At 41.3% G+C, this 57,671-nt stretch carries 52 protein-coding genes, 2 rRNA genes and 1 other RNA gene (2 of these 55 running past the window's edge); 30 read left to right on the forward strand and 25 right to left on the reverse strand.

Annotation, left to right across the window (positions count from 1 at the left end; genetic code table 11):
* Positions 1–1,519: ribosomal RNA gene (locus tag ACO6S2_RS08155) — 23S ribosomal RNA — on the forward strand; it begins 1,365 nt to the left of the window's first position.
* A gap of 131 nt (positions 1,520–1,650) precedes the next feature.
* Positions 1,651–1,762 (forward strand): 5S ribosomal RNA (gene rrf, locus ACO6S2_RS08160).
* A 629-nt stretch (positions 1,763–2,391) separates the two neighbouring features.
* Here the strand turns inward: rrf and ACO6S2_RS08165 are convergent.
* From ACO6S2_RS08165 to ffs, 4 genes are all read right to left on the reverse strand, one after another.
* Positions 2,392–3,102 (reverse strand): cell division ATP-binding protein FtsE, encoded by a 711-nt coding sequence (locus tag ACO6S2_RS08165; RefSeq protein ID WP_422362003.1) that lies wholly within the window; start codon positions 3,100–3,102, stop codon positions 2,392–2,394.
* A 5-nt stretch (positions 3,103–3,107) separates the two neighbouring features.
* Positions 3,108–3,311: a fructose-6-phosphate aldolase gene (locus ACO6S2_RS08170; RefSeq protein WP_422362004.1), complete on the reverse strand. Its 204-nt coding sequence runs from the start codon at positions 3,309–3,311 to the stop codon at positions 3,108–3,110.
* 26 nt (positions 3,312–3,337) lie between these two features.
* Positions 3,338–3,994, reverse strand: coding sequence for a fructose-6-phosphate aldolase (gene fsa, locus ACO6S2_RS08175; protein ID WP_318172630.1), 657 nt, complete (start codon positions 3,992–3,994; stop codon positions 3,338–3,340).
* Positions 3,995–4,160: 166 nt separating this feature from the next.
* Positions 4,161–4,258: signal recognition particle sRNA small type (ffs, locus tag ACO6S2_RS08180), an RNA gene on the reverse strand.
* Between the two features lie 123 nt (positions 4,259–4,381).
* On the opposite strand from ffs, the gene ACO6S2_RS08185 reads away from it, so the two are divergent.
* Entirely contained in the window at positions 4,382–5,224 is an 843-nt protein-coding gene (locus tag ACO6S2_RS08185; protein WP_422362005.1) for a hypothetical protein, read from the forward strand.
* A 9-nt stretch (positions 5,225–5,233) separates the two neighbouring features.
* On the opposite strand, the gene ACO6S2_RS08190 is transcribed toward ACO6S2_RS08185, so the two are convergent.
* The 3 genes from ACO6S2_RS08190 to ACO6S2_RS08200 are packed head-to-tail and all read right to left on the reverse strand — an operon-like array spanning position 5,234 to position 7,773.
* Positions 5,234–5,698, reverse strand: a complete 465-nt coding sequence (locus ACO6S2_RS08190; RefSeq protein WP_422362006.1) for a peroxiredoxin — start codon at positions 5,696–5,698, stop codon at positions 5,234–5,236.
* A 48-nt stretch (positions 5,699–5,746) separates the two neighbouring features.
* On the reverse strand, positions 5,747–6,631 hold the full coding sequence (locus tag ACO6S2_RS08195) for a nucleotidyltransferase family protein (RefSeq protein WP_422362007.1): 885 nt from the start codon (positions 6,629–6,631) through the stop codon (positions 5,747–5,749).
* Positions 6,632–6,678: 47 nt separating this feature from the next.
* Complete coding sequence (locus ACO6S2_RS08200; protein ID WP_422362008.1) at positions 6,679–7,773, reverse strand: amidohydrolase family protein; 1,095 nt, start codon at positions 7,771–7,773, stop codon at positions 6,679–6,681.
* 105 nt (positions 7,774–7,878) lie between these two features.
* Between ACO6S2_RS08200 and ACO6S2_RS08205 the strand changes: the two genes are divergently transcribed.
* The 3 genes from ACO6S2_RS08205 to ACO6S2_RS08215 are packed head-to-tail and all read left to right on the forward strand — an operon-like array spanning position 7,879 to position 9,181.
* Positions 7,879–8,229, forward strand: a complete 351-nt coding sequence (locus ACO6S2_RS08205) for a hypothetical protein (protein WP_422362009.1) — start codon at positions 7,879–7,881, stop codon at positions 8,227–8,229.
* Between the two features lie 18 nt (positions 8,230–8,247).
* Positions 8,248–8,910, forward strand: a complete 663-nt coding sequence (gene deoC / locus ACO6S2_RS08210) for a deoxyribose-phosphate aldolase (RefSeq protein WP_422362010.1) — start codon at positions 8,248–8,250, stop codon at positions 8,908–8,910.
* The gene (locus ACO6S2_RS08215; protein ID WP_422362011.1) at positions 8,903–9,181 is read left to right on the forward strand and encodes an acylphosphatase; all 279 of its coding nucleotides are present in this window, start codon (positions 8,903–8,905) and stop codon (positions 9,179–9,181) included. The genes deoC and ACO6S2_RS08215 overlap by 8 nt, the downstream gene beginning before the upstream one ends.
* Position 9,182: 1 nt before the next feature.
* On the opposite strand, the gene ACO6S2_RS08220 is transcribed toward ACO6S2_RS08215, so the two are convergent.
* On the reverse strand, positions 9,183–9,734 hold the full coding sequence (locus tag ACO6S2_RS08220) for a hypothetical protein (protein ID WP_422362012.1): 552 nt from the start codon (positions 9,732–9,734) through the stop codon (positions 9,183–9,185).
* Positions 9,735–9,986: 252 nt separating this feature from the next.
* On the opposite strand from ACO6S2_RS08220, the gene ACO6S2_RS08225 reads away from it, so the two are divergent.
* Together ACO6S2_RS08225 and ACO6S2_RS08230 are read left to right on the forward strand one after the other, a co-directional pair.
* Positions 9,987–13,262, forward strand: a complete 3,276-nt coding sequence (locus ACO6S2_RS08225) for a TonB-dependent receptor (protein ID WP_422362013.1) — start codon at positions 9,987–9,989, stop codon at positions 13,260–13,262.
* A gap of 131 nt (positions 13,263–13,393) precedes the next feature.
* Complete coding sequence (locus tag ACO6S2_RS08230; protein ID WP_422362014.1) at positions 13,394–14,983, forward strand: amidase; 1,590 nt, start codon at positions 13,394–13,396, stop codon at positions 14,981–14,983.
* 2 nt (positions 14,984–14,985) lie between these two features.
* Here ACO6S2_RS08230 and ACO6S2_RS08235 read toward each other — a convergent pair whose 3' ends face one another.
* A complete protein-coding gene (locus ACO6S2_RS08235) occupies positions 14,986–15,558 on the reverse strand; it encodes a DUF1572 family protein (protein WP_422362015.1) in 573 nt (190 codons plus the stop codon).
* Between the two features lie 294 nt (positions 15,559–15,852).
* On the opposite strand from ACO6S2_RS08235, the gene ACO6S2_RS08240 reads away from it, so the two are divergent.
* The 3 genes from ACO6S2_RS08240 to ACO6S2_RS08250 all read left to right on the forward strand — a co-directional run bounded on the left by ACO6S2_RS08240 (position 15,853) and on the right by ACO6S2_RS08250 (position 17,393).
* Complete coding sequence (locus ACO6S2_RS08240) at positions 15,853–16,464, forward strand: chemotaxis protein CheC (protein ID WP_422362016.1); 612 nt, start codon at positions 15,853–15,855, stop codon at positions 16,462–16,464.
* Positions 16,465–16,483: 19 nt separating this feature from the next.
* Positions 16,484–16,846, forward strand: coding sequence for a response regulator (locus tag ACO6S2_RS08245; protein WP_422362017.1), 363 nt, complete (start codon positions 16,484–16,486; stop codon positions 16,844–16,846).
* A 253-nt stretch (positions 16,847–17,099) separates the two neighbouring features.
* On the forward strand, positions 17,100–17,393 hold the full coding sequence (locus tag ACO6S2_RS08250) for a hypothetical protein (RefSeq protein WP_422362018.1): 294 nt from the start codon (positions 17,100–17,102) through the stop codon (positions 17,391–17,393).
* A 1-nt stretch (position 17,394) separates the two neighbouring features.
* On the opposite strand, the gene ACO6S2_RS08255 is transcribed toward ACO6S2_RS08250, so the two are convergent.
* From ACO6S2_RS08255 to rpe, 3 genes are all read right to left on the reverse strand, one after another.
* A complete protein-coding gene (locus tag ACO6S2_RS08255; RefSeq protein WP_422362019.1) occupies positions 17,395–18,108 on the reverse strand; it encodes a hypothetical protein in 714 nt (237 codons plus the stop codon).
* A gap of 72 nt (positions 18,109–18,180) precedes the next feature.
* Positions 18,181–19,854 carry a glutamine--tRNA ligase/YqeY domain fusion protein gene (locus tag ACO6S2_RS08260; protein WP_422362020.1) on the reverse strand — a complete coding sequence of 558 codons (1,674 nt, stop codon included), beginning with the start codon at positions 19,852–19,854 and terminating at the stop codon, positions 18,181–18,183.
* Between the two features lie 88 nt (positions 19,855–19,942).
* On the reverse strand, positions 19,943–20,602 hold the full coding sequence (gene rpe, locus ACO6S2_RS08265) for a ribulose-phosphate 3-epimerase (RefSeq protein WP_422362021.1): 660 nt from the start codon (positions 20,600–20,602) through the stop codon (positions 19,943–19,945).
* A 192-nt stretch (positions 20,603–20,794) separates the two neighbouring features.
* Between rpe and ACO6S2_RS08270 the strand changes: the two genes are divergently transcribed.
* Positions 20,795–21,334 (forward strand): DUF2911 domain-containing protein, encoded by a 540-nt coding sequence (locus tag ACO6S2_RS08270; protein ID WP_422362022.1) that lies wholly within the window; start codon positions 20,795–20,797, stop codon positions 21,332–21,334.
* A 55-nt stretch (positions 21,335–21,389) separates the two neighbouring features.
* On the opposite strand, the gene ACO6S2_RS08275 is transcribed toward ACO6S2_RS08270, so the two are convergent.
* The 3 genes from ACO6S2_RS08275 to ACO6S2_RS08285 form a co-directional block, all read right to left on the reverse strand.
* Positions 21,390–22,628, reverse strand: coding sequence for a hypothetical protein (locus ACO6S2_RS08275; protein WP_422362023.1), 1,239 nt, complete (start codon positions 22,626–22,628; stop codon positions 21,390–21,392).
* Between the two features lie 134 nt (positions 22,629–22,762).
* Positions 22,763–25,165, reverse strand: a complete 2,403-nt coding sequence (locus tag ACO6S2_RS08280) for an ABC transporter permease (RefSeq protein WP_422362024.1) — start codon at positions 25,163–25,165, stop codon at positions 22,763–22,765.
* Between the two features lie 123 nt (positions 25,166–25,288).
* On the reverse strand, positions 25,289–26,002 hold the full coding sequence (locus tag ACO6S2_RS08285) for a DNA alkylation repair protein (protein ID WP_422362025.1): 714 nt from the start codon (positions 26,000–26,002) through the stop codon (positions 25,289–25,291).
* Positions 26,003–26,068: 66 nt separating this feature from the next.
* Between ACO6S2_RS08285 and ACO6S2_RS08290 the strand changes: the two genes are divergently transcribed.
* The 5 genes from ACO6S2_RS08290 to ACO6S2_RS08310 all read left to right on the forward strand — a co-directional run bounded on the left by ACO6S2_RS08290 (position 26,069) and on the right by ACO6S2_RS08310 (position 34,662).
* The gene (locus tag ACO6S2_RS08290; protein WP_422362026.1) at positions 26,069–26,554 is read left to right on the forward strand and encodes a YchJ family protein; all 486 of its coding nucleotides are present in this window, start codon (positions 26,069–26,071) and stop codon (positions 26,552–26,554) included.
* Between the two features lie 70 nt (positions 26,555–26,624).
* A complete protein-coding gene (locus tag ACO6S2_RS08295) occupies positions 26,625–28,949 on the forward strand; it encodes a DNA topoisomerase 3 (RefSeq protein WP_422362027.1) in 2,325 nt (774 codons plus the stop codon).
* Positions 28,950–28,982: 33 nt separating this feature from the next.
* Positions 28,983–30,851, forward strand: coding sequence for a M1 family metallopeptidase (locus tag ACO6S2_RS08300; RefSeq protein WP_422362028.1), 1,869 nt, complete (start codon positions 28,983–28,985; stop codon positions 30,849–30,851).
* A gap of 20 nt (positions 30,852–30,871) precedes the next feature.
* The gene (locus ACO6S2_RS08305; RefSeq protein WP_422362029.1) at positions 30,872–31,414 is read left to right on the forward strand and encodes a PepSY-associated TM helix domain-containing protein; all 543 of its coding nucleotides are present in this window, start codon (positions 30,872–30,874) and stop codon (positions 31,412–31,414) included.
* Positions 31,415–31,524: 110 nt separating this feature from the next.
* A complete protein-coding gene (locus ACO6S2_RS08310) occupies positions 31,525–34,662 on the forward strand; it encodes a WD40/YVTN/BNR-like repeat-containing protein (RefSeq protein ID WP_422362030.1) in 3,138 nt (1,045 codons plus the stop codon).
* A 45-nt stretch (positions 34,663–34,707) separates the two neighbouring features.
* On the opposite strand, the gene ACO6S2_RS08315 is transcribed toward ACO6S2_RS08310, so the two are convergent.
* Positions 34,708–35,268, reverse strand: a complete 561-nt coding sequence (locus ACO6S2_RS08315; protein ID WP_422362031.1) for a hypothetical protein — start codon at positions 35,266–35,268, stop codon at positions 34,708–34,710.
* A gap of 355 nt (positions 35,269–35,623) precedes the next feature.
* Between ACO6S2_RS08315 and ACO6S2_RS08320 the strand changes: the two genes are divergently transcribed.
* The gene (locus tag ACO6S2_RS08320; RefSeq protein WP_422362032.1) at positions 35,624–35,800 is read left to right on the forward strand and encodes a hypothetical protein; all 177 of its coding nucleotides are present in this window, start codon (positions 35,624–35,626) and stop codon (positions 35,798–35,800) included.
* Here the strand turns inward: ACO6S2_RS08320 and ACO6S2_RS08325 are convergent.
* Positions 35,782–37,173: an alpha/beta fold hydrolase gene (locus ACO6S2_RS08325; protein WP_422362033.1), complete on the reverse strand. Its 1,392-nt coding sequence runs from the start codon at positions 37,171–37,173 to the stop codon at positions 35,782–35,784. The two genes, ACO6S2_RS08320 and ACO6S2_RS08325, sit on opposite strands and share 19 nt — an antisense overlap.
* Before the next feature lie 68 nt (positions 37,174–37,241).
* Between ACO6S2_RS08325 and ACO6S2_RS08330 the strand changes: the two genes are divergently transcribed.
* Positions 37,242–37,910 carry an ArsR/SmtB family transcription factor gene (locus ACO6S2_RS08330; RefSeq protein ID WP_422362034.1) on the forward strand — a complete coding sequence of 223 codons (669 nt, stop codon included), beginning with the start codon at positions 37,242–37,244 and terminating at the stop codon, positions 37,908–37,910.
* Between the two features lie 94 nt (positions 37,911–38,004).
* Here ACO6S2_RS08330 and ACO6S2_RS08335 read toward each other — a convergent pair whose 3' ends face one another.
* From ACO6S2_RS08335 to ACO6S2_RS08345, 3 genes are read right to left on the reverse strand one after another with little or no spacing between them, the layout of a single operon-like run.
* The gene (locus ACO6S2_RS08335) at positions 38,005–38,532 is read right to left on the reverse strand and encodes a hypothetical protein (protein WP_422362035.1); all 528 of its coding nucleotides are present in this window, start codon (positions 38,530–38,532) and stop codon (positions 38,005–38,007) included.
* Positions 38,533–38,549: 17 nt separating this feature from the next.
* Entirely contained in the window at positions 38,550–38,837 is a 288-nt protein-coding gene (locus tag ACO6S2_RS08340; protein ID WP_422362036.1) for a winged helix-turn-helix domain-containing protein, read from the reverse strand.
* Positions 38,834–39,403 (reverse strand): hypothetical protein, encoded by a 570-nt coding sequence (locus ACO6S2_RS08345; protein WP_422362037.1) that lies wholly within the window; start codon positions 39,401–39,403, stop codon positions 38,834–38,836. The genes ACO6S2_RS08340 and ACO6S2_RS08345 overlap by 4 nt, the downstream gene beginning before the upstream one ends.
* Before the next feature lie 116 nt (positions 39,404–39,519).
* Between ACO6S2_RS08345 and ACO6S2_RS08350 the strand changes: the two genes are divergently transcribed.
* Positions 39,520–40,179, forward strand: coding sequence for a hypothetical protein (locus ACO6S2_RS08350; protein WP_422362038.1), 660 nt, complete (start codon positions 39,520–39,522; stop codon positions 40,177–40,179).
* Here ACO6S2_RS08350 and ACO6S2_RS08355 read toward each other — a convergent pair whose 3' ends face one another.
* Positions 40,180–41,964 carry an acyl-CoA dehydrogenase gene (locus ACO6S2_RS08355; RefSeq protein ID WP_422362039.1) on the reverse strand — a complete coding sequence of 595 codons (1,785 nt, stop codon included), beginning with the start codon at positions 41,962–41,964 and terminating at the stop codon, positions 40,180–40,182. It lies immediately after the preceding gene.
* Between the two features lie 298 nt (positions 41,965–42,262).
* On the opposite strand from ACO6S2_RS08355, the gene ACO6S2_RS08360 reads away from it, so the two are divergent.
* The 3 genes from ACO6S2_RS08360 (at position 42,263) to ACO6S2_RS08370 (ending at position 46,700) form a co-directional block, all read left to right on the forward strand.
* Positions 42,263–44,497: a basic secretory protein-like protein gene (locus tag ACO6S2_RS08360; RefSeq protein WP_422362040.1), complete on the forward strand. Its 2,235-nt coding sequence runs from the start codon at positions 42,263–42,265 to the stop codon at positions 44,495–44,497.
* A gap of 103 nt (positions 44,498–44,600) precedes the next feature.
* Positions 44,601–45,716, forward strand: a complete 1,116-nt coding sequence (locus ACO6S2_RS08365) for a DUF2914 domain-containing protein (protein WP_422362041.1) — start codon at positions 44,601–44,603, stop codon at positions 45,714–45,716.
* A 33-nt stretch (positions 45,717–45,749) separates the two neighbouring features.
* Positions 45,750–46,700 carry a proline iminopeptidase-family hydrolase gene (locus ACO6S2_RS08370; RefSeq protein WP_422362042.1) on the forward strand — a complete coding sequence of 317 codons (951 nt, stop codon included), beginning with the start codon at positions 45,750–45,752 and terminating at the stop codon, positions 46,698–46,700.
* Positions 46,701–46,702: 2 nt separating this feature from the next.
* Here ACO6S2_RS08370 and ACO6S2_RS08375 read toward each other — a convergent pair whose 3' ends face one another.
* The gene (locus tag ACO6S2_RS08375) at positions 46,703–47,110 is read right to left on the reverse strand and encodes a hypothetical protein (RefSeq protein WP_422362043.1); all 408 of its coding nucleotides are present in this window, start codon (positions 47,108–47,110) and stop codon (positions 46,703–46,705) included.
* Positions 47,111–47,345: 235 nt separating this feature from the next.
* Between ACO6S2_RS08375 and ACO6S2_RS08380 the strand changes: the two genes are divergently transcribed.
* From ACO6S2_RS08380 to ACO6S2_RS08400, 5 genes are all read left to right on the forward strand, one after another.
* Positions 47,346–48,701, forward strand: coding sequence for a hypothetical protein (locus tag ACO6S2_RS08380; protein ID WP_422362044.1), 1,356 nt, complete (start codon positions 47,346–47,348; stop codon positions 48,699–48,701).
* Positions 48,702–48,840: 139 nt separating this feature from the next.
* Positions 48,841–49,680, forward strand: a complete 840-nt coding sequence (locus ACO6S2_RS08385; RefSeq protein ID WP_422362045.1) for a bifunctional helix-turn-helix domain-containing protein/methylated-DNA--[protein]-cysteine S-methyltransferase — start codon at positions 48,841–48,843, stop codon at positions 49,678–49,680.
* A gap of 85 nt (positions 49,681–49,765) precedes the next feature.
* The gene (locus ACO6S2_RS08390; protein WP_422362046.1) at positions 49,766–50,467 is read left to right on the forward strand and encodes a 2OG-Fe(II) oxygenase; all 702 of its coding nucleotides are present in this window, start codon (positions 49,766–49,768) and stop codon (positions 50,465–50,467) included.
* The gene (locus ACO6S2_RS08395) at positions 50,454–50,735 is read left to right on the forward strand and encodes an Ada metal-binding domain-containing protein (RefSeq protein WP_422362439.1); all 282 of its coding nucleotides are present in this window, start codon (positions 50,454–50,456) and stop codon (positions 50,733–50,735) included. Before ACO6S2_RS08390 ends, ACO6S2_RS08395 begins: the two co-directional genes overlap by 14 nt.
* Complete coding sequence (locus ACO6S2_RS08400; RefSeq protein ID WP_422362047.1) at positions 50,713–51,330, forward strand: alpha-ketoglutarate-dependent dioxygenase AlkB family protein; 618 nt, start codon at positions 50,713–50,715, stop codon at positions 51,328–51,330. Before ACO6S2_RS08395 ends, ACO6S2_RS08400 begins: the two co-directional genes overlap by 23 nt.
* 335 nt (positions 51,331–51,665) lie before the next feature.
* Here ACO6S2_RS08400 and ACO6S2_RS08405 read toward each other — a convergent pair whose 3' ends face one another.
* The 3 genes from ACO6S2_RS08405 to ACO6S2_RS08415 all read right to left on the reverse strand — a co-directional run bounded on the left by ACO6S2_RS08405 (position 51,666) and on the right by ACO6S2_RS08415 (position 56,749).
* The gene (locus tag ACO6S2_RS08405) at positions 51,666–52,631 is read right to left on the reverse strand and encodes a mechanosensitive ion channel family protein (RefSeq protein WP_422362048.1); all 966 of its coding nucleotides are present in this window, start codon (positions 52,629–52,631) and stop codon (positions 51,666–51,668) included.
* 1 nt (position 52,632) lies between these two features.
* On the reverse strand, positions 52,633–55,530 hold the full coding sequence (locus ACO6S2_RS08410) for a hypothetical protein (protein ID WP_422362049.1): 2,898 nt from the start codon (positions 55,528–55,530) through the stop codon (positions 52,633–52,635).
* A gap of 148 nt (positions 55,531–55,678) precedes the next feature.
* Positions 55,679–56,749, reverse strand: a complete 1,071-nt coding sequence (locus tag ACO6S2_RS08415) for a BamA/TamA family outer membrane protein (protein ID WP_422362050.1) — start codon at positions 56,747–56,749, stop codon at positions 55,679–55,681.
* Positions 56,750–57,083: 334 nt separating this feature from the next.
* Here ACO6S2_RS08415 and ACO6S2_RS08420 point away from each other — a divergent pair, with 334 nt between their 5' ends.
* Together ACO6S2_RS08420 and ACO6S2_RS08425 are read left to right on the forward strand one after the other, a co-directional pair.
* Entirely contained in the window at positions 57,084–57,359 is a 276-nt protein-coding gene (locus tag ACO6S2_RS08420) for a GIY-YIG nuclease family protein (protein ID WP_422362440.1), read from the forward strand.
* Positions 57,360–57,664: 305 nt separating this feature from the next.
* On the forward strand, positions 57,665–57,671 hold the beginning of the coding sequence (locus ACO6S2_RS08425) for an ATP-binding protein (protein WP_422362051.1). It continues 1,496 nt past the right edge of the window; the window shows 7 of its 1,503 coding nt (coding positions 1–7); the start codon lies at positions 57,665–57,667; its stop codon lies beyond the right edge, outside the window.

Raw genomic sequence — 57,671 nt, forward strand, 5'->3', positions numbered from 1 at the left:
GTTAGTCAGGACCTAAGGCGAACCCGAAAGGGGTAGTCGATGGACAATGGGTTAATATTCCCATACTACCATACTCAGTGATGGGGTGACGGAGTAGTGAAAGCGCTGCGTGCTGACGGAATAGCACGTTGAAGGGTGTAGGTATTGGACCAGTAGGTAAATCCGCTGGACTAGCTGAACCTGATAGTACCTTGATCCTTCGGGAGACGGGATAATGCGCCTAATCAGACTTCCAAGAAAAACCTCTAAACTTATGTGTATGGTACCTGTACCGTAAACCGACACAGGTAGTCAAGGAGAGAATCCTGAGGTGCTCGAGTGATTCATGGCTAAGGAACTAGGCAAAATGGCCCTGTAACTTCGGGAGAAGGGGCGCCAGCTTCGGCTGGCCGCAGTGAAAAGGCCCAGGCGACTGTTTAACAAAAACACATGGCTTTGCGAAATCGAAAGATGATGTATAAGGCCTGACACCTGCCCGGTGCCGGAAGGTTAAGGGGGGGCGTTATTCCTTCGGGAAGAAGCGCTGAACTGAAGCCCCGGTAAACGGCGGCCGTAACTATAACGGTCCTAAGGTAGCGAAATTCCTTGTCGGGTAAGTTCCGACCTGCACGAATGGTGCAACGATCTGGGCACTGTCTCAGCCATGAGCTCGGTGAAATTGTAGTCGCGGTGAAGATGCCGCGTACCCGCAACGGGACGGAAAGACCCCATGAACCTTTACTATAGCTTCACATTGGTATTGGGTAAATGATGTGTAGGATAGCTGGGAGGCTTTGAAGCTGCGTCGCTAGGCGTGGTGGAGCCGTTGGTGAAATACCAGCCTTTATTTATCTGATGCCTAATCCGACTATGTCGGAGACATTGTGTGGTGGGTAGTTTGACTGGGGTGGTCGCCTCCAAAAGAGTAACGGAGGCTTTCAAAGGTACCCTCAGCACGTTTGGTAACCGTGCGTAGAGCGCAATAGCATAAGGGTGCTTGACTGTGAGGCCAACAAGCCGATCAGGTAGGAAACTAGGATATAGTGATCCGGTGGTTCCGTATGGAAGGGCCATCGCTCAAAGGATAAAAGGTACTCTGGGGATAACAGGCTGATCTCCCCCAAGAGCTCATATCGACGGGGAGGTTTGGCACCTCGATGTCGGCTCGTCACATCCTGGGGCTGGAGAAGGTCCCAAGGGTTGGGCTGTTCGCCCATTAAAGTGGCACGCGAGCTGGGTTCAGAACGTCGTGAGACAGTTCGGTCCCTATCTGTTGTGGGCGTAAGAAATTTGAGAGGCTCTGACTTTAGTACGAGAGGACCGAGTTGGACGAACCTCTGGTCTACCGGTTGTGGTGCCAACTGCACCGCCGGGTAGCTACGTTCGGTGAGGATAAGCGCTGAAAGCATCTAAGTGCGAAACCCTCCTCAAGATGAGATTTCTTTTAAAGGTCGTTAGAGACGATGACGTTGATAGGCTACAGGTGTAAAGGCAGTAATGTCAAAGCTGAGTAGTACTAATTACCTGTAAACTTTCTATAACAGTGTTCTGCACGTTCTTTCTTTCACAATATTCATGTCAAGCAAGCTTAGCTTGCCAGTATTGAGTAGTTATTACTTAGTATTGAGACTTTAAGAAATTATATGTTGGCAAAGGCCAGCATCAAGATTTTATGGTGATTATTGCGAGTGTGTCCACCTCTTCCCATTCCGAACAGAGCAGTTAAGCCACTCAGCGCCGATGGTACTACGGTAATACGCGGGAGAGTAGGTCGTCGCCAGTTTTTATCAAATAAGGGTTATTGAGAAATCAGTAACCCTTTTTTTATGCCTAAAAAATACTACGGTAATACGCGGCCGTACGCGGAGCGGAGAGTAGCCGGCGTGGAACGATCGTCGCCAGTTTTTATCAAATAAACCCTGATTATTCATTTAGTCAGGGTTTTTTTATGTATAATAAAGAAGTATGTATAGCGACGCCCTACTCACGAGTAGGACTGGGCGTCCCCGTCGTCGCCAGTTTTTATCAAAACCTTGTGAGCATAGTTTGCAAGTTTTTTTTCGTTTATAGGAGTTGGGATTATTGATAATATATAGTGTATCCAGATCATGCGTCCATCTCTTCCCATTCCGAACAGAGCTTCGTTCCACTACGGGTTAAGCCACTCAGCGCCGCGGTTCGCCGATGCGATGGTACTACGGTAATACGCGGCCGTACGCGGAGCGGAGAGTAGCCGGTGTGGAACGATCGTCGCTAGGATGTGCGACAGTATTATCGAAGCTCTTGTATCAACGATGTAGGTCTTTTTATGACTATGCAATTTGCATGAAAAACAAAAGGAAAGTGGTTTTATAAATTCGATAAGACCACAACACTAGATGCCTTGTAGTAATAGACTAAGTAATACGGGTACTAATAGTGTCCACTCAACTCAAACTCTTCTTTTTCTGAGTCCAAAAGTTTGCCTCCTTCGCATTTGAGTGTACGGTGTGGGTATTCAGTAATAAAAGTGTGATTGTGAGTAGCCATAAGCACTGCCGTACCACTTCTGTTGATTTCTAAGAATAGATTAAAAATGCCATCAGATACTTCTGGGTCGAGATTACCTGTGGGCTCGTCAGCAATAAGAATTGCAGGTTCGTTGATTAGCGCTCTAGCGATAACTACACGTTGTTGTTCGCCGCCAGACAATTGATGAGGCTGTTTGTCTGCCGCAGCTCCCAAACCAACTCGCATGAGCACTTCAGCTAATCTGGTTTTAATCTTTGATTTGTCTTTCCAGCCAGTGGCTTTCATGACGAAGACAAGGTTTTCTGTAACGGTTCGATCTGGGAATAACTGAAAATCCTGAAAGATGATGCCGATTTTTCTTCTCAGGAAGGGAACATCTTTTGATTTGATGTTTTTGATGTTGAATCCAGCAACATCGGCAGTGCCCTCTCTGAGTTCGAGATCCGCGTATAATGTTTTGAGTAAGGAAGATTTGCCACTCCCTGTACGTCCAACTAAAAAGACGAACTCCCCTTTTTCGATTTTGAAACTGATAGAATTAAGTACGGCCTGATTTTCTTGATAGATGGTTGCGTCATTGACTTCTACCACAGGGATCGAACTAAATTCCATTGTATCTATATGTTTAAAGGTTGAATTTTCCCGAAAGGAAGTTGCTCAATAATTACCTTAAGTTCTTCCTCTTTGCCCTCCAGACCATATTTGTCTAATTTTTTTAAAGGGCGATCTGCTCGAAAATAGGCAATTAAAACGAAATCATCATCCCGCAGTTGGATGTAGTCCGGTATTTTGGCCTTTCCTTTTACTTTGATGATATGCATTGATTGCGAGATGATGATTTTAAATATTAGTTACCCTTTTGGTGGTCAGCTAAAAACTGCGCTAATCCACTATCCGTCAATGGATGTTTAAGCAAACCAGTGATTACTTTCAACGGACAAGTAGCTACATCAGCCCCAATCTCTGCGCAATGTATTAAGTGCATATTGTGTCTTACAGACGCAGCCAAGACCTCAGTGTCAAGTTCAGGGTAGTTTCCATAGATATGAACGATCTGTTCGATCAATTGTAAACCATCCGTAGATACATCGTCTAACCTACCAATAAATGGAGATACATATGAAGCACCAGCTTTGGCTGCTAATAATGCCTGACCTGCATTGAAGATCAAAGTACAGTTGGTTCTGATGCCTTCACTGCTTAATGTCTTGATGGTTTTGATACCATCTTTGATCATGGGTACTTTTACCACAATTTTATCATCGATTTTGGCGAGCTCATGCGCTTCCTTCATCATGTTGTCGTAGTCGGTAGCAATTACTTCCGCACTTACATTGTTGTCTACGATGTCGCAGATTTTTTTGTAATGAGCTAAGATGTTTGCCTGACCAGTGATGCCTTCTTTGGCCATCAATGAGGGGTTGGTTGTCACGCCGTCCAATACGCCTAAGTCATAAGCTTCTTGAATTTCGTCCAAGTTGGCCGTGTCGATGAAAAATTTCATATTTTCTGTTTTTTTAGTGTGAATGAAATTGCTAGTTGGACAAAATTATAAAGAAAAGAATCAAGGAATTAAAGATTCGTTGATTTAATGAAATATGATACGCTTTGTCTGATTTAGAGACTTGGGAGTTGGTAAAAAAATATTGAAATGAAAAAGAAAGGGAATAAAAATGGCAAACCCATATCGCACCGCTACGACTACCTACCCTTGCTGCCTTCCGGCCCTGGGGGAGTTCGATAGGAGCTGGTCGTATCGATTTGCCACTGCAAAATTAGAACGATTTTTTCCTAAAGCCAGACATCCTTCAATTATTTTTTTAAAGAATTGGAAACCTATTATTTTAAAAACTGTCTTTTGCTTAAATATGTTTAGAATATTAATCAAATAATGAAAACGACTCAACTAATACTCGGACTTCTGCTGCTTTCTGTTTCGACTTTTGGTCAAACCATTATTCCTCAAAAAACTGATTCAATTAAAGAAAAACCTAAACTTCAATACTTCGGCGATGAGAAGGAGGGTGCAAGTTCCCCCATAACTTTACCCGACTCAGAAAATGAAATAGAACAGCCCGTACGAGTCGATACAGTGACCACTCAACCAGTAGTTATAAAATACTATCAGGCTACTGAACCCTATAGGCCTGAAGAAGATGAACCGCCAAAGAAAAATAAGAACCAGATTAAAACCTTAACTGGGAAAATGAATCATAGTGGTGGCTATGGTGCGGTGAGTTTCAAAACATCAAGTTTTAAAGATAAAACACTCGTGATGGCTGGTATACGAGGAGCTTGGATTGTGAACAGAACACTAGCTATTGGGATTGATGGATACGGTATTATTCCGACCACTAAGTATCAAAATATTGACCCAGATGATGTGACAAAAGAAATTCGCTTACAGGGTGGATATGGAGGCTTGATGCTGGAACCGATTTTCTTTTCCAATGAAGTGGTACATATTACCTTTCCAGTGTCTGCAGGAGCGGGGTGGTTGGGTTATGAAGATCCGGATTATGAAGACTTTTGGGATAGGGACAATCTGGTTGACGAAGATGTTTTTTGGTATATCGAACCGGGAGCTAACCTGGAAGTGAATATTGCTCGCAACTTTAGGGTTGACCTGGGCGTGTCCAAAAGGTTTACACAAGACCTGCAACTAGTTAATACATTATCAGATGAGTTTGATGAAATCAACTATTACCTAACTCTTAAAATTGGAGGTTTCTAGGGACCTAACTTATTTGAGCTCCGTTTCTATATTTAGCACTGATAACGTTTCGTCCACATGTCGTCTTCCGTTAAGTTGGGATTTAATGGTATGCATGAGTTTACCTTCTTTGTCGAAAATAAAAGTTATTCGGTCTTGTAGAAGGCCAAACAGTTTCCTTCCAACTCCGAAGAGTTTCTCAGCCTCTCCATTTACATCACTGAGTAGTCGATACTCCAAGTGAAAACGGGTAGCAAACTTTTTATGAGACGAGACGCTATCTTTACTGATGCCAAATACTTTGACACCAGCGCTTTTTAGTTCTCCATAGTGTGCTTCAAATTCGCAGGCTTCAATATTACATACTGGCGTGTTGTCTTTGGGATAGAAGAAAACAACTACTGGCTGCCCTACATAATCTCTCAGTTTTAACCAGGCACCATCTTGATCTGCAAGAGTAATGTCTGGTAAGTTATCTCCTTTTTTAAGTCCCATTGTCAAGTATTTTAAAACTAAAAAGTAATCATTTTTATTCAATATTCATCACCAAAGCGGGCTAGGATATTTTCCTTGTGCTACATAAGCTTGGATGGCTTCAGCAGCGTATTTAGCATCTTCCTTGTAGGTAACTCCGAACCACTTGGCTCCTGAATGCAAAACTGAAACCTCAATCATTTCTTTCTTGATCATTTGATCAATGACGGTTGGGATTTGATACTCGTCTTTTGTTAGGTCTTTAGCAGTGTTTAGAAAGTCTTTAAACTGCAGCTTTAATTCATCAAAAAGGTTGTTTTGAAAGCCCCAGAAGTTCATTGACGCTAAACCTTCTGTAATCTCAACATCGCCTTCTGAAATGATCTTATCTCCATTGACTTGAATTTCGTGCGTTTCTTTTATAGAAGTTAGGAACCCGTTTTTGTCACTGATGGATATTCCTCTGGATACAGTGCCGTTAGCGGATAATGTGTTTCCCAGGTCATAACCTACCATACTGTAGTTGTTTGGTTCTGTATGGGAGTGGAGATAGTTGGCCATGGTTTGGAAGGCATCTTTTCCATAATAATCATCGGCATTGATCATAGCAAAACTCCCTTTGATTAGATCGCAAGCGCTCATAATGGCGTGAGCAGTTCCCCAGGGTTTTTGCCTTTTCGATTGAATCTCTGGGTGGATCATTTCTGTATACAAATCCTGATAGGCATAGGATATTTTATCCTTCGCTCCGATCATTTTGTCTACCAGATCAAAAGTGTCCTGTTCAACATCCTTGTTGATAACAAGGACTACATTGCCGAATCCATTATTTAAGGCATCATAGATACTATATTCCATAATGGTTTCTCCATGTGGGCCCATAGGGGCTACTTGTTTGGCTCCGCCAAATCTACTGCCACGGCCGGCAGCCAAAATGAGTAAAGTGGGTTTCATTAAATATAATTAGTGTATTGGATTAGCTAATAGTCCGCAAGTTAATATTACTCAGGAAATAGAGAAGCATCTATGTTAGGAATAACCTTCAATGCATTTTTATAATAAAGTTTTTTCAATACTTTGTCATTCAAATCAAGCCCATACATTTTCCAAAAGGCATGATATTTTTTGTAATATGGGAAGTATTCATCATCAGTTTCTAAGACTCTGAAGTAGGTATAGTACTGCTCCTTATTATAGGAGTCTTTACCAAACATAACTCTATCCTGATACTTAGTTAGAAAGGCTTTTGCGGCTCTGGGTTGTCGGCCTAGTTCAGCAATCACAGCGCCAATTTCAGAATACATATTGGGATACTTGTCCATTAGTTTGCCTAGTGTTTCCAGGTCATTCGCATACCAGCCAAGGTGTGCATTAATGAATTTTGTGTTCGGATGCCTTGCAAAAATACGATGCTGTTCTGCTATGATTTGTTCCCATGGCGCAGGATTAGTTGAGTCTCTCTTTCTGTTTGGTCTTACTTTTAGCTCCAACCATCTTTCATTGTTTTCGTCGTGTTCATCCCAAAATGGCCTTGGATCAGCGGAGTGGATAAGAACTGGAATCCCCAATTCACCGCACTTAGCCCAAATAGGATCTAGCCTTGCATCATCAACAGCAATGCGGTTCCCATTCTTATCAGTATGCCTTAGTCCTAAGCTTTTATAAATTTTCAATCCGTTGGCACCTGCCCTAACGTCCGATTCAAGTTGTTTTGCTGTGTTTTTTGACCAGTCGGGGTCATCAATATTCTCAAAAGAAATATTAGTGAATATGATGAAACGGTTCGGTGCGTTTTCCTTTACGTTTTTCATTACTCCATTAAAGTGCTCATCACTTCCTCTTCCTCTGCCACTTAGGTTTACCATCACAGCCATATTTAGATCATCCATATCCTGAACTAAGGGAATAAGGTCCTGTGTGTTCATTCGGAATTGATGATTGTGGACATCAATGAATGGATACTTGGCTTTGGTTACAATGTGCTCGGGCACTACAAGTGTGGATGGAGGGTCATAGGCTTCAAAGTCCATCGTTTGAGCAATCGAAGAAATGTTGAACAGAAAAAGAACGGTGAAAATTGATATTGATAATCTCATGAAGTTGTTGTTTGAAGTTCGATGACTTTGTAAACCAAAAAACGAACGGAGAGTTGCGCAATAATAGAGTTAATTTTCGTTATTTTGTAAACTTACAAAGTGTCTATGCGATTTCTTATTTTATCCTTTCTAGGAGTATTTTTTATACTAATTTCCAATGAAGCTGTAGCCCAGTCTTCCAGAGATTCTGAGGTAAAGGAAGCTTCGGCGACTTCCTCTCAAATATTTTCCACCAAAAAGAAGGGGTCGAAAAAGGCATATAATCAGCAATATGATCAAAGCATTAAGGACTATGAGAAGCTGATGAAGGCGAACAAGAAAAAGTATCGAAAGATGGCAAAAGGAATGGAGAAGCCACAGTATTCCGACCCTACTTATTTTGGACATAAAAAAAAGCCTAAGAAACGTCCAAAGGGAAAACGAAAGTTTTGTGATGAATGCGGAATCGTCCACTAGCTTAGCTATATTTCCTTTGTGATCGTTGAGCCTAATAGATACATAGAGCATACCAATCTAAATACTGATCTAATTGATCGGGATATCGATCGATTGGTTGCAGAGGCTAAATCACATCAATTTCAAGGTGTTTGTATCCCCCCATTTTGGGTTAAAAAGGCCAGTAGGGAATTGAAAGATACCGAGATACAGTTGGTGACGGTCATTGGCTTTCCCCTGGGCTATCAACGTACAGAATCCAAAATCAAAGAAATAGAATTAGCAATCGAAGATGGTGCCGATGAGTTGGACTTGGTGATGAATGTTTCTGCATTCAAGTCGGGAATGAACTGGCCAAAGATTGAAATGGCAAAAGCCGCCAAGCTTGCTCATGAAAACAATAAACTACTTAAGTTAATAGTGGAAACGGCACTCTTGTCAACTGAAGAGCTAGCAAAGGTTTGTAAGATCGTTTCTGATGCTGGAGTAGATTTTATTAAAACATCTACTGGTTTTTCTTCTCGAGGAGCAAACACACGAGATGTTGAAATCATGAAGGAGAACGTTTCTGCGAATGTAGGAATCAAGGCCTCAGGAGGTATTAAATCTTACGAGCAACTTAAAGAACTCGTAGTGGTCGGAGCAGAACGCATAGGCACATCCTCGGGAGTGGCTATTATGAAAGAATTTAGGAATGAGTAATTTGATTGGACGATCAATATTGGTATCAGGAAAGGTTCAAGGAGTTTTTTATAGAGCTTCTACTAGGGAAGAGGCCATAAAATTAGGTTTGAAAGGCTGGGTTAAAAACCTTCCAACAGGCGAGGTGTTTATCGATGTTTTTGGGGAATTGAAGGCTGTGGAAAAGTTTATTGTTTGGTGCAAACAAGGGCCTCCATTATCAAATGTTGTTGATACAAGTATTAAGAATATCCCTTTCCGAGAGGAAGCGAGTTTTGAAGTTAGGTATTAGGTTATGATGCTTTTTTTAGTGATCTTTCTTTGAGTACTACTCTTTTAACACCATTTCTTTTCAGAATCTTAATTTCAAAGTAATCATTAATGAGTCCTTTGACTGCGTTTCTGACAAAGGTCAAGTTTTTCTTGTTTTCATTGAAAACAGTGAGTTGTAATATCCCCTTGATTACATTCGGATTTTCAGTTAAATCATTAATCCATTTGTCAAAAGTCTCACCCCAATCTTCTTTGTACTTTTCTTCATGAGACTTACCATCCCATATTATTTCGAGTTGGTTGTCACCATATTTGTAGCGATAGGCCACGCACAAGTTCTCATATATACCCTCCAACTCTGCAATATTATTAAATTGATAATCTAGTATTTGCTGAAAGGTGTCATCCACCAGGCCTAATGGATTAAAATAGATACTGTATTTGTCAATAGTCACTTCAACCAAACGGCGAGCTAGATCCGAAAATATTTGATCTTGGGCAGATTTTAGAAGAACATTTTTGTCCTTTTCGAAACTCTGAAGAAATGTAACCTGGTTGATCTCTTGATTCAATGTCTGTGCTTTATTAACAAGTTATACACAAAAGTAGATAGGAAACCTCGTAATTGAAAGGTAATGATTTGATAATAAAAGAAGATTTATCTAGATGTTTCAGATTGGGTAAACTTGCAAAAAAAAGAGGTGTGAAAGACTGATATTTAAATTAATTGGTCATTAAGTCACATTGCTTAACTAAATAAACTATTTTTAATTGAGTAACTCAATACTCAAGAAACCCATTATTAACTAATTCTATTCTCAATTATGAAGCAGAAAAACTTTCTTTCTCGCCTACTTCTGGCTTTTAGCTTATTACTAAGTAGCCAATTACTTTTGGCTCAAGGGGTGACTACCTCCGGCATGAACGGAAAAGTAGTTGACGACAAAGGTGCTGAATTGCCCGGGGCAACAGTTATTGCTATTCACGCACCAACTGGCTCAAAATATGGGGCCGTGACCGACGCCACAGGATTTTATAGAATCCCCAATATGAAGGCTGGTGGACCCTACAATCTTACTATATCGTTCATCGGATTTGAAAACTCTACTCAAGAAGGGATTTACTTAACTCTTGGACAGACCTTTAAATTGGATGCTACACTTTCTTCTGGGGCTACAGAGTTGCAAGAAGTAGTTGTGGTAGCAGGTGAAGGTGAAATTTTTGATGGTAATAGAACAGGTGCAGGGACAACCATTGGAAGCGATCAAATTTCAACAATGCCGTCAGCCTCAAGATCAATTAGGGATTTTGCTAGAATTACTCCTCAAGCACAAATTACTGAGGGCAATGATGGGTTCTCCATTTCTATTGCAGGTCAAAACAATAGATATAACGCAATCTACATTGATGGAGCTGTGAATAATGATGTTTTTGGATTGGCAGGATCAGGAACGAATGGAGGACAAACTGGAGTGAATCCATTTTCCGTAGACGCTATCGAACAATTTCAAGTGGCGGTTGCTCCATTCGATGTTAGAATTTCCGGATTTTCTGGGGGAGCTATAAGTGCTATCACTAGATCTGGAAGTAATGAAGTTGAGGGCTCAGCTTATTACTTTCTAAGAAACGAAAGTCTTGCAGGAAAAACACCTAAGGATTTAAGAGTAAATGATGAAAGAGAGAAACTGGCAGAATTTTCAGCAAGAACATATGGGTTTAGAGTAGGTGGTCCAATTATAAAGGATAAAGTCTTCTTTTTTGTGAATTATGAGAGACAAGATGATGAAACTCCTCAACCATTTAATGTAGCCAACTATACAGGAAACTCAGGAGCTTCTGAACTTTCTAATCTACGTTCCTTTGTGAATACCAACTTCGGTTATGATATAGGAGAGTATGCAAATACGACAAGAACACTCGTAAGTGATAAAATCACAGCCAAATTCGATTTTAACTTAGGGGACAATCATAAATTAGTCGTTAAACATAGCTATGTAGGTGCGGAAAATTTAGAAGCGAGAAATTCAGGAAACATGAATGTGGGGTTTCTCAATGGTTCTGAAGAGTTTAATACTAAAACCAACTCTTCTACGATTGAGTTAAGTTCATCATTTGGGAATAACTTTGCAAACAAACTTATTTTAGGGTATACATCGGTGAGAGATGATAGAGACCCAAAAGGAGATCCATTTCCTTCTGTATTTATAGCAGATGGATTGAGTACTAGCTCTGGTGATGGGGAGGGAATTACATTTGGCGCAGAGCCATTTTCAACAGCGAATCTTTTGGATCAAGATGTTTTTACTTTGACTAACAATTTTGATATTTTTAAAGGAAATCATACAATTACTATTGGGATGCATCACGAATTTTCCAAAACGAAAAACCTCTTTCAGGCATTCAATTATGGGCAGTATGAATACCTTACCATGGCCGATTTTATGAATGATGCTAACCCCAACATTTTTCAAAGAGGGTATTCTTTGATTTCCGATAAGGTTGGTGATGAATCTGATGGAGCTGCAGAGTTTAGTATGTATCAGTTAGGCCTTTACATTCAAGACGAATATAATGTTACGAATGATTTGAAACTAACAGCTGGTTTGCGAGTAGATCTTCCTTTCTGGGCAGAAAGTGATGTTAATAATGATTTCAACACAAGAACAATCCCGTTATTGGAAGCTGCAGGTAAAGATTTGGAAGGTGCCGAAGTTGGTAAAAAAGTAAAAACCGCGCCTCATTTTTCTCCAAGATTTGGTTTCAATTGGAATGTTAACGGAGAAGGTGACTTGCAAGTAAGGGGTGGGATTGGCGTGTTTACGTCAAGAGTTCCTTTGGTATGGCCCGGTGGTACTTACAATAATAATGGAGTCAATAATGGGTTCCTTTTTCTAGGTTCTTGGTTTGCAACAACACCAACGTTTGAACCAAATGTAAATAATCAGCCAGTAGGAGCCGCACCTGGTTCGGGAGTAAATGAAGGTAATGTTGATTTATTCGCTCCTGATTTTAAGTTGCCAAGCGTAATGAAAGTTAATGTCGGTTTGGATAAGAAACTTCCATTTTGGGGACTAATGGGATCGGTTGAAGTTATGTACAATAAAAATATTAATGCTATTTATTACCAGAATCTTAATATTGGTGACCCTGTTGGCAATTTAGAAGGAGCGGATAATAGGGCTAGATATTCTAGATCGGATATTGATGGAACATATGGAAGAATCATGTTTGCATCAAATACATCTGAAGGTTATTCATGGAATACGGCTTTTACAATTACAAAACCTGTGGAGAGAGGATTTGGTGGATCATTGTCTTATTCTTATGGAGATTCTCAGACTACATTTGAAGGAACTTCTTCACAAAATAGCTCTCAATGGAGGAATCATCAAACAGTAAATGGTAAAAATGGGAGTATTCCAACTACTAGATCTGATTTCTCGCAAGGTCATAGGTTTCAGTTGAATATGTCATATACTAAGAATTGGAGCGAGAAAATTAGAACTACTGTTGGTGTTTACTATGAATTGAATCAAGATGTGCCTGTAAGTTATGTCTATAGAGAGGGAGATGATTTGTTAGGAGATGATTCTAGAGATAATGCTCTTATTTTTGTGCCAACAAACAGAAGTCAAATCAACCTTGTGGACCTTGTTGATGACAATAATAATGTTGTTTTGACTGCTGATGAGCAATGGACAGCGCTTGATGATTTTATTGACAGTAATGATTATTTAAGCAAAAGAAGAGGAAGGTATGCAGAAAGAAATGGTGATCGAGGTCCTTGGCAAAACACATTGGATTTAAAACTTATTCAAGAGTTTGCTTTAAACAAGAACAGGCTTCAGTTGTCACTGGATATATTCAATTTTACTAATTTGATTAATAAGGATTGGGGACAGCGCAAGTTTGTGAATTCTGGAGAAGTCGCTCTCATTCAAACTGAGGATGTTGTTGATAATGGTGATGGCACGTTTACACCTTCTTTTACTTTCGACCCGAGTTTGGTGGAAAATGGAATAAGTCGAGTGGATGATTCAGGGATTCAAAGCTCAAGATGGCAAATGCAACTTGGCGTGAGATACATCTTCGGTAACTAAGACGAAAAACTAACTAGCTAAAAACCTTCCTGATTGATCAGGAAGGTTTTTTTATGTCCGTTTATAAAGTTTCATTTTATTAATTGAGGTTTTCAGCTTAATATAGCTGTCGAGCTTAAACATTCAACCCTATGAAACTACGTTTACAATCTATTTTCTTATTATTTGCCCTATCAGTTTGGAGTGCTTGCCAACCTCAGCAACAGCAAACAAAAGGCTTCGAACTCGAGGAAAAAACTGTGGCAGATCTCCAGGCAATGATGGAGAATGGTACCCACACTGCGGTATCTATTTGTCAACTTTATATAGATCGGATTAAAGCTATCGATCAAGGAGAGAATGGACTTCGTGCAGTTATCGAATTGAACCCTGAAGCATTGACAATCGCTGCAGCCTTGGATAAGGAAAGAGCTGAAGGTAAGGTAAGAGGACCACTACATGGCATACCTGTCATGATAAAGGATAATATCAATACTGGTGATAATATGGGAACTACAGCAGGCTCCCTTGCACTGGTGGGCAGTGATGTAAGGAATGATGCCTTTATTGTTTCTAAGTTAAGAGAATCTGGTGCTATCCTACTAGGAAAAACGAATCTCAGTGAGTGGGCTAATTTCCGTTCGGAGAGGTCATCGAGCGGCTGGAGTGGTAGAGGCAGGCAGACGCGAAACCCCTACGCCATGGATAGAAGCCCTTGTGGGTCTAGCTCTGGGTCAGGAGTAGCAGTCTCGGCTAATTTATGTGCGGTTACCATTGGTACCGAAACCAACGGCTCTATAGTTTGTCCGTCTTCGTTGAATGGTGTAGTGGGTATCAAACCAACGGTCGGCTTGTGGAGTAGAAGTGGTATTATTCCAATTTCGAAAACACAAGATACTGCAGGACCTATGGCTCGCTCTCTTACAGATGCGGCGACATTGCTAGGAGCATTGGTTGGGTCAGATCCGGAGGATGAGATGACTCAAGATAGTACTGCAGTGGTTTATAAGGATTATACTCAATTTTTGGATCCAAATGGACTTGAGGGAAAACGTATCGGGATTTTCAGAGGGCCTATGGGGCTTCATGAAGGAGTGGATGCTATCATGGAAGAGTCCTTTGTTGCCATGGAAGCAGCCGGGGCTATTCTAGTAGACTCTATTGCGTTGGGAGAGATGCACTACTTAGGAAATGCAGAATACGAACTTCTACTTTATGAGTTTAAAGATGGTCTCAACGCCTATTTGGCAGGGCTTACCAATGATTTTCCACATAAGAATATTGGAGATTTGATAGAGTACAATAGACAAAATAAGGAGCAAGAAATGCCGTATTTCCAGCAAGAGATATTTGAACTGGCTGAATCCAAAGGGGATTTATCAGATGAGGAGTATCAGAAAGCCTTTGCACTTTGTCAAAAGATTTCCAGAACAGATGGCATCGATTTGGCTATAGAAAAGCATAATCTGGACGCCATAGTAGCCCCAACGGGTGATCCGGCTTGGGTGATAGATAAGATCAATGGAGATAATTACAGAATATCCAGCTCGTCCATGCCAGCTATGGCCGGATACCCTAATGTTACGGTCCCTGCAGGAGATGTAGAGGGATTACCTATCGGAATTTCATTCTTCTCCACAGCCTATACTGAAGCTGATTTGATATCTATAGCCTATGGGTTTGAACAAAAAACCAAAGCGAGGATTGTTCCGAAGTTGTTGCCAACCTTGGAGTTGCCTTAAGTCTACCTCTCCTTTTTGGGTAAAAAATCATGGGTGAAGTGTGCTCTTTGTTTTTCTTTAGAGAACATTTTTTGGTTGTAAGAAGCTGATTGACCTCTGGGAATCGAAAGAGATTGCCATTGGTCGTTCTGAATCATTTTTCCGATAAATACAATTTGTCCCACATGATAAGAGTAATGAGATAACTGTCGATTAATGGCTTCTACTACTGTATGTCCTTGATTTCTGATGTAAACGACCTTATCAAGGTCCTGGGTCTCCAAGCTGTCAATGGTGTCTAATAAACAGTTCCACCCCTTGTCCCATACTTTTTTTATTTGATCTTTATTGAAGCTTTCGGATTCAAACTCTGAATCTCTCACCCTCCATGCTTTTTCTCCATCGGAGCTTAAGAAATCTGTCCACCTAGAAAGCATATTTGATGAAAGGTGTTTTACTAGTTGGGTTATGCTATTGCTTTCTTGGTTGTATTGCCAGTTGATTTTTTCTTCTGGAAGTTGTGAAATGGTTTTCCAGCCAAGTTCTCTATTATACAGAAATTGTTTTTTTATGCTTGATAGGTAATTGTCTCTCATAATGGGTGAATTCGATTCGTCAATTGGGTTAACATAAGGGAAAAGAAAAGGTTTAGGAAAAAGCATTAAAAGATTTGATTTAGAAAATTAAGTAAAATCACCAATTGTAGGGAGTATTTTGATTGGGTAAATTTGGCTTTCGATTTGGATGATACGAGCATTATTTAGGTAGGTATCTTTTGATGTGTGCTACAGACCTCTTATTTTTAATAGTGCAACTATACGACAGCCAATTGGCTAAGCGGATACCAAACACTTTAATGCAAAACCAGAGCAACCAAAATGAGTAATCAGATGATTGAAAAATTTACAGATCAGGAAATGGCTGTGGCTGTCGAAATGATCAACCGAGGACTTGATCGAGCAGCAGTTTCACTAAAGATGATCCTTAATAGTCAAATCGAGGTGACTAATGTGGACTTTGATATCACTGTACTTGATAATGAACCGCAATACTCAACCAAAAAGGATGATCGTATTCATATTCTTAGAACAGAGCTTGCTGGGGAGTTGAGAGGTATTTGTCATTTGATTTTCACTAGTGAAGAGGTTGATAAAATTCATAAAAAGTGTTTGCCTGAAAGCGTAATCAATAGTAACAATGAAGATGCACAGGTTATGCGATTGGAGTTGCTCAAGGAGATAGATAATATTATGGCAGCTTCTGTTATTACTGAATTTGCAAACAGTTTAGATGTAGGTATTTACGGAAATGTACCATCTTTGCACATCATGGAGGCGGGAGAAGTAAATAAATACATCCATGCCGAATCAGTGACTTTGAGTCCGCTGATTCAATTTAGCTCTGTTTTTCATACGGATGATATTGATATTAAATCAGATTTCATCTGGTTATTGGAAGAGGAGTTTATTCAAAAAATAAAGAACTTAGCGTTAAGTAAATAATTATAAAAATACCACGATAATGGGCAAAAAAGTATTAGTCGTAGATGATTCAGCTTATATGCGTACCTTGATTAAAGACACGCTTACAGAAGCAGGCTATGAAATAATAGGTGAGGCACCAAATGGCGAAACAGCGATAGATCTTGCACTAGAACTGAACCCTGATTTGATTACTTTGGATAATATACTGCCAGATATGATCGGAACAGATATTTTAAAAGTGTTTAAAAGTCAAAATCTGGAGGCCAAGGTAGTTATGGTTAGTGCCGTGGGGCAGCAGTCAGTGATCAACGAAGGAATTGAGCTTGGAGCTGCAGACTACATTGTAAAACCATTCACTGGCGATGACCTGATTGATGTAGTCAATCGAGTAGTCAGTTGATAATAGATGAAAAAACATGAAAGCCATTTCTGTTTCAGGAATGGCTTTTTTTGTGGTTGAAATTCGGTTTGTTATGCGCGCATAAGAAAATCTCTTAAATGTGCTTTTCAGTTTTTTTACGGTTGAATTTATCAACGAAATCTTCGTTTATTGCAATCTGTTAGGAAGAGATATGTGGAGTATGGAGAATGAAATTTTAATTGGTAGCAATAGCGACTTGATAGTGCGCAGGCTAGAGAGAGAACTAGCCGAAATGCGTAAAGATTTACAGGTCAGGGTGGTAGATGATTTATCGTCTGTTCATTCGCTGATGGATCGTCAGTTGGTGATCATTGACCTGTCAGTGTATACCCCAGGAATTATTGATCGTATTGAACAATTTAAAAGTAGATTTCCGAAAATTGAGCTTGTCGCTGTAACTTATACTAACGACGAATTCATAGACCAAATGTTGATAAAAAGGGGGGTGGATCAAGTTTCTAGCAGAGATGAGCTGCCGTCCGTAGTATCTCGTCATCTAAACCCTAATTTACTAACTACAGGGTAGTTCATAGTGACCACAAGTAAGTGGCAAACTTTCTTAGATCGTCCTCATTTTTGAATTTGAGTTTTTCCTTTTTGATATATGCTTTAAGCGAGTTTGATAGAGTATTGAACTTCGATAAAGTTTTGGGTTTGAAGTTTTCTAACACAAAAAGTTCCTCATTTTTAGTTATCAGTGTTTCTTCATTTATGAAAAACTCAGGTTCTTCTTCAAGAGGTTCATAGACATTGGTAGTAGTGACACTTGAGTTGGGCATTATTTTCTTTTGCTCAAAGCTGTGATACTTAACTAGGTAGCCATTGTTACTATTTGCCAACACGGAATAGAACCCACGTCTACCATAGCTTCGCCCTAATTCTTGAACATTTATGAGTTCTCCAAACTGAGGGTTTTCGAATTGAATTCGTTTAACCATATTTGGCGCTCCGACCAGAACGTAGTCATCTTGACGTACCAATAGAACTTGCTCTTTGAAATCGTATTTAACAATCACGTTTTCTACTAAAGCCTGGTTGCTAAGTATTAGATTAGCATTTGAAAACGATGAGGGTATACACCGTTCTTGACGCTGTATGGCCTCTTCTAAGGATATTTTTTTCTGATCTGTCTGGTTGCTAGCACCATAGCTCAGTACTTTGATCCAGTCTTGAGAAGAGTCTTCTTGTGCAAAAGTTGTGTAACCCAGACAAATGAAAAGAAGAAGGCAGACAGTTTTCATAGCTCCTCTATTGAATTGTTTATTGGATAATTTAATTAAAAACAATCCAATAGAAGAATTACATTACTTTTCCTATTTATTCTGCTTGGCCCAATTGTCGCGAAGCGTTACGGTTCTGTTTATTCTAGGTTTATCTGAGGTGGAATCTTTATCGATAATGAAATACCCCATTCTCTCAAACTGAAACTGAGTGTTTGGTTCCATTTTGCCAACAGAAGGTTCGACTTTGGCATTTGCTTTAATCGTCAACGAATTTGGGTTTAGATGATTTTTAAAATCATCATCAATATCGTTTAAGTTCTCAGTAGCAAATAGTCTATCGTATAACCTCACCTCTGCATCTACAGCTTGTGGTGCAGATACCCAGCCTAAAGTTCCTTTAACTTTCTTGCCAGTGGTATCATGGCCACTCTTGGTCTCTGGATCGTATTCAGCGTAGACCTCTTCAATCTCACCAGCTTCGTTCTTTTTAAATCCGGTACATTTTACGATGTATGCATATTTCAATCGAACTTCTCTTTCCGGCCCTAACCTAAAAAACTTTTTTGGAGGTTCTTCCATAAAATCACCACGCTCGATGTAGAGCTCACTGCCAAACGGAATTTCCCGTTTTCCGGCCGATTCATCTTCTGGGTTATTTACTGCGGGCAGCATTTCTGTTTTGCCTTCGGGATAGTTGGTAATAATTAATTTGATAGGGTCTAATACACCCAGGACTCGATTGGCTTTTTTGTTCAAATCTTCTCGGACGCTATGTTCGAGCAAAGCCACATCACTTACTCCATCCCTTTTGGCGACTCCTATTTTAGCTGCAAAGTTCCTGATTGACTCTGGCGTATAACCTCTTCTTCTTATGGCTGCCAAAGTTGGCATTCGCGGGTCATCCCAGCCTTCTACATGACCTTCTTCTACTAGTTCCTTAAGTTTTCTTTTGCTTACTACGGTATAACTCAAGTTCAGTCTGGCAAACTCAGTCTGCTTAGATGGAAACAAGTCCAGTTCATTGATAAACCAATCGTAAAGTGGTCTATGAGATGCAAATTCTAATGTACATAAGGAGTGTGTGATTTTTTCAAAAGCATCGGACTGCCCATGAGCAAAGTCATAAGTCGGATAGATACACCACTTGTCGGCCGTTCTGTGGTGAGCTGCTTTTTTTACACGGTAGATTACAGGATCTCTCATTTGCATGATGGAAGACGCCATGTCGATTTTTGCACGCAATACGTGCTTGCCCTCTTCAGCCTCACCATTTTTCATTGCTTCGAATAAGGTAAGGTTTTCTTCTACTGACCTATCCCTGTACTCACTGAGAATACCAGGTTTATTGGGCGTACCTCTTTCTTCGCTAATTTTCTCAGCAGAGTTGTCATCTATGTAAGCTTTCCCATCTTTAATCAATTGAACAGCATATTCATAGAGTTGATCAAAGTAGTCTGAGGCATAAAACTCGTTGTCCCAGTTGAAGCCAAGCCATTTGATGTCCTCTTTGATAGAGTTGATATATTCAATATCCTCTTTTTCAGGGTTGGTGTCATCAAATCTCAAATTGCACTTGCCATTGTATTTTTGAGCTAGCCCGAAATTCAAGCAAATGGATTTAGCATGACCAATATGCAAATAGCCATTAGGGTGTGGAGGAAACCTCGTATGTATGCTTTCGTGTTTTCCTTCTGCCAGGTCCTTTTCTATCATTTGCTCAATGAAGTTGAGCGTAGGGGCCTTTGTTTCTTTCTCGCTACTCATGTTATTGAAAATTGAAATACAATTTTAGTGAATTATTAAATGCTGGAAATTGCGTTTTGTCAGATTAATTACTCCTTTTTTGAGTGGATTAAACCTCTTTCATTTGCTGAATGGTGGCTATAGGGTCTTCTGTATTAAATATTCCAGAACCAGAAACTACGACCTCTGTACCTGCATCGATCACAGTCTTTAGGTTGTCCAACTTCACGCCGCCGTCGATCTCAATAAAGATGTGCTCAAGGTCTCTTTCCTTAAGCGTAGACTTGAGTTTGGCAATCTTATCAATACATGAAGGAATGAGCTTTTGACCACCAAAACCTGGGTTTACCGACATGATCAATACAAAGTCTACTTCTGGCAAAATTTCATCTATGCTACTCAAAGGCGTATGAGGATTCAAAACCACGCCAGCTTTTTTACCTAATTCTTTGATCAATTGAATAGTTCGATGAAGGTGTGGGCAAGTTTCTACATGTACGCTGATCCAATCTGCACCTGCTTTCGCAAAGTCTGGAATATACTGATCGGGGTTCTCAATCATCAAATGAACATCGATAGGTAGTTTGGTGCATTTTCTTATGTCCTTCAGTACTAATGGGCCTATGGTGAGATTGGGCACAAAGTGACCATCCATTACATCATAATGAATCACTTCTGCACCACCTTTTTCCACCATTTCGATATCGGCGCCAAGGCGAGAAAAATCTGCTGAAAGTAAGGAAGGAGCTATTTTGATTGAATTGGGCATGAGGCTTATTTTTTTGATGCAAATATAAGATGCTCGAATATGAGATGCCTTTTGTCCATGATTTATTTCCAATCTGTAGGAAAAAATGTTGGTAAAATGCCTTCTGATGAATTTGCACAGGATTGAATCAATTTGAATGGCTTATAGACCAAAAAATGGATAGCATTGGTGAGTCAAATCAAAATAAATTCTATGAAAACATTTAACATTTTATTAGTTGCAATAGGACTTTCATTTGCTCCTTCAGTTCAAGCCCAAGAAATCAGAGCATTGGACGAAAGTCCACTAGATCTAGCCATTTTTAGGCCAGATGGAAGAGGTACAACTCCTGCTGCTAGAATCATATACAGTAGACCTTCGAAAAAGGGTCGGGCCATGTTGGGAGAAAAAGTACCCTATGGAAAGGTTTGGCGATTAGGTGCCAATCAGAGTACGGAGATCAATGTGTATCGCGACATGACTTTTGGAGGAAAAAGTTTAAAGGTTGGCAACTACACGTTATATGCCATTCCCTCGGCCACCTCTTGGACAATCATTTTCAATGCAAATCTTTTCACTTGGGGAGCGTTTGATTACGATGAATCCAAGAATGTGATGAGCGTCGAGGTGCCTGTTATAAAGTCCAAAGAGCAACGTGAAGCGTTTGGAATGGCTTTCGATGGTGAAAACGGAAAAGGAAGTCTGTTGATGGCCTGGGAAGATGCAGAGGTGATTATCCCTTTGACTTACTAAAGAAAATGGTTTTTTGAGTTTAAGGAAGGCGGAAAGGTTATGGCCGCTTTCCTTTTTAGAATTTTTTGTCAAATTGCCAACTTACTTCGTTGTTGGTTAAGGTTAGGTAATCTACTTCTCCAGCACCATCAAATTGATAACTTACGCCAACCAGATATCCGGGGTCCATTTTGTAATGAGTAGAAAATGGTTGATTGCCAATAGAGATAGTCAGTTCCTTGTTGTGGCTGGAAATGTTGATGTTTTGCCAATTATTTAGTGACTTACCTAAAGCTGATAAGTCATTTTCTTTTCCTGACAGGTAGTTATCCATGGCAAGTAGACCAATCTCGCCAACACAGCCGGGAACAACAATTGGAATTAGAAAAACTCCTTCTGAGAAATGGAGAACCACCTTTGTGAATTTACATGCTGAGGTCTGGTTATCCTGAGCGTAACGGATTCGTGTTTTGAAGTCGAAATCATCTCCTGAAATTCTCCTTTCAGCAGTGTAATAATGAAAACTGACAGGTCTATGGGCATCGTTGAATTGTTGAGTGCCTTGTGCTGACAGTCCAAGGCTGCCGTTCTTGCTAAGGTCTTCTTCTGCAAGGTAGATGGGATATGGTTCGGTATTGATGGTGGCCAGCCATCCGTTGGTTTGGATATAGACATCTGATTCCTTAAGAACGACCTCATCCGCCACAAATTTAGATCTGAAATAGCCGGGGTAGTAGTATACCGAGGTGGCAGTCGTTTGATCTCGGTCTACATTGATTCTTCTTCGCTTGTCCCAAGATTGTTGAATGGCAAATTCGTTTGCCTCGATTTCACTTGCGTCAAAAGTAAATATGACCGTGTTGGGGAGGCCTATAGATGAATAAGTGGCGTTAAAGTTCAATTGAGAGGCCAGCTCAGATGGATCGCCGAGATTGTTGGTCACGATATACCAACTACTAAAACTCAGTAAAATCACTATGGCTAAAATTGAAATTCCCCTCTTTGACTCTGGAAGCGAAAGTCGAAGTTTCTTTGACGGACGGCTTACCTCTTGTGCTCTTTTATAGGCGGACCAACTTGGATAGTCTAAGTATTTAGCTAGTGCGTCTAATGTACTGATGCTTGGTTGATTCTCATATTTCACCTTTCCCCAAACTCGTTTGAGGGTTGTGTGGCTTAGGTTAATTCCAGTTTTTTCGAAGATTATATGACTCAGTTCTTCAAATTCCTGATTTTGCCAATGGTCTGAGGAACCCCAATTGAGCTTGTCTTCTATTGCAGATTTACAAAGGTCTAGTATTGATAGTAGGTCCAAGGTTTTCAGTTTGGTAACTTCCCAATCTTAAACTTGAAAAATGGCTTCATGGTTTTCTTATTTATGTGAATGGCAAAAAAGCGCCCCGACTCCTCGGGACGCTCCACTCATTATACCAAACTATGCTATTTTCTTTATTCGTATTTGAGTACGGTAGATGGATTGGCGGAAGCCGCTTTGAAGGACTGCAGACTGATGGTAATCAGAGCAATACCTAAAGTGCAAACTCCAGCTAGGACAAAAACTAGTGGATTCATAGAGACACGAAAGGCAAAATTATCCAACCAATTGTCAATGGATAGGTAGGCCAAGGGACATGCAATCACAAAGGCTATGGTTATTAGTTTGGTGAAATCTTTTGAAAGCAACAAAACCACTTGAGGGACCGTGCTGCCCAGGACTTTACGCACAGCAATTTCTTTCTTGCGTTGTTCAGCGGTAAATGAGGCCAAGGCAAACAAACCAAGACATGCCACTACAATGGCTAATCCAGAGAAGAGGCTGGCGACTTTGCTCAACTTATCTTCATCCTTGTACAAAGTGTTCAATTCGTCTTCTAAGAAGAAGTAATCGAATGGCCATCCAGGTGCGAATTCATTCCATTTGCCTTCTACAAAAGCCAGTGTTTCTTTCAGGTTTTCAGTGTTCATTTTAATAACTACGTATTTGACCAGAAAGTTGAAATTTCTAGGGTCGTTTCTTGGCTGAATCACTAAGGGTTCAATATTGCGGTGCTTGGAGGCAAAATTGAAATCTTCTACGACTCCGATAATTCGCCCTTGCCGATTGTTGTATTCACAGCTTTTTCCAATGGCCTCATCGTCTCGCCAATTCATGCGACGACACATCGCTTGATTGATCACCACTGCAGCAGTATCATCGGACAGGATATTCTTCTTGAAGGCTCGGCCTTGCACTATGTTCAATCCGAACGTTTCAAAGAAGTCATGCATGGGCCAGAAGACCGAAAACAATGTGGAACGTTCCATACCTTCTAGCCTAAAGTTATCCCCTTGGTGTCTGGCACCAAGCGCGTCCACCACACCCGTGACGTTTTCAATATCCGAATGTCTGGTGATTTCTTTTTTGAAGGCCTCATACCGCTGCACCATGGGTGTTCGCTGGGCTGATATATACAAGATTTGCTCTTTGTCGAATCCTATATCACTTTGCCTCAAGAAGTCTAATTGGTTGACCGCCACCGAGGTACCTATGATCATGATGATTGAAAGACAGAACTGTATAATAACCAAGGTCTGTCGCAGACGGCTGCTACTCCCTTTTTGTGTGCCTTTCAGCCCTTTGATGATAGAAAAAGAGCTCAGGACAAAAGCGGGGTAGATACCTGCACCTACACCGATAAATAGTACTACAGCTAATAAGCCTAGTAAAATTTTGGGCTGAAATAGCATGGTAAGGTCAATTGACTTTTCCGTAAAGGCATTGAATGAAGGTAAAATAATCCAGAAAAACAGCAAGGAAACCACAACGGCAATTCCTGTGATGATAATTGACTCAAGTAAAAATTGAGAAACAAGATATCTCTTCTTGCTACCTAGTGTTTTGCGAATGCCGACTTCCTTAGATCGTTTAGCTGATTTTGCGGTGGAGAGATTCATGTAATTGAAGCATGCAATGAATAGAATCAGTACGCCTATGATAGAAAATACATAGACGTTGTTTTCGCTGCTGTTAGGCTGAATCTCGAACTCCAGGTCGGAAGTCAAATGAATATCCGTGAGTGCCTGAAGTCTCATGACTACATCACCTTGCATAAAGTCAGGAAAAAATTTAACGATAAAATCTGGGAATAGTGATTGGAGATCGCTCTTGGTAGCGCCATCTTTCAATACGAGATACGTCCAACACGGATTCCAATACCAGGTCCGAGGTAGTCTCCCGCCAAACCCTTGGCGAACGGAGCCCATCGAACCAATAAAATCAAATTGAAAATGCGTATTGTGTGGTGTGTCGGCTAGAATGCCTTTTACAATCAAGTCACGTTCATTTTGAAAACGAAGAATCTTCCCGATCGGATCTTCATTTCCAAAGTACTTCTTGGCCATGGTTTCGGTAATGAGTAAATCGTTAGGTTCATCAAGTGCCGTATTCTTGTCACCCTTGATTAATTCGAAGTCAAATACATCAAAAAAGGTTGAATCCGCAAAAAACATACGACGTTCATTGAAAGCCTTATTGGTCAGCTTGTTTTCTACCATTAACGTAGGAGATTGATAGTCAAAAAGACGAACTTGAGTCTCCACAATTGAAGGATATTCAGCGGCTAACGTGGGACCCACAGGGAAGGGCAGGCTGGAAGACCTTTCGCCACCACCTTCGTTTTCCATAAATTCGTTGATGCGGTAGATACGGTCCGCTTTGCTGTGCATGCGATCATAACTCAGCTCGTCACTTACGTAGATCATTATGAGTAAGCAGCAAGTGATCCCCAGAGCCAATCCGAGCACATTGATAGAACTATAAAATTTGTCTTTGAGCAGGCTACGAAAGGCAACCAGAAAGTAATTTTTTAACATGAGTAGTAATCTTGAGTTTGGTTATAAAGTGAACGAATCAAGATCAAACCCTATGTCTGTTTTACACGAATGGTCGATTGCGAAGGTCAAAAAGAGAAATTAAACCCATAAATACACAGACGGTTATTTAGGTCGGTAAATGGATCGCGGATAATCCTGTATGTTTACTTTGGGTGACTGCAATTCTTTGAGGGCGTCTTTAGCTATCCACTGAGCTGATTTAGCACTTGATTTTAAAATTTGTTGAGCAGTAGTGATAGCTTGCGCATTTAGGTCAATGTTTCTTTTGCCAATCACTCTCAGCGCCCAGTTGATAGCCTTTTTTACAAAGTTTCTTTCATCTTCTGACCCCTCAATAATTAGAGGAAGGAATTTCTGAAACTCTTCATTAGGCGCATTCTTGTGCCCAAAATGATAACCCACCATAAGCACAAACCCAGCCCTTTTCTGGTACTCGCTTTCTTTGTCCACATATTCAAATACTTTCTCATAGCAGTGTGGACTTTGTCCAATGAAACTCATACAATAGGAGTCGCAAATTTCCCATGTATCAAAACAAGCGATCCACTGATCGATCAGTGTAGGAGTGATAGATCGAGGTTTGAAAAGTAGCGGTACCAGCAATCGAGCTTCATAGAGGCCGGAGTCAAACAGATCGAGAGCGAGCTGGTCGTTTTTTCCAACCCGTTTGGCCAGCGCCTTCAGGTCTTTTTGATAGATGCCGAGACTGTTTTCTGTCCGGATAGCATATTTCTTTTCCTTGAATGTGATGGTGTCAGGATTGCCTAAGTCTCTGAGAGCTGAAAGTACTTCTTGAGGTGTAGTGAGTTTTTTCATTTTCAGTGTAAACCTATATAGTTTCCAATTTCTTATTGGGGTACTTTTGATGGAAATTTTTCACCCATGAATCAAGAACTTTGCCCTTGTGGTTCAAATAGGAAATTGAGCGACTGCTGTGGAGGCGTCATTAGTTCCAAATCAGCTAAGACCGCCCTCCAACTGATGAAATCGAGATATGCTGCCTATAGCATTGGAGAGGCTCAATATCTACTGGACACTACGCACAAGAAAAATCGATCAGCCTATAGCATTGAAGGGATCGAACAATGGTCTAAAGAAAACACCTGGACCAAACTGGAAATCGTTAGTGTGGAACATGGAAGCATTTCGGATGATAGAGGCCTAGTAGAATTCAAAGCTCACTTTACAGATCCAGTAGGTGAAAATCAAGTTCACCACGAACGTTCCAGTTTTCTGAAGGATGATGGAAAATGGTATTACCTTGATGGGCAAATCAACCCAAAGCAAGTTGACTTGATGAAGAAAATTCATCGCAACGACCCCTGTCCCTGCGGTAGTGGAAAGAAATACAAAAAGTGCTGTGGATAGGAGCTTTGTTAAGTTCATTATCGTTTAATTTGAATTCAGATTACAAACTGCTAAGCCTCAAAATCCCTTCATGAAAGTTTGCATAGCCGAGAAGCCCAGTGTTGCTAAAGAAATCGCTCAGGTAATAGGAGCGAAGGATCGCAAGGACGGCTACTTCGAAGGCAACGGTTACCAGGTCACTTGGACTTTCGGTCACTTCTGCACGCTCTATCCACCCGAAGATTACAAGCCTCATTGGAAGCGCTGGGATTTGAATACGCTACCCATGCTACCCGAGCGATTCGAAACCAAGATCATGGACGATGGGGGAGTGAAGAAGCAGTTTGGGGTCATCAAAAAACTCTTGGATCAGGCGGCGGTAGTGATCAACTGTGGGGATGCAGGGCAAGAAGGAGAGTTGATTCAGCGTTGGGTCATCAAGCAGGCCAAGTATGAGGGAGAGGTGCAAAGACTTTGGATATCTTCCCTAACTACCGAAGCAATCAAAACAGGCTTTGATCAGCTCAAATCAGCCGAGGAGTTTGATAATCTTTATTATGCAGGTAGTTCCAGAGCCATAGGCGATTGGTTGCTAGGTATGAATGCCACTCGCCTGTACACCTTGAAGTATGGTGGGTTTAAGCAGGTACTTTCCATAGGAAGAGTGCAAACACCAACGCTGGCTATGCTGGTGAATCGCCATCATGAAATTGAAAATTTCAAACCTACCCCGTACTGGGAACTGCAGACGCTCTATCGGGACACGAAATTCAATTCTACGGAAGGAAAATTCCAGAAAAAGGAAGACGGAGAAAAGCTGCTGAATCAGATTTCGGGGAAGGATTTAGTAATCACCGATATTCAGAAAAAAGAGGGTAAAGAATACGCGCCCAAACTTTTTGACTTAACTGCCCTTCAGGTGTTTTGTAATAATAAGTTTGGCTTTACCGCCGAGGCTACATTGAAATTGGTACAAACCCTATACGAGATGAAAGTGGTGACCTATCCCAGAGTAGATACTACTTTTCTGCCCAATGACATGTACCCAAAGATCCCTGGGATTCTAAAAGGCTTGACTCAATATGCTTCGTTCACTGAATCTATATTAGGAAATAAGATTAGAAAATCTGCCAAGGTTTTTAATGACAAGAAGGTGACCGATCACCACGCCATCATCCCTACAGGAGAAGAAAAGCCGTTGAACGCTGATCAACGCAAGGTCTATGATATCATCGTAAGGAGATTTTTGGCTGTGTTTTATCCAGACTGTGAAGTGGCGAAGACTCAAGTAAGCGCAGAAGTGGAGGAGGTGAAGTTCGTCGCCAAAGGCAAGGAAATTCTCAAAGAAGGATGGCGTGTATTATTTCCTAAAGAAAAGAAGAAAAAAGATGACGACGATTCGGATGATGAAAACAAGGAAGAGGACGATAACATCTTACCATCGTTTGAGAAAGGGGAGATGGGTCCACATGAGCCATCTTTTATAGAAAAGACCACCAAGCCACCTAAATTTTATACTGAGGCCTCATTGCTTCGAGCGATGGAAACAGCCGGAAAGCAAGTAGAAGACGACGAGCTGCGTGACTTGATGAAAGCCAATGGTATTGGTCGTCCTTCCACAAGAGCCAATATTATAGAAACACTATTCAAAAGAAAATATACACAACGTAGAAAAAAACAGGTAATTCCGACTCCGATGGGCATCCAATTGATTGGTACTATTCACAATGAATTGCTCAAATCAGCCGAACTGACAGGACAATGGGAGAAGCAACTTAAGGAAATAGAAGACGGAAATTTTAGCGCAAGAGATTTTATCATCAATATGAAAAAGATGGTTGATAATCTCGTGTACGAGGTGCGTATGGAAACTGGTAAACCCAGATTACAAACGGCAAGTGAGTCAAAAGTCAAGAAACCTACCGCCAAGAAAAAGACGTCACTGATTGGCATGACTTGTCCCAAATGCAAAAAAGGAAACATCCTAAAAGGCCAATCTGCTTTTGGATGTAGCGGTTGGAAAGAGGGGTGTGATTTGAGACTGCCAATAGTTTTTCTGGACAAGAAACTCACCGAAAAACAAGTGCAGCGTCTGGTGGAAAAAAAGGCCACGACTAAGATCAAAGGCTTCGTTTTGGAAGGGGAGAAAGTAGAAGGTATGCTGAAACTAACAGACGCTTTCGATATCGAATTTGAGAATAAATCACCTGAGCCAAAAAAGAAAAAAAGTGACATGCCTCCTTGCCCTAAGTGCAGCAAAGGCACCATCATTCGAGGCCAAACCGCCTATGGATGCAGTAACTGGAAAGCTGGTTGTGATTTCAGATTCCCATTCGACGAGATTAAAACCAAAGCCAAGGGTAGACCATTGTCTAAAGAATTGGTGTTGGAAATATTGAAAAATGGAATTGTTTAATTTACCCAAAACTACGAACGAAATTCGATGCAGATGAAAGGCTATTTATTCTCAACTCTTTTACTGATTAGTGTTACTGGGTTTGCACAAGACGAACTCTACGTGCCTCGAAATATAGAAGAGGCGTATATCAATAAAACGAGAAACAAAAGTGGGAAACCAGGAGAAAACTACTGGCAGAATGAAACCACATATGATATCAAGGTAAACTTTGATCCTAGCACTCGACTGCTTCATGGCGCAGTAGATATTGTTTATATCAACAATAGTCCGGATAGTTTAGCATACTTAATGCTTAAACTTTATCCCAATTTATTCAAAAAAGGAGTGAGTCGAGAGGTAATGATAGACGAGGAGGATATTGATGCTGGAGTAGAGGTAGAAAGCATTTCTGTTGATGGACAACTGTATGATTTAGATCAACTGACAGTGAAAGGGGTGAATGCCAAATTGCCCATTGATAAACTGGCTCAAGGAGAAAAAATAAACGTTTCAATAGTTTATAGTTGCCGTTTGGCTAAAACATCACCTTCGAGTAGGACTGGTCAGGTGGATGAAAGCACCTTTTTCGTGGCATATTTTTACCCAAGAATTGCCGTATATGATGATATCGATGGATGGGATAAATCTGTGTTTGGAGGAAGTGTTGAAGTATATAACGACTTTGCAGATTTTCGACTGAGCGTTACCGTGCCAAATGAATTTGTAGTTTGGGCTACAGGCGATCTCATCAATGGGAAAGAGGTTTTTACCAAGAAAATAATAAAACGATTGGAGGAAGCTGAGCACTCAAATCAAGAAATAAATGTAATTAGACCTGAAGATATAGAATCAAAAAAAGTTACCCTCAATAAACTTACAAATACATTCATTTTTGAAGCAGAAAATATTACGGAAGTGGCCTTTGGGACTAGTGATCACTACATTTGGAATGCAACAAGTTTGATAGTGGACTCTTCAAGTAATCGACGTACTCGAATAGATGCGGTATACCACCCATCTACCAAAGATTTCAATGATGTGCTTAGATTTTCTAGGAGTACAGTTGAGTATATGAGCTACTATTACCCAAAGTGGCCTTATCCATATCCACATGAGACGGTCTTTCAAGGGCTGGCGGAGATGGAATTTCCTATGATGGTAAATGATCACCCTTCTTCGGATTCTGTATATACTGCTCAGTTGACCATTCATGAGATTTTCCACACGATGTTTCCATTTTATATGGGGATCAACCAACAAAAATATGCCTGGATGGATGAAGGTTGGGCTACGGTAGGTGAATGGCTGTTGTACGCCAAAATGTACCCGGGTGAAGTAGATGCATGGGGAGTAGACACTTATGAAAAATTTGCAGGAAGCGAAGTGGATCCACCGGTCATGGCAATCACTAGTAATTTACCTTTGCGAGGAGGTCATATTAATTCTTATTTTAAACCAGGGTTGGGTTATCTATATGCTCAAGACATTCTTGGAGATGAGAAATTTTTCAAAGGCCTTCATGAATATATTAATAATTGGAATGGCAAGCACCCAATCCCACTAGACTTTTTCAACTCAATGAACTCCGGGTCGGGTGAAAACTTGAATTGGTTTTGGAAGGCTTGGTTCTATGAAGTTGGCTTTCCGGATTTGGCCATTGATCATGTGGCTAAAAATGAAAATACCACTTCGGTTACTGTAAAAGCCATTGGATCAAAGCCTGTGCCTATTCATTTGGTTGTAAAATATGCAGATGGCACAGACGAGATTGTGCACAAAAGCAGTATGGTATGGAAGGAAGGGAATAGGGAGACTGAAGTAGTGATTAATAGTAGTAAAAAAGTGGAGAAACTTTCTTTGGAAGGAACACATATTCCAGATGTGGATAAAACCAATAATAGTTGGTCAGCTGATAAATAGAATAGAAAATTATACGAAGGATGGATAATATCACAAACCGAAGTCTACATAGAGACATAGCTTATTTCTATGTTGGTTTAATTATAGCGTTTTCCTTTTCTGGAATTATTTTGAATCATAGACAAGATTGGTATCCAATGGATTATACCTATGAAAGTCAAGATTTTGTATTGGAAATGCCAGATAATGAAGATGAGCTTTCGGAAGACTATATTTCGGAAGAGACAGCTGCTTTGGGTACTTATGATGGTCACAGAATTCGTGATGGTAAGTTGCGTATATATTTCAAAGGCAATGCGATTTTGGATGTAGATGCGACTACTGGAATAGGAAGCATAGAGTATAAGAGAAAAGTGCCATTGCTAGGGCATACCATGTTTTTACACAAGTCAACCAACAATTTTTGGATTTGGTATTCGGATATTTTTGGAGTGGCCATGTTGGTCATAGCCATTACTGGTTTACTGATACCAGTAGGAGGAAATGGCTTTTCGAAAAGAGGGTGGAAATTGGCTATTGCCGGAATGGTAATTCCAATATTGTTTTTGATTTTCTTTTCTTAAGACTTTATAAAAAACCTTTCTATACTCAATCAACTCCACTCATTAAATACTCCTTTGTTGTCATCGGAAAATTGAATACATTGGTTTGATTCATAAAACCATTATTCAAAATGTATAAACTCTCCTCCGTTCTTTTAGTATTTTTCATTCTATCCTTCTGCAACACCATAGACGCACAGAAAAGGAGAAAAAATAGTACAGAACCCAAAGTCAATTATGATGTCAACTTATACAAAGGCATGGAGTGGCGGAGTATTGGACCCTACAGAGGTGGGCGTTCGGCGGCTGTCACAGGGGTTCCCGGAGAACCAAATTTGTACTACATGGGTGCGACCGGAGGTGGCATATGGCGTACCACCGATGCTGGCAATAGTTGGGAAAACATATCTGATAAGTTCTTTGGCGGATCTATTGGAGCTGTAGCCGTTAGTGAGTGGGACAACAATGTGATCTACGTCGGGGGCGGTGAAGTGACCGTACGAGGCAATGTGTCGTCGGGCAGTGGCATGTGGAAGTCCGAAGATGCAGGGAAGACCTGGAAAAGTATTGGATTGACGAACTCAAGGCACATACCCAGAGTTAGGATACATCCCCAAAACCCCGATCTAGTATATGCGGCTGTTTTAGGAGATCTATTTAAATCAAGTGACGCCAGAGGAGTATATAGATCAAGAGATGGTGGTGAGACATGGGAAAAAACCTTGTTTGCGAATAAAGATGCTGGGGCGGTCGATCTTACTTTCGATCCGAATAACCCCCGCATATTATACGCTTCGACCTGGAAAGTAAGAAGAACTCCCTACAGTTTGTCTAGTGGAGGCGAAGGTTCGGCGCTTTGGAAAAGCACGGACGGAGGCGATACTTGGACTGACATATCAGCCAGCAAAGGACTGCCTGAAGGAGTTTGGGGTATTTCGGGTGTGACTGTCTCGCCCGTCAATTCAGATCGGATTTGGACCATTATCGAAAACGAAAAGGGCGGTGTTTACCGCTCGGATGATGCTGGAAAAAACTGGAAAAAGGTAAACGAAAGCCGCAGTCTGCGGCAACGCGCCTGGTATTACACCCGAATCTATGCTGATACTCAAGATGAAGACAAGGTCTATGTAGTGAACGTGGCCTATCACCGTTCCAAGGACGGCGGCAAAACCTTCGAAGCCGCTTATGCTCCACACGGAGATCACCACGATATGTGGATTGCACCAGAAGATGCGAATCGTATGATTATGGCTGATGATGGCGGAGCGCAGATTTCTTTTGATGCTGGAGACAATTGGTCTACTTATCACAATCAGCCCACGGCGCAGTTTTATCGAGTGACTACTGATGATAGTTTTCCTTATCGCATTTATGGGGCGCAGCAAGATAATTCTACGGTGAGAATCCCACATCGTACAGGTAGTGGCGCCATCGACGAAAGCGATTGGGAAAGTACCGCCGGGGGTGAGAGCGCACATCTGGCTATAGACCCAACCAACAATGATATTGTGTATGGTGGAAGCTATGATGGTTTTTTTACCCGTTATGATCACCGCACAGAGGAAATCAGAGGCATCAACGTCTGGCCGGACAATCCGATGGGACACGGAGCAGAAGGGATGAAATACCGATTCCAATGGAATTTTCCAATTTTATTCTCTCCGCACAACCCCAAGCGTCTATATGCTGCTTCCAACTTTTTACATGTGAGTGAAAATGAAGGTCAGTCTTGGAAGATCATTAGTCCAGATCTAACTAGAAATGATTCAACGAAATTGGTTTCCTCAGGAGGGCCGATAACCCAAGACAATACGAGCGTGGAGTATTACTGTACCATTTTCGCTGTGGCAGAATCGCCTAAGCAAGAGGGAGTCATCTGGGTAGGCTCTGATGATGGACTTGTACACTTGACCAAAGATGGAGGGAAAAACTGGATGAATATCACTCCGGCGGGCATGCCCGAATGGATGATGATCAACTCGATCGAATTGGACCCATTTGTAGAAGGTGGAGCATATATTGCCGGAACCAGATATAAACTGGGAGATAATAAACCTTATCTATACAAGACCAAGGACTACGGACAAACTTGGCAACAAATCACAAATGGAATTCCATCAGATCATTTTACTCGGGTAGTTAGAGCAGATCCAAAGCGAAAAGGATTGCTATATGCAGGGACTGAGAATGGTATGTACATTTCCTTCGATGATGGTGCTAGCTGGCAGACACTACAAATGAATCTGCCGATTGTACCAATCACTGATTTGGCGATCAAAAATGATAACCTTATTGCAGCTACACAAGGCAGAAGTTTCTGGCTCTTGGATGACTTGACTGTTTTTCATCAGTTGGATAATAGTGTCTCTGGTCCAGCCCATCTTTTTCAGCCGATGCCTTCTTATAGAATGTCAGGTGGAAACTGGAACAAGAGCAAGCGAAAGGGTGAAAATCATCCAGGCGGTGTGTTGACTTATTTCTACTTGGAGAGCAAGCCTGAAAAAGAGGACACCGTAACTTTGAGCTATTATGAAACTTCCGGGAAGCTGATCAAGACATTTTCCACTCATCCAGAAAAGGAAGGAACTGAGGGGAAATTGGAAGACTTGAAGGCAGGACTGAATACTTTTTCCTGGGACATGAAGTATCAAAAGGCTAAATCGTTTGATGGTATGATTTTATGGTGGGCCACCCTCGATGGCCCCAAGGCATTACCTGGAAACTATGAAGTGAGATTGGAAGGAAAAGGGCCATCTCAATCAGCCAATTTCGAAATTCTGAGCGACCCTCGCTCGTCGTCGTCGGCAGAAGAGCTCAAGGCGCAATTTGATTTTTTGATGGCTGTAAGAAACAAACTCAGTGAAACCAATCTGGCAGTCGAGAAGATCAGAGAGAGTCGAGCGCAGATCAATACTTTCGTAGAAAAGGTCAAAGACATGGAGGAGATGAAATCGGTGGTGGACACCTCAGCCTACATTTTAGACAAATTAAAGGTTATTGAAGAAGAGTTGTATCAGACCAAAAACAAGAGTGGCCAAGATCCACTCAATTTTCCGATTCGATTGAATAACAAGCTGGGGCACCTCAATTCACTGGCCAGCTACGGCGACTACCAGCCCACTGATCAGGCGGTGGCTTTTATGAAGGAAGTGAGTGGCCTCATCGATGAGCAACTCGAAAAGCTAGATGTGATTCTTACCGAGGACATCGCCATGTTCAACCGGTTGGTCAAGGAAAATGCCGTGGATGCGGTGATTATTAAAAATTAGATTTTGGAAACAAGTTTGGATGGAGTAAAATACGTTGAAATTCACTCACTCTCCAGGTTCAGTGAGTAGCTTTGATAGGTCAATTTTATAAGTAAGAATCCAAGTTTTCATTCCGTCGGTAGATTTATAGACATCCTTTTGATAATTATTGTCATCGATGATGGAATCAATCACCTTTATGTCAAATTCTTCCTTGCCACTATACCCGCCTTTTACAATAGTTGTCATTTTGCCTGCTATGATTTTTGAGGTGAACTGATGCCATCGTTGCGCTTTGGCATTGAGAAATAGAGCTTCCCATTGTTTTGTTGTAGTATTGTAGGTGCGGATATCTGTCGAAAAAAAACCATTGGGAGTGGTGAATTGAGATTGAAAAGTCCGGTGATCATCCAAAAATCGACCGGTAACCTGTGCACCACCCTCTATTTTTTTGAAACTACCATCTTCTTGCCTCATTTCCAGTTCGGACACCCAAACCCCACGGTAATACTCGAATTGCTTTAACTCACGAATAGAATGGTCGGCGTAACCATATTTGCTTTGAGCTTGCACTGTTTCCAATGATAAGAGAAGGAAAATAGTGCTAGTAAGATATTTATATGACATTTGGCCATTTTTTACTTAGAGACAATTGTAAGTGGTGAAACCATTATTGCCTTCTTAATAGGCATCGCCAGCAAAATACGATGAGTCTTGATGACAATTTCTGCTGTGTTTTGAGCTGTTGTGAAAACAATAATTTTAAATTGTAGACCATAGTTGGATGCTATATCTGAAAATAAATTACTCCCATATCATGGGAGCGCTTCTTATGATTATTGGCGCCTTGATCTTTGCATTAGAAATGAAATCAGCCAAACCTGCTAACTTCTTCGAAAAATCTGAAGTTATTTATCGATTGGGTTTAGGTATAGTGTTGATAGTATTTGGGTTGTATATAATCCTTTGTATTTTAGAATAAATGAAATCCACCAAACAAAGTATCATCGCGCTCGTAGTTTTCTTCATCGGCTGGCTCCTCATTGGATTGGGGTATGGAGATGTAGTAGCCGCACCATACAATAGTGTCATTTATGGAGCGGGCCTGATCTTATTTTTTGGAGGATTGTTGGCAACGGTTTATCTAGTATTTAGGTAGTCTCTACTGTCCTGTGGTGCTTCCTTTCTGTCGAGCATACCATAGTCTCTGATCACTTGAGCCACTCTCAGCCGATAATTCTTGAAGATAAATTCCCGACCTTTTTGCTGGGCTCCACGATGAATTTCTAAGTTCCTCCATTGTTTTAAAGAGGTTTCGTCCTTCCAAAAGGAAAGTGATAATATTTTCTCAGGTTGTGTGATGCTCTTGAATCTTTCTATCGAAATGAATCCTTCAATTTTTTCTAATTCTGGCTTTAGTTCAGCCGCTAGATCTAAATATTGCTGCCAGTGCTTTTCATGTGGAATAACTTCAAATATGACTGCGATTGAGCTTCTCTCTGTTTTTTGCTTGGTACTAGTTTTGTTCAAAAAGTGATCAACTTCATAGTAAAGTTCATGACGGCTTTTTTCAAGGTGCATGACATGGGTGCCTTTTTCAATTACCACATATTTTTTATAAGGTGAGTTTTTTAAGGAACTGAAGAGCTGCCCGCAATCCTCGTTGTTTGGATATTGGTCCCACTCGCCTCGTATCACTAGCGTAGGGGTGTTAATTTTCGTCGGATCATAGTAGGCCTTGTCATGAAGAAGATCTTCTACATCCTGATTGGGTCCCGCAGGATATTTGACAAACTTGTTTTGCTGTTGGCTAACAAAGGGGTCTGATTTTAACCATTGATCTCCCCAAGTTTCAAAGATCTCATTTTCCAATTGACAGTTGTACCCTGAGGGTGTTAAGTCTCTTAGACTGGCCATCCTTTGGTCAGGTGTTAACATTTTATAGGAAATTTTGAGCTGACTTTCGGCTCCTGTATTGTATCTAGGTGTTATGGCTGCAAATAGAACGAGTTGTGCCAATTGATCTGAATGCTCGGAAGCATAAAGAGCCGCCACACTTCCTCCCCATGAATGACCGATGAGACTGATTTTCTCCTTTCCTGTTTTTTTCTTTATGTAGTTGATCGCTCGGTCTACATCCTGTGAGGCAGACTGAGCTTTTCCCAAGGGTGTCCCCGTTTGATCATTGGACTGCATTTCTGGATAGCGTGATGAATGTCCATAACCCAAGAAGTCTAGCGCATAGACATCAAACCCCTTGGCTGCAAGGTGGCTCATCCAGGATATTCCGTCCATCTCAAACCCAAATGACAGCGCAGAGGGAAAGGATGACCCATGCAGAAAGAGTACAGGGTAATCATGAAGGATAATCTTGGGTTGCTGATGGATGATGGCAAGGGTCAAATTATTTGTTGAGCTTTTTAATTTTAATATTTCAGTGCTTCGCATGTGGGTAGTTTGGTTATGATGATCTTGGCCCATACTTCTTGTTATCGAACAGATGAACAAGGAGATATATATCATTGATTTCATTGACTGTTTGTTTGATTGTAGCAAAGTTGAGTAATTGCTATCTTAGACACTTCACTGATGATTGAACTATGGATGTAGATATTACCCAAGTAACTGCTTTAATTGGAAATCCTGTGAGGACTAACATATTGTGGAATCTTTTGGATGGGAGAGCGTACACGGCCACTGAGCTAGCCATCAGTGCAGATACCACTGCTCAAAACATAAGTATGCATCTAAGAAAACTTGTAGATGCGGAATTATTGTCGGTGGAAAGCCAGGGAAGGCATAAGTACTATCGGTTTGCAAGAAAAGAAGTGGCTTACGCCATAGAAGGCCTGGTGAATTTAATTCCTAAAAAAGAAGAGGCCAAAGTGGAGCAATCTGGAGTGAAATATTGCCGCACGTGCTATGATCACTTGGCAGGTAAGATTGGAGTGATGGTAGCGGAAGGGTTGTGCGAATCAGGTTTTATCAAGTTAAATGATAGAGCTTTTGATACCACTGAGTCTGGTTTGAAGTTTTTCAGTGAATTTGGAATAGACGTAGATCACTTGAAAAAACAAAGGCGTCTATTTGCTAAAGCGTGTTTGGATTGGAGTGAACGAAAGTTTCATTTGGCAGGGTCTTTAGGTGCGGCATTACTTGAGCGAATGATTGAGCTGGGATGGATGCGTCGGGTCAAACACTCTAGAGCGATGGTGATTACCTCGGAGGGGCAACGTCAATTGTATGAGAGATTAAAGGTTGTGGTTTAGTAACTGGGTCCTTTTATATTGTTGGTTAAGATTAGTTTTAAAATAGAAATGACTCTACAAAATTCGTGGCCAATTTGTAGAGTCATTTGGTGTATTAGATCTTGGTCAACTCCATCTCAAAAAATTGTTGCCAATTTTCTCCATCCATCGAGCGTTCGCCAATTTCCTTCCATGTACCATCTTTAATGGTCAATGAGTAGCGAATGGTAGTAGGTCCTGCTTCGATCCACCAGACCATATTGTTGGCGTCAATGATTTCAAATTTGGCCTGAGTACTCATGCCTTTAGAAACAAAGGAGTTCATCTGATACTGTTGGGTGAAGGAGTTGTAAGACAATATACCCAGCGCATCATGGACGGTCTGTTGGGTGCCGTCTTCCAATGTGATGACCCCTTTGCCCTCGGCCATGATTACCGTACCATCGAGTTTGTATTGTATTTTTTCAGTTACCTGAGAAGGCTCTTTTCCCTGAGGGGTAAAAAGATAGCCAGTGCCTTCCCAGTCTCCGACCATCAGATCTAGGGCTGCTATTTTTTGTTTGGCCTGTTGCGAAAAATCAGGTTGTGCTAACGCCAATATTGGCGAAAGGCAAAGGACGGTTATTATGATATTAGTTTTCATGATTGTGGTGTTTATGGTTATTCTATATAGTTTTTCAATGCTTGTACATAATTCTCAAAAGCGGTAATTCCTGTTTTGGTAACCTTGCAAGTAGTTAGTGGTTTCTTGCCTTTAAAACTTTTGGTCACCTCGATGTAGCCTGCAGTAGAGAGCTTGTCTATCTGCACGCTTAGGTTACCTGCTGTGGCTCCTGTTTTTTCTTTGATAAATGTGAAATCGGCAGATTCCAGACTGATAAGTAGACTCATGACAGCCAGCCTGAGCTGAGAATGCAGCAAGGGGTCTAGTGGGCTAAAGCCTTTCATTTTTCTGCTGATTTTAATAGATACCCTGGAATGAGATACCCCAATAGAATCCCGATGGCTCCAACTAAATATTGATCCGTCATAGGTATATTGAAGCAGACAATGGCTGCTATCCAAAGTGCTATAGCTCCAAAAATCAATGGTTTGAATTTGAGCATTCGGCCTGAAAGGTAGGTCCCGGCTCCGGCGAGCATCATTATCACTGCAGAATGGTTGTAGTTGATTTTTGACATAAACAGTAAGGATAAAATCAGGCAAATTCCCATGGCCAGCCATACCTCTCCATAGAGTCTTGAAAAGTGAGTTTTTGTGTGAGTCTCACTCTTTTGTTTGGAACCATACCAGATCGCTGCTATGGCTGCTGGAATGGTTAACACCCAGAAAATAAAAGGATATTCGAAGGAGGTGAACTTATCAAGTACGTAATGTCCAAGGTTGGCAATCATGACGACCCATCCCCACAGCAGGAAATAGAAGCTTCCACTTTGTTCGTAGTTGTTTTTTGCTTGTGCAATCATCTCGTTGATGATTTTTAAGCTTTCGGTATGTGATAGTTCTTCTTTCATAGCGTAAGTATAAACTAGTTTATAATATAAACCAAATACGAATTGTAAAATCAAAAGGTTCTCTTTGGTACAAAATATTTAGATTGGTTAGCTTCGAGTTTAGTTAAATCTACCTTATGAAATACATTCATCTTGTCTTAGCTTTAGTGGTTTTGAGTTGTCAATCTTTGCAAAAAGAAGACCTTGTTGGGCTTTGGGAATTAGAACGAGCACTTATGGATAAGAACCCTGTTTCGGACGAATCGACTTATTTGCAGATTCACCCAAACGGCAGCTACGCTGTTTCCAGGACGAGCGGTGATCTGAGTGGCGTTTATGTGTTGGGCGAAACTAAAATTCACTTTCAAGGGGCAGACCCCAAAAGTTGGTTCAATTCAGACTGGAAGGCCAAACGAGTGGAAGATCATTTGTTGCTGGCCGGTAGAGATGAGATCAACAGAAGAATAGAATTGAAGTTTGTTCAAGTAGATGAAATTCCATCATTTGGCGAGTTTGAAGAGCGCGTGATCGGGAAGTGGGAGATGTTTCTGATGATGAAAGATGGTATTCCTGAAAAAATGCCGAAAACTTTTATGACTATAGATGAAAAGGGTAATTATACCATTTCTGATACGACGGGTGTCATGGATTATGGAAAGACAGCCATAAATACCCGCCATCACAAGGTGATTTTCGAAAGAGATGAAACGTTGTGGGACGTTTGGTTTTGGGGAAGGGAGCTACGACTCCAAAACAAAGAAATGGGTATTCAGTACCATCTTAGAAAAGTGGGGTGATCAAAACATTTCCTCATTCATATTGATGGTCACATCCGAATCGCTACAAATGGTTTTTTGCAGTCCCTTGCATCTTGACATCTCGTACTTGTAGAAGTAATCGAGCGCATGGAGTTTGCCTGCTTTAAACTTTTCATCAGTTTGATCCAAAGTCGCCAAGCCTATTTTTAACCACTGCCAACCAATAACCACCGTGCTAAACAAATCCATGAAAATAGTAGCGTCTGCCAGATACTTCTCATGATTGCCCTGCATGGCAAAAGGCACCAAATGCCCTAAACAAGATTGAATGAGCTTTGAACTTTCACCAAGTGTGACAGCATAGTTTTTCAATTCTTCATGACCAAGCGCGGAGGTAATGGTGATTTCAATCTCTTTAGCCAAAAGCTGCAAGGCGGCTCCGTTGTTCATGGTCACTTTTCTGCCTAAAAGGTCAAGTGATTGAATCCCAGTAGTGCCTTCATAGATGGAGATGATTCGGATATCTCTTAGATACTGCTGAGAGATAAAATCCATCATATACCCATAACCACCCAAAACTTGAAGGCCAGTATCTACCGCGTTCTTTCCCGCTTCGGAAGGGTAAGTTTTAGCTATTGGATTAAGGATTTCTGTGAGTTGCTGGTATTTATTCTTTTCTTCTCCAATGGATGTGGCGTGCTTGTCGAGATAGTAAGAGCACTGCAATATCAAGCTCAAACAACCTTCAACTATCGCTTTTTGATGTAGGAGCATTCGCTTTACATCTGGATGATTGATGATGAGTGTTTGTTCTGCAGACGGATCCTTTTTACCCGAGCTTTGGAGTTTACGTCCCTGCGGTCGCTCCTTAGCATATTGCAATGATGCGTAATAGGCGGCTGAAGCAATGCCTGTCCCCATTCGACCAGTAGCTACTCTGGCCTCATTCATGAGCTGGAACATATAGCTCAACCCTTGATTAGCTTCTCCAATCAGATAACCAATACTTTCTCCGCTATCGCCAAAAGCTAGATGATTGGTGCAATATCCGCGCTGTCCGAGCTTCACAAACTCGCCAACAACATCTACATGGTTGTAATCGCCTTTGGATCCATCCTCATTCACATGATATTGTGGAACCACAAAGAGCGAAATGCCCTTTGTGCCTGCTGGTGCACCTTCGATCCTGGCTAAAACCAAATGAATGAAATTATCTGAAAACTGATGGTCGCTGGCCGAGATAAATATTTTTTGCCCCTTGATGGAAAAAGTGTCATTATCTAGTGGCTTGGCTAAAGAGGTAATATCCGATAGTGAGCTGCCAGCTTGTGGTTCAGTCAGACACATGGTGCCTCCCCATTCCATCGTGAGCATTTTTGGGACGTACTTTTGTTTCAATTCTTCTGTTCCAAAAGTAAGAATGACATTGGCCGCACCTGATGTGAGACCCAGATAACCAGTCACGTGATTGTTGGCTGCCTCCATAATGAAATACAGGGCATTAACTACCAACATGGGCATTTGCAAGCCGTTGTCTTCTTCGTTCATGGCTGCCGCTACCAATCCCATTTCGCCCGCTTTCTTTAAAATGGGTCCAAACTGTTCGTGTACTATAACTTTCCCGCCTTTAAACACACACGGCTTTTCATCCATCTCCTGAATGTACGGGAACAGAGCTGTATCACTAAAATCTTTTACAGCATCCAATAGCAGGTCTATGGATGCTTTGTCGTAAGCCTTGTATCGCTCGGCTTGTAGCAATTCATCTAAATGATGAACTTCTGATAATAAGAAGGCGAGCGTCTGTGGATCGTAGTATTTCATCTTCGAGAGGTTAAGTCCTTAAAATAATATTGATTCGTTGTAAAACCTCCATTACATCAATTTTTCTCTTCATTTTCCATACTCATTTATTGCGATTTTCACGAGCGAAAGAGGTGCCAAACTCTTTTTTATCCACCTACTGAGTAGTTTTTGAAGTTAACCCACTCCTAATAGATATAAACCGACCTAACCTAACCTATCGATAGTAAATGACCCGGGTCTAGTTTGTGTTTATATGTGGTGACGCAAGGTGCGTCGCACAGAGTTTTTATAACCAAAACCATAAACCTTTGTTACTATGTTAATTAAAACTTTACGTTTTGTTTTGGGGGCACTTTTGATGCTTCCAGCCCTGGTTTTTGCCCAATCCGTCGACCTTACCAATGATGGAGGGAATGTGTCTGCTGAGTACAACGACTCGCCGAACAACGAGGGTATCAGTAAGTTGATTGATAATTCATCTTCAACGAAATATTTGACTTTTCACGCTAGCGCATGGGTGCAGTACCAAGCCACTACTTCGTATGTGGTCACTAAGTATGCGATCACTTCAGCCAATGATGTGCCAGCAAGAGATCCTCAGAGCTGGACACTGAGTGGCTCCAATGATGGCGTGAATTTCTCAACTATTGATTCCCGTTCGGGTCAAGACTTTCCTAACCGTTTTCAGACCAGAGAGTTTACTTTTTCTAATGCTGCCGCTTACACTTATTATCGCTTAGATATGAATAACAATAGTGGAAACATTCTGCAACTCGCCGAATTGGCCATTTGGGGTGAGGAAGCCACTGTCGCTTCTGATTTTACTGATGATGGTGGCACGGTCTCAGCCGAATACAGTGACTCCCCGAACAATGAGGGTATCAGCAAATTGATTGATAACTCATCTTCTACCAAGTATCTGACTTTTCATTCTAGCGGATGGGTACAGTATCAGGCTAATTCATCGTATGTCTTATCTAGCTATACGATTACATCGGCTAACGATGCACCGCAAAGAGATCCATATAGCTGGACGCTAAGTGGTTCTAACGACGGGACCAATTTTAGCCAAATTGATACACGTTCAGGAGAAGACTTCGCCAATCGTTTTCAAACCAACACCTACAGCGTGAGTAATGCTTCATCCTACACGTACTACCGTTTGGATATGAACAACAATAGCGGGAATATCCTACAGTTGGCTGAGGTGGAACTTTTTGGGACTGGAGGTTCAAACAATACACAACCTATTGCTAATTTCTCAGCAAGTAGCACTTCAGTGAATGAAGGCGCTTCGGTATCTTTTTCTAACCAATCTACTAATGCAACCAGTTATGAATGGGAGTTTCCTGGAGGAAGCCCTTCTACCAGCTCTTCGGTTTCACCAGTCGTGACTTATTCTACAGAAGGTACCTATAGTGTTACACTTAGAGCACACAACGCCAACGGTACAGATGTGGAAACCAAAAACAACTACATCACGGTTACTTCTTCGAACAACAACTGTGATTGGGGCAATGATTTCTTGACACCAACTGTGTTGTTTACAGATTACGATGGAGTGACTACGGGTTCTCAAATTTTTCACCAAGTCATCTCCAACCCTGAGGCCTATATGCAACAGCGTTGCTTGGATGTAGCTCAGATTCTGTATCGGAGTTCATCGAATGCTCCAAGATTTCGTCAGTTGACTTTCGAGTTAAAAAATGAGGATTTTGTGGCTTATAAATGGGGTGGTGGAGATGCTATTGGTATTGCAGTAAGTACTCAGCACCTCACTAACATTTACAATCAATCCGGAGGAAATGCTCAGGTGGTAAAGGATGAAATAGATGGTATCTTGTTTCATGAGGTCACACATGGGTACAATAACTCACCGGTAACAGGAGGTACTTACGATGGGCAATCTCCATTTTGGGCCTATACAGAAGGTATTGCCGATGCGGTGAGAATCCATGCCGGTTTTCATCAGACCAGACAGCCCAATACAACAGATTCTCGAAAATGGCTAGGAGGGTATACCATCACTGGATTCTTCCTCCACTACATTTCCCAAACGTTTGATAAGAACTTCGTCTACAAGTTCAATGAAAAAGCGAAGTCTTTGGGTCAGTCCTGGTCATTTGATGCGGCGCTATTGTCCATCATTGGCCAGGATGCTCAGACCACCTGGAGCCAATACGTAAATTTCATCAATGGAGGAGGCTATTTAGACTACGATGGCAATTACCCTTGGGAACTTGACTGTCCGGACAACTTTATTGCCGCTTCTAGTTCGTCGAGAATTGGAGATGAGGTGAAAGAAGACTTACCTGTAAGCACGCTCAACGTATGGCCAAATCCGGTTTCTTCAGACTTGAATATTCAGTTTGGAGCAGCAGCGACTGGTACCATTCGATTGTACCAGTCTGCTGGCCTTGTAGTATCAGAACTAGAATTGATGGAAGAAAGATCTACTTTCTTGCCTGTGGATCAGCTGAAGCCTGGAGTATATATCCTCAAGATTCAGACCGATCTGGAAGTAAGTAGCCAAAAGATTATTGTTGAATAATCTAGTTTGTATCAAATCACTGCATCATTCGATGCAGTGATTTTTTCGTTGGTAGCTATGCTGATTCTAGCAATATTCTATATTTGGGCTTACCGAATTATGAATGAACAAAGTAGTCGCCAGGTTTCGAAATAGCAGCTCCGGTCAATACCTCCTAAAGCACAAGAAGTATGCACCTATTATCTTTTTTATAGGTGGTTTTGTTTTCGACTCTTTAACCTTAGGCCGGATAGACAGAGCGTACGACTTGACTATGTTGTGTATACACATGGTATCACTCAGTTTTACGATTTATGCTTTTAATCTGGCTGGTGACAATCGTTGGAAAAACACTTTTCTTGAGCGAATAGAACCGTACTTTCCGCTAGCCATTCAATTCTTTTTTGGCGCTTTGTCTAGTGCTTATGTGATATACTTTTCAAGGAGTGTCTCTCTCACCAAAACTGTTTCATTCTTTAGCATTCTTGTGGTGCTGTTTGTCGCCAATGAATTTCTAAAAAGAAAGTTGTCGAATAAGTACCTGCAGTTTAGCGTCTATAGCTTTATCAGCTTTACCTTTTTCACTTTTATGATTCCGGTGTTTATTAAACAGATGAACACTTTTGTCTTTGTATGTTCTGGACTGCTCAGTTTGGGGTGTACCCTGGCCTTGATTGTAAAAGTCTACCGTCGAAGTGCCCGCACGAGAAAAGAAGTGAGTTTAGGTAAGTTGCTGAGCTTGGTCGTGGGTATTTATTCCTTGATTTACGTTTTTTACTTTTTTAGACTTATTCCTCCAGTACCTCTGGCGCTCAAAAGTGGATTGGTGGGACATCAGGTGAAATTTGATGAAGGAAAGTACTCTGTGCTTTATGAGAAAGACGAATGGTATGTCTTTTGGCGAGCGCATCGGCTGAAACTACTCTGGCGACCGAATGAGAAGGTGTATGTGTTCACTTCCATCTTTGCTCCCACCAATCTGGAGAAATCTGTTTACCATCGCTGGAAATGGTTTAACCCCAAAGTTGAAACGTGGGAGGTCGTTGAAGATATTGGAATCAATGTAAGAGGAGGCAGGACTGACGGGTATCGTGGCTATACCTACAAGCATTGGGTGAAGCCGGGTCAATGGGAAGTGGAGGTAATCACAGAAGAGGGCTTGGTGCTCGGTATGGTAGATTTTGAAATTGTGAAGACACGGGAAGGGGTACCTAGAAATACGGCTGTGAAAGTGTTTTGAGATAATTCTAGTATTTTACAAAAAACAATGAACATGAAAAATCTAACAAGTATCTGTTTTTTGCTGATGCTCCTATTCAGTATATCCTGTGAGAAGCCAATCGAAAAGGAGGGTTATGTTAATGTAGAAGGAGGCAAGATTTGGTATAAGATAATAGGAGAGGGGCAGGGAATTCCTTTATTGATACTTCATGGCGGACCAGGGGCAAGAAGTTGCACCATGATTCCCGGTTTTTCGCACTTAGGAAAAGACAGACCAGTAATTTTTTATGATCAGTTAGGCTCAGGATTTTCGGATAGTCCTACAGATACTGCACTATGGCGAATGGACAGATTTATAGATGAGATAGACTTGCTGAGAGATCATTTAGCCTTGGATGAAGTGCATTTGCTAGGTCATTCGTGTGGTAGTACATTTACCATTGAGTATCTAGCTACACGGAAGCCCAAAGGGGTGAGGTCTGTGGTGTTTTCCAGCCCACTGATAAGTACATCACAATGGATGGCAGATGCTGAAATTCTGGTGTCTCAGCTTCCTGTACATATCAAGGATAGTATAACTAAGTATGAAGCGCTGGAGGATTATAAAGCACCAGAGTATTTGGCCGCTACGGACTCTTTTTATGCCAGACACTTGAGTCGAAGAGCCTGGCCTTATTTGCCAAATCCTACATGTGATGGAGCCGCAGAATTCAATAATCAAGTGTATAATCATATGTGGGGACCCACAGAATTTAAAGCCACGGGATCTTTGATGGACTTTGACCGAACACCATTCTTGAAGGAGATTACTGTCCCCATACTTTTTGTCACAGGAGAGTATGACGAAGCTCGCCCTGAAACGATTTATAAATTTCAGGAAATGTCCAACAACGCCTCTGTCGAAATCATAGAAGGTGCGGCACACATGACCATGATCGACCAGCCTGAACGCGTGACTGAAGCCATAGGTAACTTTTTGAACAAAGTGGAGAACGCCGAATAGCCTTACAGAAAGTGTGAAATGATGCTGTCATAGTTCAGGGCAACATAAAGCAAAATAGCTAGGTTGGCATAGATCAATACCGGGATCAACCAGATCAATACCACCAGTATCGAACCTTCATTCAGGTAAATGAGGGAAAGGCTCAGCACCAGACCCAGATATAAGTCCAACCCAATTTGTCTGGCCCAGTGTAACGGATACAGTTTTCTGAGTGTAGAGAAAAAATTCTCTTGTGAGCTACAGTAGAGAGAGTAGCTCAAAAAACTGAGATAAACACCCCAAATTAGATACTTGCCCAAAGGGTAGGCACTTTCGCTAATGAAAGGGTGTTCGCCTTTATGATTGAGAATCACCAATAGCACAAATACGAAATAAATCAACCATAGGAAATTGCGTTTTAGGAATCTCATCTTTAGTATGTTGGTTTGCTTTCTTAAAAATAGCGAATCTAATGTTTAGATAGTGGTCAGGAAAAGAAGAGATCTGCATTGCGGATTTCAATAATTAGCAAAATAAGAGTGGAACAATGCGGCAATCCTCTTCAGACTTCTTCTGAGTTTAGTTTTTGATACCACCTCAAAATCTCCTAATCTTGAGAATCAGAATAATAACTTGACGACCTCAAATCAAACATATTGAACACCAATGCCTAAGCTAATTTTGTTGTTCTTTTTATCGCTCTGTATCTCAGGGTACGGTCAAAACCCGGATTCACTTCTGGTGGTCAGTCCAGGAACCACTTTGAGTATTGGTTCCCTCAATGACTCATACAATGGTGCGTTTACGGCTAACAGAGATGACTATCGTTCTTTTGGATTCGATCTCACATTGAATTATCAAAATAAACTCTTTGGCTACTCGTCTTACAATGGCTATACCAATCGGAGCAGGAAGGATACGACAAACGAAGGTCGTTTGGATGAGCTTTTGTTCATGGGCGAGTACGAGATATGGAAATACAAGACCATTTCGATATTGCCTGTAATCGGACTTGTGTTTAGTGGAGACATGGGTGGAGCTGATATCCAAAATTCCATACATGAGGATGTGGATGAGCCTATCGTAAATCTCCCTTATGATTACGAAGGCATAAAAACATCCCTTCTTTTTGGAATTCAACTCAATCATAGGATCATTCTGGATAAAGTGAATCCTCAGGTCTTTATCAAGAATGAGATGAGTTTCGTACATGCGTTAGATTATGGGGACGACTTTAATCTGGGCTCTTACCTGATCTTGGGAAAAGAGCCCGGAACTCACTTTTCTTTTTCAATCTTCTATCAATACAAAGACTTTTGGGCATCGCCTACGCTAGAGGCGATTTCTAGTCAGGAGTCAGGATTGAGGCTGGGATTCAAGCAAGACGTATCCATTTTCACCCTTGGCTATGAGGCGTATCCTTTCTCTGGATTTGGCTATGGCCGAATTGGGGTGAATCTTTTGAAAACCAAAGATGATCAGGAGTACAAAAAAGCCGATGTGATTGTTGATTTTAAGGCTTTGTTGGATAGAGGAGGGTATTATTCCAATTACAAATGGGAGATGTTAGAAGTAAAAGGTCATAAAGTGAACGCCTCGATAGGGCACATGTATGGTACCTATACCAGTAACGTTATAGAAGCTCATCCGCAGGCGAGAGGACAATATTTTCAGTTAAATTTCGGGGTGGAGTCGTATGTATTCGAACTTAAGCCTAAGTGGCAGGTCAGCCCCTATCTAGGGGCTGGAATGGGCTTCAAAATAGAGTCTACCTTCTCCGGCCAGAATCCTGATATCAATACGCAAAACAACACGTCCGCTTTGGCTTATGCCGATGCAGGCGTCCGTTTGGGAGGGCCAGTGCGTATGATCTCAAAAAGTACCTTACTAGGCATTGTGGTAGGTGATATTGTCTCCTTGCCCTTTTCCTCTCAGCAACAGGAGTTGCCTGGTCAAACACTGTCTGTGCTTGAGATCAAGAATAACTTCTATGTAGGATTCAATTTTGTGATTGATATGTAAGCAAGAAACTTTCTAGTTGATCCAACACTAACATGAGGTATAGTCAGTTTGCGTCATCTGTCGATTGAGCTCCGCAAGATTCAGGTGTTTTAAACTTTACGGCGTCACTACTTTTACGTAAGATTAAAAAGACAAGAAGATGAGACTACAAGACAACATCAACTTTCAACGTATAGAAGAAGCTATCGGGTACATTAGGGCCAACTTCAAAAAGCAGCCTGGTTTAGATGAAGTCGCAGAGCATGTTCATCTGAGTCCATATCACTTTCAACGTATGTTTTCAGAATGGGCGGGTGTCAGTCCAAAGAAATTTCTTCAGCACATCAGTACTTCCTACGCCAAAAAGTTATTGAAAGATAATAAGGCAACGCTATCGGAGGCTTCTCATGAAATAGGCCTCTCTGGTACAAGTCGTTTGCATGATCTCTTCATCAACATTGAAGGAATGACGCCTGCTGAGTATAAGTACGGAGGTAAAAATCTCAACATCAGTTACAGTTTTGCTGATAGTCTTTTCGGTGAGATCATTGTAGCCTCTACTTCTAAAGGAATTTGTTATCTGGCTTTTTCGGAAAACAAGGCGCACTCATTAAATGAGCTGAAAAATCAGTTTCCAAATGCGGAATTTGATCAACACCTGGATATGTTCCAACAAAATGCACTGTTCATCTTTACGCATGACTGGAGCAAATTAAGTGAAATCAAACTGCACCTGAAGGGAACGGATTTTCAGTTGAAAGTTTGGGAAACGCTGATCAAAATTCCGGAAGGTAGTCTAACCAATTATGGCCAAATAGCTCATAGTATAAACAAACCGAATGCTTCGCGAGCAGTGGGCACTGCCATAGGCAACAATCCAGTAGCTTACCTTATTCCATGTCATAGAGTAATCCAGTCGAACGGAAACATTGGAGAATATCATTGGGGAAGTAACCGAAAAACCGCGATGATTGGTTGGGAGGCGGTTCGATCAAATTAATTGTCCTCTTATCAGAAATCTGGAGTGCATCCATACGCAACGCGAAATTGCTCCGGCCCCTCACATTATTAGAAATTTAAGCTAAATGAAAAACATAGATAGTCTATCCTGGGAGGCCATTCAGCATTCGCTGAATTCATGTGGTTTTGCAACTATCAAAAGCCTCATGACTCACAACGAATGTGAGAAAATGATATCCATATACGATGAAAATTCAACCTATCGAAAAACGGTCATGATGGAGCGCCATAGGTTTGGAAAGGGTGAATACAAGTATTTTGATTATCCACTTCCACCAACCATTTTGGGCATTCGCAAAAGTATTTATCCTCATCTGGTTCCCATTGCCAATCAATGGATGAAGGTATTGAAGTTTGAAATGGAATACCCAACTATCCACGATGATTTTATACAGCGTTGTCACGAGCAAGGCCAGCAAAAACCAACGCCATTGATATTGAGTTATAAAAAGAGTGGTTTCAATACTTTGCATCAGGATTTATATGGAGAGGTGTATTTTCCTTTTCAGCTAGCTGTTTTTCTGTCGGAGTATGGGTCTGAATATGAAGGAGGCGAGTTTGTACTCACCGAACAGATACCTCGATCTCAGTCCAAACCGATAGTATTAAAACCGAAAAAAGGAGATGCCTTAATATTTGCCACATCCTACAGACCGATAAATGGTCGGAGAGGTTATTATAGGGGGAATTTGCGGCATGGAGTGAGTGAAGTGACTTCAGGCGAACGTTTTACTTTGGGAATAATATTTCATGATGCAACGAGCTAAAATAACTTTACATCTTTCTATAGCCAATTTGGATTTGCACCGACACATAAGATCCGGTAAAATTCGCCTGGCGGGCAATAGTAGATTGAAAATTTTTGGCCAACTCAATTGCCGTTCAGGAAAACGCATGAATAAAAAGAATCGTGTATTCTTTATGGATGAGAATCAGGCCATTGTTGCAGGTTACAGGCCCTGCGGACATTGTATGAAAAAGAAATACGAATTATGGAAGACACAAAGGAAAGATGAGCAGTCTACGGTTATTTGAATTTGAACAGAACCCGACTAAAAATTGGTTGCCGTATGAAGGTCAAGTCAATTACCTGGGAAAGGTATTTGAACAATCAAAAGCCGACCAAATGATGAATACATTACTTACTGAGATTTGTTGGGAGTCGGATAAGGCCGTCATCTTTGGAAAGACCATTGAAACCAAAAGGAAAGTAGCCTGGTATGCCGAGCAGCCTTTCTCGTATCGCTATTCGGGTATCACTAAGGTGGCTCTACCCTGGACAGAGCAGCTGCAGGCCATCAAGGAGGCTGTGGAACAACATACCAATGAATCTTACAATTCCTGTTTGCTCAATTTGTACCATAATGGAGTGGAAGGCATGGCATGGCACAGCGATGGAGAAACTGAGCTAAAGAAGAATGGAACGATCGCCTCTGTAAGTTTTGGTGCTGAGCGGAAGTTTTCATTTAAGCACAAGAGCACTAAAGAACGCGTAGACCTTCTTTTGGAGCATGGAAGCCTGATGGTGATGAAAGGAGTCACGCAAACCCATTGGCTTCATCGACTTCCACCTACGAAAAAAGTAAGCCACCCGAGAGTGAATTTGACATTTCGGCAAATGATGTATTAATAAGTGCTTTGCTTATTTACAGGTAAGCGAGGAGAAGCTCAATCTGAAATTGAAAAAGCTACAGAAATTATTCAACAAACGTTCTTAAGTGTTAATTACAATAATATCGACAAAATATTCAATGTATCAGACACGATTTTAATTGAAGAATCAAAGAAGCTTGAATTGCTTCCGCCAGTTGAGAATAAAACAAAATCTAACAAGCGCTAAAATCCGTTGGAGACCCACTTGCAAGGAGCTATCGAATTAAAAACCATTTCTAATCCGCTGGTAACTACTCCGCTGGCGCAAGTTTGTAACTTGTGCCCCACCTCATGCTATATGATCGAATTATATTAAGCCTCTTTCTTCAACACTCCTTCCTCCAACAGCTTTTTAATCACGATCTCAGTCATTTCGCTTTTGAATTTGAATTCATCGCGGATGTCTAAGACGTAGGCTTTGATCTTCATTTTGATTATCGACTGGCGCTCTTTGTATTCGTTGGCAAAGATGACAACGATGGGTTTGTTGAGGTAGATGTATTTGGATACTTGAGCGGCTTGCGTGGCCAGGGCTCGGACATGCACAGTGTCTACATCTATGGGTAGGTAGATCTCAGCCACCACCTGGCAGTTGGCTTCGCCGGCGTTGGCATTGGAAACCGAGCTGTTCATAATCTCGCCATTCGGTATGGTCACCAAATTGTCGTCCGGGGTGACGATACGCGTCGAACGCAGACCGATTTCTACTACCTCACCATACGTGTCGCCCACTTGTATTTTGTCACCTGAGTTGAAAGGCCTATCAAAAAGGATTACGATGCCGCCAAAGATGTTTTTGAGAATATCCTGTGAGGCAAAACCAACTGCTACTCCTATAGAGGCAGAGAAAGCCAATACCGTGGCTGCTGGTGGCTGATAAATGCCAACCACAATCAAGAAAATGACTACTACCCAGCCCAGGATCTTCACCACGGGAATAATGCTCTTGATGGTGATGCGATACTTAGTACTACGCTCGGCAAAGACTTCAAGAATACGAGAAGTAAACTTGATCACGAAATAGCCAGTGATGATAAATATCAGACTCCAAAATAAGTTTGGGATAGAAATGAGCTCGGAAACTGATGGAGGAGTTTTGAGATTGACCTTCTTTTTCTCAGTGCTTTGTCGTGCATACTGGGCTGAATCCAGCGTATGAACAGAATCTACCTTGGCCACTACGATGGAGTCGATCTTGGCCAGATTCAGACTATCCACGGCTTGACCAAAGGCGCTCAAGCCGAGCAGATAAAGGAATATGAAAACTAACTTTTTCATTTTAATGAATAAGATTTCTTGACTTCAACAAACTGATCGTATTTCTGTATACAATGGGATTAACCATATAATTCTCATTGGTTTTTACCAAAATGCCATCTTCCAATAAGGCCAATAATGTCAACTCGCAATTTTTTGCTGTCACATTCAAAACCTGAGCCAACTGCTCAATAGTCAGGCCGTCGTGCAAGACCAGCGCATGCAGCGCATAGATTTTGTCCATAGCAAGTACGGTCAAAAAGTTCAGGTTTGGCCTCTTGAAAGTCCCCACAGTGATGGTGCTGTCATCTACTTCCTTCGTGGAGAGTAGCCAATATATTAGTGCCAGACTGATGTTGCTTTGAGCGAAGCTGTTGAGCTCTGAGAAGAATTTCTTCTTCAGCCATTCCTGCTGCTCGGCTTCATTCAATTTAGCGAACTTCTTATCACTGGCAGCGCTGGCATCCACTTCGAACTGAATTTTGAATCCACTGATTCGATTTCGCTTCCAGATGATATTAATGATCTGTTCGCTGGTTAATGTTTTTAGCTCAATCACATAACTGAAGTACTCATTGATATTGATTGTCTTTTGTAAGTAAGTCCAGGTATAGACAGTGGTACTCGTTATCCAAAACACATTCTTGTAGGTCTTATTCACCAATTGAAAAAGTAGCTGCATGGCTTCAAATCCATGTACCTTGCGCTGGAATAAGTTTTGAATGTCTTCCAAAATAACCACTCTTTTGGGAGAGGAGTTAAGGAAGTCAATGCCGTCATCCAAGCTATCGAAAGCGTCTTCTTTGAATGCAGTTTGCATCAGTTGAATGAAGTGATCTTTGGTGCATCCATTATCAACCATTTTCATGCGAGTGATAGTGAACGGAAAGCTGCCTTGATGCAAAATATAGGTAAGAAATGAGGTCAAGCCACTCCACTTTTCACCCAAGACCACAGTAGCGGCGTAGTGACCTTTTTGCCAACTTTCGAAGGCTTTTTTCAAAGTAAGAAATTCTTCATTTCTGCCTTCGAAGAGTTCCAGGTCTTCCAAAGGTTCGATCTGGTACAAGCGTTTGTATATCAAAGGTAGCTTGTCGATGGCCTGCTGTGATTCTAGTAAGAAATCAGAAACTTGCTTAGAGATCTCAGGTTTTTTGGCCGTGAGTACAAAGTTTTCACTCAGGGCGCTGAGCTGATGACGAGCGTCATTGTACACACTAAGTAAGACTAGCATGATACGCTTCTTACGCGTAGTCATTTTTTCTTCCAGTTTTTGACGAACCTCTTTGGCCTGTTGGGTGGCTTTGGCCTTAGTGATACGCATGCGAAGCTCCCTGACATTCTCATTGAATGTCAATTCTATGACGCCGTCACAAAAGGTGTTTATAGCGGTCTCCAACTCATTACCGTTGATCACCATTGCTTCGTTGAGCTGATTGCGCTCCTCGATCAATCGGGTGGCTGCACGTTTCAGACCTTCTTCTGCAATAGAAATAGCTTCCTGCGGATCGCGTTGCTGATCCATGGAGGCTATGCCGGACGACAAACTGAAAGTAATGATGTGATCGAGATCTTTCACATTCTCCACCATTTTCTCCAGAGAAGAAAAAGAGGACTGTTTGATCGATTCCACCTGTTTTTTGAAGGCTGGTAAAGTTTCAAAAGCTATCAATTCATGTGGAGAGATTACCTTTAACTCTTCAGTTTTGATTGGCTCATCATAGGTGTCAGTTTTCACGATGACTCGTTCATCGGACAGCTCGGTGACCTGATTAGCAATGTTTACTTCGAGTTTGTTAATCAGATTGATAATCGTCTGGTTGGATAGTTTGTCGCAAAGCCTAGGTACGACTTCCTTATCCAGTTTCTTTACCGCTAGATAGTTGAGTCGTTTAAGTTCTTTGGCGATAGACTCATGCTCCTTATTCAAAGAGCCCATGCATTCATCAATGAATGAATTGATTTCATCCATCTCTGGACCAATGTATTCGTCTATTTTCTTGAACTGCGTGGATTGAAACTCCAATAAACTGGCGAGCGTTTTGTGCTTGAGTAAATTGATATTGAGATCCATGCGCCATTCTTCGAATAGGGCATAGTTGGTATTGCGCCACTCTAAATCATTGAGACTCCACTGGCTTTTGGAGGATTCTATTTTTTTGGTCGTAATCTCATTACTCAAGCGAGCTTCGGGTAATTCAAAGGTGCCCGCTTTTTCGTATTCCAGTTTAAAATTTCTAGCATTGGGTCCAGTGATTTCTTTGATTTTGGTCTTTATAGACTGGAGTAATTCGTTTTTGAAATTGAGGATTTCATCCGCTGAATATTTGAGACTTTCTTGATCTCCTTGACTAAGCTTTTCCTCCCATTCTTTGAGCTTAATGAATTGTTGGGCGAGAGAAAGGTAAAGCAATTCAGATACCGATTGAAGGTCGTTCAATAATTGAGCAAAGAAGTGCTTCTTGGCTAAGTTTCTAAGTGGAATTTCATGTTTCCAATAGGGCTTCTGTTTTTTCTCTTTTCTGAAAATATTGGAGATCGTGTTGGGCAAGCAGGCAAGCTGATAGCCAAACCTCTTACCAACTTTGAAAGCTTTGACCCAGGACTGATCAGTGTCGACAGCAAAAAACCGGTCATGACTTTGTTCTATGGTTTGATAGATCGATACTTCTTCAAGAATCTCTTGGAGGTCATGCAAGAAGGATTCATGAAGCACGGCCAGGTCATTCGATTCAGGTTTAGGCCATAGCGATTCAATTCGGCCCAGTAGTTCAGACTTGAATGTGGCCAATTGGGCATCGGAAGATCGTTTTTTTGCTGGTAGGGCATAGTAGGTATTCACTTGCTCTACGATCAGTAGCATGTGATCAATTTCCTGATCCAGGAGTTCTGTAATCTTAGCTTGAAAGTGTTTTTTCAAGCATTTATCAATTTTACTAACTATATCCTCTGTGATAGAAGCCATTACTTTTGAATTATAAGTAAAGATTAGTCAATAAAAGTGATTTTACCCCTAATAAATAGGCGGCATTTTGAAAATATTCTTGAATATCAGGGTTAGTAAAAGGCTAGAAGGTTTCGCCAATCTGGAAGCTAACGCTCCAATCGTCTACGCCCACACCTGCATCAAGTCCCACATTCATGTGATTTTGAGGGAATACATTGATTCGGAAACCGCCACCTACAGAAGGAAGCAATTTGCCATTATCGGCAGTCATATTTTTGTTGTGCACCATGGCCATGCCTGCAAACCCTACCAGGCCAAATCGCTCTGTGGGATTCCACCGATACTCTCCTTGTAAGGCATAGAGTTGTTCACCACGATACTCACCCTGCGAATAGCCTCTCAAATCATTTCCACCTAAAATAAATTGCTGATTGAAATCCAATTCTCCAATGCCGATACCCAGAAATAACCTGGCTGCAAAAATATCCTTGTTTTGTCGGGCACTGAAATACTGATTATGGTCGATGGTGATTTTATTCGAAGACACTTCGTTGCCGAAGAAATCTGGATAGAAGTTGTAATTGAAATTAGTAAGATAGCCACCTCTAGGATAGTATACATCATCTCGTTTGTCGTATGACCAGATCAGTTTCCCTCCATGTAGGGAGGTAAATTCGGTGGGGGAATCATCAACATCATAGGAGGTAGCAAAGTGGGTATAAACATAACCCAGGCCCGCATACATAGAGGGAGCTACTTTTCGCTGTACATCTACGCTCAAATAGTCGAGTCCCGTACTATAATCAATAATTTCTGGAGCTCCCGGCAGATCCGGGTAAAACTGAAAATTTACGTTGCCCGTAACAGCTGCAGCAGTGATTCTGTAGGTATCTTCTTTTAAATAGAATTTTCCGAAAACTCCACCCATCCAGGTTTCATTGGAGGTACGCATGATGATGCCTCCGGTCAATGATTGAGGGGAAATCGTGTCTTTTTTATTGATCGTGTACATAGCCATAGGAATCAAGCCATATGAAAATCCCAGACTTCGATCATAGTTGACATAAGGAATGGGTAGGAAACTGAAATTTTTAGTGCTGTCCGATCGCGGAGCAGCTCCCCCTAAAAATTGTCCAAAACTCAGTTGGCAGGTCAGTAGTAGCGTGGCTAGCAGGAGAATGTACTTGTTCAAAATGCTATTTTTTTTAATCTTCCTAATTGAGGAGTTAAAGATAGAACCATATTTTATTCTATTGTAAGTCAGCTCAGGTTACTTTGAATGAAGCGGTGATTTTTCGAAGTAGCTCAGTGGTGAGTGTCTGAGATTGCCGCGTCGTCTGATTTGCCTACCACCAAACCATTCTCCTCGCCATGACGTTTTTAAGTTTGGGATGGGAATTCTACAGCTGAAGCCAGCTAAAACCCGTCATTGCAAGCGGAGCGCGGCAATCCCCTTCGGCCTTCTTCTTTAGCAGACTTTTGCTAATCCATTATATTTAAGTATATCAAAAGGCGGTGCTGTTTATATCCTGACCAATAAGAATCGTACTACGCTGTACACAGGGGTAACTTCTGATCTTTATTCCAGAATGATTGATCACAAAAAAAGGAAGCATCCTAATAGTTTTTCTAGTCGGTATAACACGCATATGCTAGTATTCTTTGAGTCTTTTCATAGCATTGAAGAAGCAATTGCAAGAGAAAAAGAAATCAAAGCCGGTTCACGTCGTAAGAAAGAAGAACTGATTAATTCGGTTAATGAAGAATGGAAAGATTTGTTCTCCGAAGTAGCTCAGTGGTGAGTGTTTGAGATTGCAGCGTCGTCTGATTTGCCTACCACCAAATCATTCTCCTCGCCATGACGTTTTAAGTTCGGGGCGAGAATTCTACAGCTGAAGCCAGCTAAAACCCGTCATTGCGAGCGGAGCGTGGCAATCCCTATAGGCCTCAACTGCCACTTGCCTTTGATCTTATTCCAAAAACCTTTAATCTTGAGTAGCAGCCCTTCTGAGAATTTTTAATTATGCAGTTTTATGGATCATGATGCAGTGCGCGGAGAGTGCATTGCGTTTATGCAAATGCTTGACACCGGATATAACCGTACCATATGAGTA

Origin of the sequence: Reichenbachiella sp., assembly GCF_965233835.1 — a bacterium.
GTDB lineage: Bacteria > Bacteroidota > Bacteroidia > Cytophagales > Cyclobacteriaceae > Reichenbachiella.

Excerpts from the sequence above, each read along its gene's own strand:
- ACO6S2_RS08165 (WP_422362003.1), bottom strand. The coding sequence starts at position 3,102 with ATGGAATTTAGTTCGATCCCTGTGGTAGAAGTCAATGACGCAACCATC.
- ACO6S2_RS08170 (WP_422362004.1), bottom strand. The coding sequence starts at position 3,311 with ATGCATATCATCAAAGTAAAAGGAAAGGCCAAAATACCGGACTACATC.
- fsa (WP_318172630.1), bottom strand. The coding sequence starts at position 3,994 with ATGAAATTTTTCATCGACACGGCCAACTTGGACGAAATTCAAGAAGCT.
- ACO6S2_RS08185 (WP_422362005.1), top strand. The coding sequence starts at position 4,382 with ATGAAAACGACTCAACTAATACTCGGACTTCTGCTGCTTTCTGTTTCG.
- ACO6S2_RS08190 (WP_422362006.1), bottom strand. The coding sequence starts at position 5,698 with ATGGGACTTAAAAAAGGAGATAACTTACCAGACATTACTCTTGCAGAT.
- ACO6S2_RS08195 (WP_422362007.1), bottom strand. The coding sequence starts at position 6,631 with ATGAAACCCACTTTACTCATTTTGGCTGCCGGCCGTGGCAGTAGATTT.
- ACO6S2_RS08200 (WP_422362008.1), bottom strand. The coding sequence starts at position 7,773 with ATGAGATTATCAATATCAATTTTCACCGTTCTTTTTCTGTTCAACATT.
- ACO6S2_RS08205 (WP_422362009.1), top strand. The coding sequence starts at position 7,879 with ATGCGATTTCTTATTTTATCCTTTCTAGGAGTATTTTTTATACTAATT.
- ACO6S2_RS08215 (WP_422362011.1), top strand. The coding sequence starts at position 8,903 with ATGAGTAATTTGATTGGACGATCAATATTGGTATCAGGAAAGGTTCAA.
- ACO6S2_RS08225 (WP_422362013.1), top strand. The coding sequence starts at position 9,987 with ATGAAGCAGAAAAACTTTCTTTCTCGCCTACTTCTGGCTTTTAGCTTA.
- ACO6S2_RS08230 (WP_422362014.1), top strand. The coding sequence starts at position 13,394 with ATGAAACTACGTTTACAATCTATTTTCTTATTATTTGCCCTATCAGTT.
- ACO6S2_RS08235 (WP_422362015.1), bottom strand. The coding sequence starts at position 15,558 with ATGAGAGACAATTACCTATCAAGCATAAAAAAACAATTTCTGTATAAT.
- ACO6S2_RS08240 (WP_422362016.1), top strand. The coding sequence starts at position 15,853 with ATGATTGAAAAATTTACAGATCAGGAAATGGCTGTGGCTGTCGAAATG.
- ACO6S2_RS08245 (WP_422362017.1), top strand. The coding sequence starts at position 16,484 with ATGGGCAAAAAAGTATTAGTCGTAGATGATTCAGCTTATATGCGTACC.
- ACO6S2_RS08250 (WP_422362018.1), top strand. The coding sequence starts at position 17,100 with ATGCGTAAAGATTTACAGGTCAGGGTGGTAGATGATTTATCGTCTGTT.
- ACO6S2_RS08255 (WP_422362019.1), bottom strand. The coding sequence starts at position 18,108 with ATGAAAACTGTCTGCCTTCTTCTTTTCATTTGTCTGGGTTACACAACT.
- ACO6S2_RS08260 (WP_422362020.1), bottom strand. The coding sequence starts at position 19,854 with ATGAGTAGCGAGAAAGAAACAAAGGCCCCTACGCTCAACTTCATTGAG.
- rpe (WP_422362021.1), bottom strand. The coding sequence starts at position 20,602 with ATGCCCAATTCAATCAAAATAGCTCCTTCCTTACTTTCAGCAGATTTT.
- ACO6S2_RS08270 (WP_422362022.1), top strand. The coding sequence starts at position 20,795 with ATGAAAACATTTAACATTTTATTAGTTGCAATAGGACTTTCATTTGCT.
- ACO6S2_RS08280 (WP_422362024.1), bottom strand. The coding sequence starts at position 25,165 with ATGTTAAAAAATTACTTTCTGGTTGCCTTTCGTAGCCTGCTCAAAGAC.
- ACO6S2_RS08285 (WP_422362025.1), bottom strand. The coding sequence starts at position 26,002 with ATGAAAAAACTCACTACACCTCAAGAAGTACTTTCAGCTCTCAGAGAC.
- ACO6S2_RS08290 (WP_422362026.1), top strand. The coding sequence starts at position 26,069 with ATGAATCAAGAACTTTGCCCTTGTGGTTCAAATAGGAAATTGAGCGAC.
- ACO6S2_RS08295 (WP_422362027.1), top strand. The coding sequence starts at position 26,625 with ATGAAAGTTTGCATAGCCGAGAAGCCCAGTGTTGCTAAAGAAATCGCT.
- ACO6S2_RS08300 (WP_422362028.1), top strand. The coding sequence starts at position 28,983 with ATGAAAGGCTATTTATTCTCAACTCTTTTACTGATTAGTGTTACTGGG.
- ACO6S2_RS08305 (WP_422362029.1), top strand. The coding sequence starts at position 30,872 with ATGGATAATATCACAAACCGAAGTCTACATAGAGACATAGCTTATTTC.
- ACO6S2_RS08310 (WP_422362030.1), top strand. The coding sequence starts at position 31,525 with ATGTATAAACTCTCCTCCGTTCTTTTAGTATTTTTCATTCTATCCTTC.
- ACO6S2_RS08315 (WP_422362031.1), bottom strand. The coding sequence starts at position 35,268 with ATGTCATATAAATATCTTACTAGCACTATTTTCCTTCTCTTATCATTG.
- ACO6S2_RS08320 (WP_422362032.1), top strand. The coding sequence starts at position 35,624 with ATGAAATCCACCAAACAAAGTATCATCGCGCTCGTAGTTTTCTTCATC.
- ACO6S2_RS08325 (WP_422362033.1), bottom strand. The coding sequence starts at position 37,173 with ATGAAATCAATGATATATATCTCCTTGTTCATCTGTTCGATAACAAGA.
- ACO6S2_RS08330 (WP_422362034.1), top strand. The coding sequence starts at position 37,242 with ATGGATGTAGATATTACCCAAGTAACTGCTTTAATTGGAAATCCTGTG.
- ACO6S2_RS08335 (WP_422362035.1), bottom strand. The coding sequence starts at position 38,532 with ATGAAAACTAATATCATAATAACCGTCCTTTGCCTTTCGCCAATATTG.
- ACO6S2_RS08340 (WP_422362036.1), bottom strand. The coding sequence starts at position 38,837 with ATGAAAGGCTTTAGCCCACTAGACCCCTTGCTGCATTCTCAGCTCAGG.
- ACO6S2_RS08345 (WP_422362037.1), bottom strand. The coding sequence starts at position 39,403 with ATGAAAGAAGAACTATCACATACCGAAAGCTTAAAAATCATCAACGAG.
- ACO6S2_RS08350 (WP_422362038.1), top strand. The coding sequence starts at position 39,520 with ATGAAATACATTCATCTTGTCTTAGCTTTAGTGGTTTTGAGTTGTCAA.
- ACO6S2_RS08355 (WP_422362039.1), bottom strand. The coding sequence starts at position 41,964 with ATGAAATACTACGATCCACAGACGCTCGCCTTCTTATTATCAGAAGTT.
- ACO6S2_RS08360 (WP_422362040.1), top strand. The coding sequence starts at position 42,263 with ATGTTAATTAAAACTTTACGTTTTGTTTTGGGGGCACTTTTGATGCTT.
- ACO6S2_RS08365 (WP_422362041.1), top strand. The coding sequence starts at position 44,601 with ATGAACAAAGTAGTCGCCAGGTTTCGAAATAGCAGCTCCGGTCAATAC.
- ACO6S2_RS08370 (WP_422362042.1), top strand. The coding sequence starts at position 45,750 with ATGAAAAATCTAACAAGTATCTGTTTTTTGCTGATGCTCCTATTCAGT.
- ACO6S2_RS08375 (WP_422362043.1), bottom strand. The coding sequence starts at position 47,110 with ATGAGATTCCTAAAACGCAATTTCCTATGGTTGATTTATTTCGTATTT.
- ACO6S2_RS08380 (WP_422362044.1), top strand. The coding sequence starts at position 47,346 with ATGCCTAAGCTAATTTTGTTGTTCTTTTTATCGCTCTGTATCTCAGGG.
- ACO6S2_RS08385 (WP_422362045.1), top strand. The coding sequence starts at position 48,841 with ATGAGACTACAAGACAACATCAACTTTCAACGTATAGAAGAAGCTATC.
- ACO6S2_RS08390 (WP_422362046.1), top strand. The coding sequence starts at position 49,766 with ATGAAAAACATAGATAGTCTATCCTGGGAGGCCATTCAGCATTCGCTG.
- ACO6S2_RS08395 (WP_422362439.1), top strand. The coding sequence starts at position 50,454 with ATGCAACGAGCTAAAATAACTTTACATCTTTCTATAGCCAATTTGGAT.
- ACO6S2_RS08400 (WP_422362047.1), top strand. The coding sequence starts at position 50,713 with ATGAGCAGTCTACGGTTATTTGAATTTGAACAGAACCCGACTAAAAAT.
- ACO6S2_RS08405 (WP_422362048.1), bottom strand. The coding sequence starts at position 52,631 with ATGAAAAAGTTAGTTTTCATATTCCTTTATCTGCTCGGCTTGAGCGCC.